Source organism: Streptomyces sp. NBC_00400 (genome assembly GCF_036048035.1).
Lineage (GTDB): Bacteria > Actinomycetota > Actinomycetes > Streptomycetales > Streptomycetaceae > Streptomyces.
Map to the genome: position 1 here is coordinate 3240729 of NZ_CP107940.1, position 55967 is coordinate 3296695.

Sequence of the window (55967 nt, forward strand, 5' to 3'; positions counted from 1 at the left end):
AGGGTGTCGACCGGCGTGGTGGCCGAGGGGGGCATGCGGGGACCTCAGTCGGACGGGCCTGGGCAGGCGTGGGGGCCCGGGGGCCCGGAACACATACAGAAACAGGACAACCGGAGCGGGTTGGATGAAGAGACGAGCCGATCCAGCCGTATCCAGAAAGGTTCAGTATGAATAAACAAGCCACTGATCACCATCTCCGCGCGTAGACCCTTGTGCCGCACGGGCCGGGCCGGCCCCCCACCAGGTTCCGGGCCCTGCCCACCGCCGCCCGCGGCCCCCGCGCCCCCTCCCCGTAAGCTGGCCACCATGTGGAAGAAGTCCGATCTGCGCGAGGCCCCGGCGCCTCTTGAGGGCCCCGTCGTCGGCACGATCACCGGCGGCACCATCATCTGGTTCGTGCTCTTCCTCGGCCAGCTCCCGTTCTACGGCTGGTTCGCCGGCCACGGCCACAGCTGGTGGGTGTGGACCTGCCTGGCCGGCGGCGGCCTCGGGCTGGTGGGCATCTGGTACGTACGGGCCCGGGACGCCGCGATCAAGCGCTCCGCCGCGACCGCCGGGCAGCCCGCCGACCAGCACTGAGCACACTCCCCCACCGCCCCGCCCGAGCCGGCGGGTGAAGTGCCCTTTCCGCCCGTAACGTCGAGGGCATGACGGAGCGGGCGAGCGCCGGACCCGAGCACTCCGGACCGGGCCGCGCGCCGGCCCGGCGGACCGACCGGGAACCGGTCAACCCCGGACTGACCGCCGCCGAGGTCGCGGAGCGGGTCGCCCGGGGCGAGGTCAACGACGTCCCCGTACGGTCCTCCCGCTCGGCCGCCGAGATCGTCCGCGCCAATGTCTTCACCCGCTTCAACGCCATCATCGGCGTGCTCTTCGTGATCATCCTGATCGTCGGCCCGATCCAGGACGGCCTGTTCGGCTTCGTCATCGTCGCCAACACCGGCATCGGCATCGTCCAGGAACTGCGCGCCAAGAAGACCCTGGACAGCCTGGCGGTCATCGGCGAGGCACGGCCGACCGTCCGGCGCGACGGGGCCGCCGCCGAGGTCCCCACCTCCGCGGTGGTCCTCGACGACGTCATCGAACTCGGGCCCGGCGACAAGGTCATCGTCGACGGCGAGGTGCAGGAGAGCGACGGCCTGGAGGTCGACGAGTCGCTGCTGACCGGCGAGGCCGATCCGGTCCTCAAGAAGCCCGGGGACCCGACGATGTCCGGCAGCTTCGTCGTCGCGGGCAGCGGCGCCTTCACCGCCACCAAGGTCGGCCGGCAGGCGTACGCGGCCCGGCTCGCCGAGGAGGCCAGCCGCTTCACCCTGGTCCACTCCGAACTGCGCAGCGGCATCAGCCGGATCCTCAAGTACGTGACCTGGATGATGATCCCGACCGCGATCGGCCTCGTCCTCAGCCATCTGCTCACCCTCGGCCTGCCGGGCGACGCGGCCATCCGCCGGATGGTGGCCGGCATCGTGCCGATGATCCCCGAGGGCCTGGTGCTGCTCACCTCCGTCGCCTTCGCGATCGGAGTCATCCGGCTGGGCCGCAAGCAGTGCCTGGTCCAGGAGCTGCCCGCGATCGAGGGGCTGGCCCGGGTCGACGTGGTGTGCCTGGACAAGACCGGCACGCTGACCGAGGGCGGAATGGACGTCCACGGGCTGCGGTCCCTCGACGGCGACGAGGCGCCCATCGAGCAGGTGCTGGGCGCACTGGGCGCCTGCGATCCACGGCCCAATGCCTCCCTCCGGGCGATCATCGAGGCGTATCCGGCGGACGACGCCTGGCGCTGCACCCGGGCGCTGCCGTTCTCCTCCGCCCGCAAATACAGCGGCGCCGCCCTCAACGGCCCGGACGGCGAGAGCAGCACCTGGCTGCTCGGCGCCCCGGACGTCCTGCTGCCGCCCGGCGACCACCACCTCACCGAGACCGACGGCCTCAACGCCCAGGGCCTGCGCGTCCTGCTGCTGGCCCGCGCCGCACGGGAGCTGGACGACCCCGAGGTCACCCGGGACGTACGGCCCGCCGCGCTGGTCGTCCTGGAGCAGCGGCTGCGCCCGGACGCCCCCGACACCCTGCGCTACTTCGCGGGGCAGAACGTCGCGGCCAAGGTGATCTCCGGCGACAACGCGGTGTCGGTGGGCGCGGTGGCCGGCAAACTGGGGCTGCCGGGCGCGGACGGAGCGGTGGACGCGCGCGAACTGCCCGGCGACCGCGAGGCCATGGCGGCCGCGGTCGAAAAGTCCGCGGTCTTCGGCCGGGTCACCCCGCAGCAGAAACGGGAGCTGGTCGCCGCCCTGCAGGTGCGCGGTCACACCGTCGCGATGACCGGCGACGGCGTCAACGACGTCCTCGCCCTCAAGGACGCCGACATCGGCGTCGCCATGGGCTCCGGCTCCGAGGCCACCCGCGCCGTCGCCCAGATCGTCCTGCTCGACAACAGCTTCGCCACGCTCCCCTCGGTCGTCGCCGAGGGCCGCCGGGTCATCGGCAACATCACCCGCGTCGCCACCCTCTTCCTCACCAAGACCGTCTACTCCGTCCTGCTGGCGCTCCTGGTGGCCTGCTGCCAGATCCCCTACCCGTACCTGCCGCGGCACCTGACCCTGCTCTCCACCCTGACCATCGGCATCCCCGCGTTCTTCCTCGCCCTGGCCCCCAACAAGGAGCGCGCCCGGCCGCACTTCGTCCGCCGGGTGATGCGCTACGCGGTGCCCTCGGGCCTGATCACGGGCCTCGCCGCCTTCACCACCTACCTGCTCGCCCGCGCCTACTACACCGGCCCGGGGGCCCTGTCCGCCGAGACCAGCGCGGCCACCCTGACGCTCTTCCTCGCCGCGATGTGGGTGCTGGCGATCATCGCCCGCCCCTACACCTGGTGGCGGATCGCCCTGGTCCTGGCGATGGGCCTGGCCTTCCTCGCGGTCCTCGCCACCCCCTGGCTGCAGAGGTTCTTCGACCTGCGCCTGGTCGGCACGACGATGCCGTGGGCGGCCGTCGCCATCGCGGTGGTGGCGGCCGTACTGCTGGAGGTCACCTGGCGCTGGGTGGGACGGCGCTTCCCGGCCTGACGAACGGGACGCCCCGGCACCGCGACGCCCACCCCGCCCCGCCCCGCCCCGCCCCGCCCCGCCCCGCCCCCTAGAGTCCATGTCCATGACATTCCACCCGGGCTCCCGCGCCGCCGAACTACTGGCCCGCTCACACCACTCCAGCCACTCCATCAGCCACTACACCAGCCATTACGGCAGTCACTACGGCACCCACTCCCCCGGCGTCTCGTTCAGCGGCGCGTGGTGGATGATCCCGCTCGGCACCGTGCTCGGGGTCGCCTGGGTGTTCGTGAAGCGGCGGTTCCGGTCCGGGTGAGCGGGCGCCGCGGCGCGCATCGTCCGCCACCGGGCTGAGGAGGCACCCGCGCTTCCCCGCTCAGCGGGCCGTACGAGAGGCCGAAGAGAACCTGCCCGGCCGATACCCCGGTCGCTGCTGCCGTACTACGCTCCAGCTCCATGACACTCCACGGGGATCTGGCGTACCAGGTGCTGGCGAGCTCACATCGCCACTACCACCACACCGGCAGCCACTACGGCGGCACCGGCGACGGCACCCTCGACTGGTGGGTGTGGCCCCTCCTCGCCCTCTCCGCGATCGTCGTCATCTGGAGCCTGGTCAAGAGGTTCCGCTCGCACTGACGCCGCGGTCCGCGTCGTGACGTCGGCCCGGCGCGGGTGAGGGTGTGGCGACGGACCTCTCGCCGGGCCTTGCCAGTGGACCTCGTACGAGGCCAGGTCCGCCGGGTCCTCCGTCGCGAACGCCACATACCCGTCGGGCCGTACGAGAAAGAGTCCCCGGTCCCCGTACGCCTGGTGCGCGTGCCCGTCCACGTCGATGACGTCGGCCGGCTCGCCGGGCCGGCCGACCCGGACCCGCTGGTAGCGCTCGGAGGCCGGGGCGTCGGTCCCGCCGAAGGCGAGGAGCGTGGCATGCGGGCCGCGGAAGAGGTCGAAGAGACGGATGGGCCCACAGGGGGCGTCGGGGGCGCGGTCTCCGGCGCGCAGTGCGTCGCCGGCCAGGCCCTCGCGGCACTCGCGGGTCAGGGGGCTCTCGCGGTAGCCGAGGCCCAGTTGGAGGGTCTCGCCGCCGCGCCGGGAGAAGCCGCGGTCCGTGTCCACGCGGTCCTGCTCGAAGACCTGGGTGGTGAGGGCGAGCACCTGCTGCGCGACCGGCCGCCGCTCGGCCTCGTAGGTGTCGAGGAGCGCATCGGACGCACCGCGCAGCGCGGCGCCGAGTTTCCAGCCGAGGTTGTACGCGTCCTGGATGCTGGTGTTGAGGCCCTGGCCGCCCGTAGGAGAGTGAATGTGCGCGGCATCGCCCGCGAGCAGGACGCGGCCGACGCGGAAGCGGTCGGCTGCCCCGGCCTTGATGCGCAGCACCGAGGACCACCGCACCTCGTGCACCCGCACGTCCTCGTGGCCGGTGCGCTCCACGAGCAGCTGCTGGACGGCCTCGGGAGTGGCGTCGGGCGTGAAGTCCGGGCCCGCGCCGCCGAAGTGGGCGAGCAGCTGGAAGAGGTCCGCCCCTTCGAGCGGGCGGAGCGCGACGCGCCCGCCCGGCGCGGTGGGCCACACGTGCCAGTGCGCGCGGTCGAATCCGTCGATGAGGACGTCCGCGATCAGCGTCGGGTCGGTGAGGATATCGGTGACGGGGAAGCCCACGCCGAGGGCCTTGCGGACCGTGCTGCGTCCGCCGTCGGCCGCGACCAGATAGCCGGCCCGTACGGCCGACCCGGTGCCGTCCGGCCCGCGCAGCCGCGCCGTCACCCCGTCCGCGTCCTGCGCGAAGCCGGTCAGCTCGCAGTCGAACTCGACGCTGCCGCCCAGCTCTTCGAGGCGCGCCTGGAGGATCTCGACGGTGCGCCACTGCGGGAGCATCCACATCTCGCCGTACGGGACGTGGGGCGAGGGCTCGGAGCGCTCGGCCGTGTCCCACTCGGCGACACGTGTGGTGCCGTCCCAGCTCTGGAGGCGCTGGACGGGGCCGCCTGCCGCGCGTATCGCGTCGATGACGCCCAGGTCGTCGAAGACCTCCAGGGTGCGCGGCTGGAGGCCGGAGCCACGTGAGCCGGGAAAGCTGCGGCTCTCCCTCTCCACGACGCGGCAGGCGATCCCGCGCCGGGCGAGGTCGCAGGCGAGCACGAGGCCGGTGGGCCCGGCTCCGGCGATCAGAACTTCGGTGGTGGCGATTGCGGGCAGGCTCATCACGTGTTCCTTGACGTCGTCAAGCCGCCCCCCGGCACAGGAGGGGCGGCCCGCCTCACAGCGAGGCATGGCGGTACGTCATATACGAGGCGCCCGAGGGGCACGAAACGGACCGATCCGCAACACGCAATGCCCCTGGGCAGCGCCCTTGCCGCCCTCCGTCAGTCGAACCAGCGCGCCCGCGCCAGTTCCTCCCCCCGGTCCGGGTCTTCCAGGAGGGCGGCGACCTCGAAGCGGCGCGGCCACTGGCCCGCCGCCCAGGCCAGGCCCGCCGCCACGCCCTCCAGGGTCGCGGCGTGCACGGTGCCGTCCGGCGTCCGGCGCCAGTCCAGCTCGGTGGCGCCGTCGGGACCGTCGACCAGCAACTCCTCGTGCTCCACGTACGCCTCGGGGGTGGCGGCGCCGAGCAGCACACGGACGGCTTCCGGCACCTCATGGCGGACGCCCTCGGAGCGGACCTCGGCGCCGACCGCCTCGCTCAGCCGCCGGACCTGCAGCAGCTCCGCCAGCTCCGCGGCGCGGGCGGGCCGTACCGGGAGCAGGGCGAGGCCTGCCGCGAGCGGCACCAGATCCGGTGCGTCGGCGACCACCGCATCCGCCGCGTCGACCACCCGGACCTCCCGGTCGCGCACGGCCCGCAGCTCGTCGGGCAGCGTCACCTGCTCGGGGTCCAGGTCCGCCAGCAGGCCGTAGAGCGCATGGAGTTGGGCGGCGCCGACGGGCAGCTCCGGGTCCGCGAGGCGGGTCAGCAGCTCCGCCGCGCCGCCCGGCTCGTCGAGGAGGGCGGCGACGGACGTGCGCACGCCGAGCGCGCGCAGCACCTGCGCATCGACCTCGCCCGCGTCCGCGGACTCGTACAGTCCGGCCAGCAGCGGATCGCCGCCCGCCGAGCGCAGACCGGCGGGCCGGCGGCCGTCGAGCACCGGGTGCCCGCGCAGCCACCAGGCGGTGTACGGGCGGACGGATTCGGTGGTGCCGTCGGGGAGCAGCACCCGCACCGGTGCGGTCAGGGCGTCGCGCAGGGGCGGGCGGGAGAGCATGGCCAGCACGTCCGGCCAGGCGTCGTCGTCGACCAGATCGAGGTCGCGCACCGCGACCAGTTCGGTCACCACCGGCGGTACGGGGGTCTCCGGCAGCGCGTCGAGGATGTCCTCGCACCACACGTCCACCACGTCCAGCAGCCCGACGTCGTCCGGCTCGGCGAAGTCCCCTTCCCGGGGCTCCATTTCGTCCGGGTCGAGGACGACATCGGCGGCCCGGACGAGCGCGAAGTCGGCCATGACGCCCACGGCCGTCAGTGGCCGCTCACCCCAGCGTTCGGCCAACTCCCCCTCACAGGCCGCGAGTTCACCCTCCCGGATGACCCGCTCGAAGGCGCTGCCCGGGTACACCAGCTCACCCGCGGGCGCCAGTTCGCCGTCCTCGTCGGGAAGGGCGAGCGCCCCGAGCCAGGGCTCGTCGCCCGGTGCGAGGTTGGCGTCCCGGACCAGGCCGAGCACGGTCTCCGCCAGTTCCTCGGCGCCCAGCGGGGCTCCCGCCCCGCCCTCGATCTCGTCGGCGAAGACGTCGTAGGCGTCCTCGTCCGCGTCCAGCGAGTTCGCGACGGCCGCACGCACCTGGGGCGTGGTCAGGACGGCACGGGGCTGGGCCGGGGTGGCGCCCAGCTTCTCCAGCAGCGGGTGCACCGCGTCGGGGTGGGCGACCTTCAGTCCGAGCCGGGCCAGCGTACGGTGCCGGGCCGCGGCGTCCTCGTCGCCACCGCCGGGCAGCGGCAGCAGCACCTGACGGGGCCCGATCGTGGTCCGTACGCCGCTGCCCCCGCCGGGCCCCTGGGCCGCGGTGCCCGCCAGCGGGACCGGCAGCCCGCTGAGCCGGTCCGGGTCGGTGCCGGCCAGCGCGTCGTAGAGCCGCCACCACCAGCCGGGCGAGCGTTCGACGCCGGCCAGCCGGTCCACCATCTCGCCGAGCCCCACCCGGGCCACACCCAGCGCCCGCAGCTCCGGACGGCGTTCGAGGCCGGCCGGCAGCAGGCTCGGGAACAGTTCGGCCAGAACGCCGACCGTCGCCGCGCCCGCGCCCTCCACCAGCTCGGCGTCCACCGGGCGCAGGACGAACCGGTCCACCCCGCCGTCGTCCTCGTCCCATTCGCCCGCCGCCGGCGCCTCGGGCTCGGCGGGCCGGTCACCGGGCGCACCCGCGCTCGGCAGGAACCGCACCCGCGGCAGCAGCTCCAGCACCTGCCGGCGCAGCTCACCGTCCAGACCGCCCTTGCCCAGCGGCCCGGGCACCAGGTCGAGGGTGCCGACGGACACCGGCTGCCAGTCGCCCAGCAGCGCCGCATAGGCCGCGGCCGCCCGCTCCACCAGGAAGTCCGCCAGCGGGCCCGGCGCGACATGCCGCCGGGTCGGCTCCAGCGGGAACGAGGCGATCAGCAGCGCGGGCAGCCCCAGCGGCTCGTCCGTGGGCGTCGGCGCATGCACCACCGGCGCGGTTCCCGGCCGCGCCGGTGCGCCCTCGCCGTCCACCGGCACCGCCCAGGTCACCGACCAGGCGGGCCGCAGCCGCTCCTCGACCGGCCGGTCCGCCAGCAGCGCCGGGTCCAGCGGACCGCCGTCGCTCGCCACCCGCCAGCGGGTGGCACCACGCTCGCTGTCCTCGATCAGGACATACGGACCGTCCTGGCTCCGCCTCAACTCCCGTACGTGCTCAGGGGTCTCGATCACGACCTCGGACAGGCCCGGCAGGGTCAGCAGCAGCGCCGCGTCGACCGCGTCCAGCAGCCGCTCGGCGAGATCCTGCGCCGCGCCGTCCCGCAACGGCAGCACGACGGCGGTGTCGTACCCCTCGGGTGCCCCGCCCTCCGCGGGCAGCGGCAGCCGCAGCAGCGGTACATGACCGTCGCGCCGCCGCAACTCTCCGCCCAGCCCGGGGCTGTGCGCCGCGACCTCCTCCGCCATCACCCGCGCCTCGGCCAGCGACCAGCGCACACCGCCGGTACGGCCCACCAGCGCCGGCTCATCGCTCACGGACAGCACCGCGGCGAAGCCCACACCGAACCGGCCGACCGCACCGGCCGACACACTGGCCTCCCGCTTCGCGGACGCCCGCAGCGTCGACAGCGACTCGACGCCGGTGGCGTCCAGCGGCGCGCCGGTGTTGGACGCGACGAGCACCGCGGGGGCGTCGCCGTTCGCCGCGTGCAGGGTCAGCCGCAGCCGGCCGGGGACGCCGGCCCGGGCCGCCGCATCGGCCGCGTTCTGCGCCAGCTCCACGGCGAGCCGGTCGCGGTAGCCGCCGAGCGCCAGGTCCTCCTCGGCGTTGGCATCCTCCCGGAACCGGGCCGGCGAGGTGGCCCAGGCATCCAGCACGCCACGCCGCAGCCGGGCCGTCCCGAACGGGTCTCCGGCTGCGCCTCGCACCAACGACGTAGCTGTCACTGTCCGTCTCCCTAAGCGTGTGTCGGTTGCCCGACGGTATCGCCCCACGATTGCCTGTGCGGCGCCGTGCCTGTCCCGCCTTCGGCGGGGGTGGGTGTGTGGGGTGGGGCCCCGGCTGTTGTGGTGGGTGGCGGGTTCGGGGCCTCCGGGGTGGGTGTTCGGACTGCTTCGCTTTACGTCCGAACACCCACCCCTCCGGCCCCGCCCCCTCCCGCCGGTTGTGGGGCCCCACCCCGGTGGGGGTGAACGAAAAGACCAAAGACCCCAAGCATCAGCTACGCCACGACGCGGCCGAGCTTCTGGCTTTTAGAACCTTCACCCCCACCGGGCGGAGGTCGCCGTCCCGGGCAGGAGGTGGCGGGCCGGAGGGGCCTGTGTGGTGGACGTAAAGCGAAGCAGTCCACCACACAGGCCCCGGAGGCCCGCCACCGGCACCCACCACGAACAGCAAGCGGCCCCCGCCCAAACCACACCACCCCCGCCGGAGGCGACACGCGGCCCCCGCCCAAACCACACCACCCCCGCCGGAGGCGACACGCGGCCCCCGCCCAAACCACACCACCCCCGCCGGAGGCGAAACGCGGCCCCCGCCCAAACCACACCACCCCCGCCGGAGGCGAAACGCGGCCCCCGCCCAAACACCACCCCACCCCGCCGGAGGCGACACCCGAAGCGTCGCCGCAGAAAACCACGTGGGGCCGGGGGCCCAGCCCCTAGCTGTGGCCGAGTTCCTCGGCGGGCCCGGTCTCCTCGACCGAGCCACCGTCCCGCTCCGGACGCAGCGACAACGGCTCGACGACCGTCTCGTCAACAACCGGCGCGGCCGGCCGCGGCGGTTTCGGCATCACGGCAGCCTCGGAGTGCGCTCCGCACCCGTACGCAAGGGAGACGACCCGGCCGTCCGCCGGGGAGAACTCGTTGGCGCAGACGCCGAAGGCCTGGCCCAGGGAGCCGGGGAGCAGGGTGAGGAAGCCGCAGCTCACGCAGGTGGCGGGGGCCGCCTGGGCCATGGGGGTCTTGGCGCCGAAGGCCTCTTCCCAGCGGTCGGCGGCGGTGTGCAGGCCGTAGCGGGAGAGCACCCGGGCGCGGCGCATGCCGAGTTCCTCGGCGACCGCGGCGATGCTGCCGCGCTCGGGGGCGGGCTGGATCGCGGGCGAGCCGGGGACGACGTCCGCTTCCTCGGAGTCGGCGACCTCGGCGGCCATGCCCTCGGCGACGGGGGAATTCGGCGGCGGGGCGTCCTCGCCGGTGTAACCGGGCTCCAGACGCAGGTCATCGGCCTCGGTGGGCAGCAGATCGCCGGGGCCCATGTCGCCGGGGCGCAGCCGCTCGCTCCACGGCACCCACTCCGGTGCGAGCAGCGCGTCGGGTCCGGGCAGCAGGACCGCCTCGTCGAGCGTGACGACCTTGGCGCGGGAGGCCCGGGCGACCGTCACGGCCCAGCGCCAGCCGCGGTAGCCGGGCTCGTTGCAGGCGAAGAGGTGGGTGACGACGCGGTCTCCGTCGGCCACCGCATCGATGTGCTCGCCGACCATGCCGGGCAGTGCGGCTTCCTCCGCCGCCTCCCGCGCAAGGTCGACCGCCTCGGCGCACAGGCGGTCAGGGGTACGGCTTCGCATCGCAGCACTCACAAGAATCGATTCTCTCTTCTACGCCGTCTCACGAGTGCGCCAGCCGGAGCTGTCCTGGTCCTGTCCGGACGACCGGCGGTACCGGGGCGGGCGGAGCGGACCAGGGGACCGCGTCGACGTCCGCGCCCGGTCGTTTCGGTCGAGCGCACCTCTTGCGTCCCATTCTGCGGGATCGCGCGGAGGCACGCGGCCAAAAACGACCGCCGGTGGCGCGCTACACACGCTACCCCTTCAACGGTGTACGACCCCTCGGTGGGAGGGCAAATGTCAGCGCCGGCGACCGCGGGCCGCTGCGCCTCGCGCGCCAATGGGGAGAAAGTGCCCCCTCCTGGGCGAGTTGGGGCACTATGACCAGGTGGCTGCCGCAAGGGCGTCGAAGGTGTCGAGGGTGTCCAGGACCTCAGGGAAGTCGTCGCAGGTGTCGCGCGCCTCGACCCGGGGCGGTTACGGGGCCGGCCGGGCGGGCCGGGTCCTGGGCCGCGCGCTGCGCAGACCCGTCACCGGCGCGGCGCGGGGGCTGCGGCGTGCCACACATGCGCACGGCGCGGGCGAGTCGGGTCTGGGCAAGCTGATCGAACTGCACGCGGTGAACTCCGCGGGCGACGTGATGATCACCATCGCGCTGGCCTCGACGGTGTTCTTCGCGGTGCCGACGGATCAGGCGCGGGGCCGGGTGGCGCTGTATCTGGCCGTGACGATGGCCCCGTTCGCCCTGCTCGCGCCGGTGGTCGGGCCGCTGCTGGACCGGGTGCCGCACGGCCGCAGGGCGGCGATGGCGGGCGCGATGCTGGCGCGGGCGCTGCTGGCGCTGACGATGTCGGGCGCGGTGGCGACCGGCGGGCTGCAGCTGTATCCGGCGGCGCTGGGGGTGCTGGTGGCGTCGAAGGCGTACGGCGTGGTCCGCAGCGCGGTGGTGCCGCGGCTGCTGCCCCCGCGGATCTCGCTGGTCAAGGCCAATTCGCGGGTAACGCTCGCGGGGCTGCTGGCGACCGGGGTGGCGGCGCCGATGGGGGCCGGGCTGCAACTGCTCGGGCCGGGCTGGCCGCTGTACGGGGCGTGTGCCGTGTTCGCCGCCGGGACGGTCCTGTCGTTCTCCCTGCCGCCCAAGGTCGACTCGGCGAAGGGCGAGGGCCGGGCCCGGCTGGCGTCCCGGGAGGCGTCGGCGCGGTCGGCGGGGGGCGAGATGCGGAAACCGGGGCTGCGTACGGTCGGCCCGTCGGTGCTGCACGGCCTGCAGGCCAATGCCGCGCTGCGGGCGCTCTCCGGTTTCCTGACGTTCTTCCTGGCCTTCATGCTGCGCGAACATCCGCTGGGCGGGCTGGGCGCGGCGGCCTCGCTGGGGCTGGTGGTGGTGGCAGCCGGTGCCGGAAACGCGCTGGGGACGGCGGTCGGCGCCTGGCTCAAGGCGCGCGGTCCTGAGCCGATCGTCGCGGCGATGCTGGGGCTGGCGCTGTGCGCGACGGTGCTCGCCGCGGTGTTCTACCCGGTGCTGGCGGTGGTCGTGGTCCCCGCGGCGGCGGCCGTCGCGGGGCTGTGCCAGGCGCTGGCGAAGCTGTCGCTGGACGCGATGATCCAGCGCGATGTGCCGGAGGGGGTGCGCACCTCCGCGTTCGCCCGGTCCGAGACGGCGCTGCAGATGTCGTGGGTGGTGGGCGGCGCGATCGGGATTTCGCTGCCGCTGATCGGCACGCTGGGGATGGCGGTGGCCGCGGGGCTGGTGGCGCTGGGCGTGGTGCTGGCCGTACGCGGACTGCTGAGCGCGGCCCGGCGGGGCGGTACGCCGGCCCCCCGGGTGGCCTGACATCCGACGGGCAACGCGGCACGCCGTACCCGGGCGTGGCGTGAGCTGGGGCGCCAGATAGCCTGCCCGTATGACCGCTGCGTTGATCTCCTGGGGCAAGGGCCGCCGTGCCGCTGCCGCCATCGGTGCCGTGTCCCTGGGTCTCCTCACCCTCTCCGCCTGCGAGAAGCCGACGTCACTCGCGACCGTGACCGTCGGTTCGACGACGGTGCAGGCCGAGGCCACCCCCGGCTGCGACGGCGGGGGCAAGGTCCTCTCCAAGAAGGCCGTCGCCGCCTGCATCACCAAGAAGGGCGGCAAGACGATCACCGTCCACCCCGGTGAGAAGGTGCGGGTCGGCGTCGACCCGGAGGTCGCCAAGTCCGGCTGGATCGTCATCGGTGCCGGCCCGGTCATGCGCGCGCCCAGCAAGCAGACCTACCGCAGCTTCGACGCGGACACCCTCTTCATGCAGCAGAACCCGCAGACCGGTCAGACCTCCTACAGCAAGGACGTCACCCTCCAGGTCGCGGAGCTGGGCGGCAGCGACGGCCCCAAGACCCTGTGGCACTTCACCCTGAAGCAGAAGGACTGAGACATCTGAGACGGGAGGGCCGGCCGATGCGGGTCCTGGTCGTCACGGCGGTGGCCGCCGAACGCGACGCGGTGACTGCCGCGGCAGGGCCGTGCGACGAGGCGGCGCTGCCCGGCGGGTACGCGCTGCGGCGTGCGGCGGGTGCGCCGGTGGCGCTCGATGTGCTGGCCGCCGGTGTCGGCCCGGCCGCCGCTGCCGCCGGTACGGCCACCGCGCTGACCGCCGCCGCGCTCGCCACGGCGCCGTACGACCTGGTCGTCTCGGCCGGGATCGGCGGCGGCTTCGCCGCGTCCGGCGCGGCCCTGGGCTCCGTGGTGGTCGCGGACGCGATCGTCGCGGCCGACCTGGGCGCCGAGACCCCCGACGGCTTCACCCCGGTCACCGACCTCGGCTTCGGGACGGTGGCGCACCGCCCCGACCCGGCGCTGGCCACGGCCGTCGCCGCGGCGGCCGGTGCGGCCCTGGGCACCGTCGTGACCGTCTCCACGGTCACCGGCAGCGCGGCCCGCGCCGCCGAGCTGGCGGAGCGTCACCCCGGGGTGCTGGCCGAGGCGATGGAGGGCTTCGGGGTCGCCGAGGCGGCCGCCGCCCACGGTGTGCCGGTGCTGGAGATCCGTACGGTCTCCAACGCCGTCGGCCCGCGCGACCGCGCCGCCTGGCGCATCGGCCCCGCGCTCACCGCCCTGACCGATGCCTTCCGCACGCTCCCCGGAGCCCTGACGGCCGCCACCGCACCGGCTCCGGCGCCCGCTCCGGCGCCGGATCCTCCCCCACGCTCGACTTCGCTCACGCGGGGGACCCCCACATCCCTGAGGAGGACCCCGTGACCCGGCCGCTGAACATCGCGTACTCGCCGTGCCCGAACGACACCTTCGTCTTCGACGCGCTGGCGCACGGCCGGGTCCCGGACGCGCCGGAGCTGGCGGTCACCTTCGCCGATATCGATATCACCAACGGCATGGCCGAGCGCGGTGAGTTCGATGTGCTGAAGGTGTCGTACGCGGTGCTGCCGTGGGTGCTCGACGACTATGCGCTGCTGCCCTGCGGCGGGGCGCTGGGGCGCGGCTGCGGGCCGCTGGTACTGACCAGGGAGCAGGGGCCTGCCGCGGATCTGGCGGGCAAGACGGTTGCGGTGCCCAGTGAGCGCTCCACCGCGTATCTGCTGTTCCGGCTGTGGGCGGCGGCCGAGGTGCCGGGCGGGGTCGGGGAGATCGTGGTGCTGCCGTTCCACGAGATCATGCCGGCCGTGCGCGACGGCAAGGTCGATGCGGGCCTGGTCATTCACGAGGCGCGCTTCACGTACCAGAATTACGGTCTGGTCCGCCTGGCCGACATGGGCGAGCACTGGGAGCTCACCACCGGGCTGCCGATCCCGCTCGGCGCGATCATCGCCAAGCGGTCACTGGGCGAGCAGGCGTTGGGCGAGCTCGCGGCGGCGGTCCGCAGCTCCGTGCTGATGGCCTGGGACGATCCCGAGGCCTCCCGGCCGTACGTCCTGGAGCATGCCCAGGAGATGGACCCGAAGGTCGCCGACCAGCACATCGGGCTGTACGTCAACGAATTCACCGCCGACCTCGGCGAGGACGGCTATGCCGCGGTGCGCGGACTGCTCACCCGCGCCGCGGCCGAGGGGCTGGTTCCGCCCCTCGGCCCCGATGCGTTGCACTTCGGGTGAAGTAGCCGGCGTGTGAAGTAGCCGGCGCATGAGGTGCGCCGGCTGTGCGGTGTGCTGCGTGTGAGATGCGCTGCGTGTGACGGCCGGGTGCGGCCGCCCGCGGGCAGGCGTGCTCAGACGTCCAGTTGGTCGGCGACGGCGCGCAGCATGCCGGCGATCTTCGCGCCGTGCACCTTGTCCGGGTACCGGCCGCGCTCCAGTTGCTGGGTGACGTTCTCCAGCAGCGTCGTCAGGTCCTGGACGATCGAGGCGAGTTCATCGGGCTTGCGGCGCTGCGCCGCGGCCACCGAGGGTGCGGGGTCGAGGAGCGTCACGGTCAGCGCCTGATCGCCGCGCTGGCCCGCGACGACGCCGAATTCGACGCGCTGGCCAGGCTTGAGTGCGGCTACGCCGTCGGGCAGCACCGACGAGTGCACGAAGACGTCACCGCCGTCATCGCGGGAGAGAAAGCCGAAGCCCTTCTCGCTGTTGAACCACTTGACCTTGCCGGTAGGCACGTCTGTCCTCGTCCTCGTACTCGTTGGAAAGAAACGTTGAAATCTGGAGCCGGGTCTACTGCGGAGACTGCGGGGTGGGTGTCCCCCCGCTCAAGCGAAGCCGAGAGTGGGGAGGGGCTGGAAAGCAGTGCAGCGGGCCGCAGGACCCGCCATCACCCAGGCTAATGGTCCCAAGGCCGGTGACAAGACGCCGCCGGGTGGATCCTCAGTGCTTCTGGCCCGGACTTACCCTGGTCAGGTGTCTGACGAAACTCCCCAGGCCGGGGATCTGCTGGTCCGAATCGGCGCGATCATGTTCCTAGTTGGCGCAGTGGCCACTCTCGCCACGGTCGCGCCGCTGTTCCTCGGGACCGAACCGCTGCCGTCCGTCTTCTACTGGCTGTGCATGCTGATGGGGCTCGGTTTCCTCATCGCGGCGGCCGGAGTGATCCGTTCCGCCACCGCGCAGCGCCGTCAGGTGGCGGCGCCGTCGCCCCCGTCCGCGCCCTCGGCCACATAGCGCTCCAGCCAGGACGGAAACTCCGTCAGGTCGGCGAGCACCACCTCGGCACCGGCGTTGCGCAGCTCCGTGGCGTCGCACGGGCCGGTGGCGACCGCGACGGACAGCGCGCCGGCGGTGTGCGCCCCCACGACGTCGCCGGTGTGATCGCCGACGTAGACCGGCGCATGATGCGTGCGCAGCGCCTCGGCCTTGCGCTCGGCCCACAGCGAGCCGAAGAGGGCGTCCACGCCGAGGCCGAGGTGTTCCAGGTGCAGCTTGGCGTTGGGCTCGTACTTCGCCGTCACCACGATCGCCCGGCCGCCCGCGGCGTGCACCGCGTCGATGGCCGCCCGGGCGCCGGGCAGGGCGGGCGACGCGGCGATCGCGTACTCCGGGTACAGCGCACGGTAGAGCTCGGCGATCTCCGCCACCCGCTCCTCGGGGAACCACTGGCGGATCTCCTGCTCCAGCGGGGGCCCCAGCCGGCTCACCGCGAGGTCGGCGTCGATCACGGTGCCGGTCCTGGCCGAGAGCTCCTGGTACGCGGCCTTGATGCCCGGGCGGGAGTCGATCAGCGTCATGTCGAGGTCGAAGCCGACCGTCAGGCCGACCGTCGGAGTGTGCGCAGCCATGCCTGCCATTGTGCCTGCGGGCGCGGTCCGGCCGGGGCGGGGGGAGGCTCCTGGCTCGTCCCGGCCGGGAGCCCCGGGCCGCTCAGGCCGGGGCGCGAGGCCCCTGGTGCTCCTGCCTCCTCACCGCGGCACCCGCCGCATCCGCCACACCAGGAACAGCGCCGAGGCGACCGCCGCCACCCGCACCACGCCCGGCAGCCCGTCGGCCATCTCCTGACCCAGCCGCCCCTGCGCAATCGGCTCGCCCCAGCGCCCGTCGAACCGGCCCCACAGCCACACCACCAGCCCGCCCACGACGGTCCCCGGCACGCCGAGCGCCGCGAACTTGGCCTCGGCCCGGCTCAGCCGCCGTGAGACGTAGGCGAGCCCCCAGCCGCCCGCCAGCGCGAGCCACGACCCCAGCGCCGCACCGGCCACCAGCAGCAGCACGGCCAGCGTCAGCACCGGACTGAGCGGCGCCCGCGCCGGCACCACCACGACGTCTTCGCCGGCCTCGGCCGCGGGCGCCACACCGGGCCGGTCGCCGCGCCGCCGGTCGAGCACCCGCCGGACCATCCGCCGCAGCGGCCGTTCGGCCGGCGCCGCGCCGTCCGCCTCCTGCTCCGCGTCCGCGCCCTGCTCCCCGGCTCCCCGGGCCCCGTCCTTCGTCATCGACACCGGGTCGCTCTTCGGCCGGTCCCATATCTCCGGGATCTCGATCCCGCCGACGAACCCCGGGACGGTCTCGCCCGGCCCGAACGGCGCCGGCTCCACCCGCCACCAGTCGGGCGCGTCACCGTCGTCGCCCAGCTCGTCCGCGCCGGCCAGATGCGGCGGCAGGCCGACGGACGGCGTGGTCTTCGGCCCGACGTCGCGCGGGGCGGGCACCGCGCCGTACGGACCGCCCTTGCCGTGCGGGGCGTCCTTGCCGTGCGGGGCGTCCTTGCCGTTCGCGGGCGGCTTGCCCGTCAGCCCGCCGCGCCAGGCCAGACCGGTGAGCTTTTCGCGCGCCGCGCTCCACGGGCGCGAGGGGCCGGCGGGCTGCGACGGGCCTGCAGACGGCGCCGGGCCGAGCGGTACGGAAGGGCCGGCCCCCGGGGCACTCCCGGCCTCCGGTCCCTGCCGCGGCTCCGGTCCGCGCCGCGGCTCCGGTCCGCCCCAGGACGCGCCCGGCGCCCGGTCGTCCGTGCTCCCCGCGGCCGCGACCACCGCCTCCGGCGTCCCCAGCCGCGCCAGAATCCGCTTCACACCGGATACCGAATCGGCTTGCTGTCCGTCTATCTCGGCCCGGAGCCCGGTGACCAGCCGCATCCGCGTGGCGGAGGGCAGTCCCCGCTGCTGGGCCAGGTCGCCCACCCGGCTCAGATAGTCATAGACGAGCTGATCGCTCTCGATCCCCACGAAATCCCCTGCGGCGTCCGCTGGTTGCTGCCCCGACGGTACCGCCTCCGCCGCCTGGCGGGCCGGAGGCCGCGGGGCCCGGGGCGGGGTGGCGTACGCAGGGGCGCGCCGGGGTGGCGTACGTGGGCGGGCGGGCGGTACGCGTGGGGTGGGCGGGATGCCGCAGGCGGGGTGCGGCGGGCTCTGCAGGCGGGGCGCGCCGGGGTGGCGTACCCGTGGCGTGGCGGCGTTCGGTGGATACCGTGCCGCCGCTCGGTCCCCCGTCCGGCCCCGCCCCGCTAACGTAGGACGAATGACCGGTACACCCCGCACCCTCGCCGAGGAGCTCAGGACCCGCACCGACCGCGGGCTCGTCGGGCTGCTGCGGGCACGGCCCGACCTGCTCAATCCGGTGCCGGGTGATGTCACCCAGCTCGCCACCCGGGCCGGGACCCGGGCGTCGGTCGTCCGCGCGGTGGAACGGCTCGACCGGTTCGTGCTGCAGACCGCCGAGGCGCTGGCGGTGGCGCCCGACCCGTGCCCGTACGACACGCTGGGTGCGCTGATGGGCGGGGACACCGGGGACGCGGCGGTCGCCGCCGAGCTGCCCCGGGCGGTGGCCGAGCTGCGGGCGCAGGCGCTGGTGTGGGGCCCGGACGACCGGCTGCGGCTGGTGCGTACGGCCCGTGAACTGCTCAGTCCCAGCGCCGCGCATCCGTCGCCGACCGGGCTGGGGCCGACCGTCGCCGAGGCCGCGGCCGGTATGTCGCCGGGGCGGCTGCAGGAGATCATCGCCGCGGCCGGGCTGCCCACCACCCACGATCCGGTCACCGCGATCGCGGCGCTCACCGCGCTCTTCTCCGACCGCGCCCGGATGACGGCGCTGCTCGACACCGCGCCCGCCGAATCCGTCGCCGTCCTCGACAAGCTGCTGTGGGGCCCGCCGTACGGCGGGGTCACCGACCGTCCGGCCCCGCATCTGCAGTGGCTGCTGGACCGGGGACTGCTGCTCCCGGCGGGCGCCCGCAATGTCGTCCTGCCGCGCGAAGCGGCGCTCCACCTGCGCGCCGGGCGCGCCCATCACACCCCCGAGCCGGTCCCGCCCGCGCTCTCCCCCGCCACGGAACGCGATCCACAGCTTGTGGACAACGCCGCCGCGAGTCAGGCGTTCACCGCGCTGGCGACCGTCGAGGAACTGCTCAAGGAGTGGGACCTGGGCGGGCCTGGCGTCCTGCGCGCCGGCGGGATGAGCGTCCGCGACCTCAAGCGCACCGCCACTGCCCTGGACACCACCGAGCAGCTTGCCGCCTTCTGGCTCGAACTCGCCTACGGGGCCGGGCTGATCGCCTCCGACGGCGAGGCCGACGAGCGGTTCGCGGCCACTCCGGCCGCCGAGGAGTGGCTGCAGCTGCCCGACCACGAACGCTGGGCCGTGCTGGCCGCCGGCTGGCTCTCCGCGACCCGCACCGCGGGCGTCGTCGGCACCGCCGATGCCAAGGGCCGCGCACTGGCCGCCCTCGGCCCGCACCTCGACCGCTCCCCCGCCCCCGAGGTCCGCCGCCGCGCCCTCGCCCTCCTCGCCGGCCTGCCGCCCGGCACCTCCGTACCGGCGGCCGCGGTCCGCTCCCGGCTGCAGTGGGAGCGTCCGCTGCGCAGCGCCGGGGCCGCGGGCCAGGTCCCGGCACCGGCCACGGGCCGGACACCGGCCGCGACGGGGGCCGTCGACGGCGGCGCACCGTCCCGCGGCCCCGCTACCGGCCCCGCCGGCTCCGCTCACACCCCCACCGGCTCCGCTCCCGCCGACGACCTCCGCTCGCGTCTCGCGCAATGGACGCTGACCGAGGCCGAGTTGCTGGGGGTGACCGGCCGCGGCGCACTCTCCGCCCACGGCCGCGCCCTGACCGGCACCACCTCGCAGTCCGCCGCGGCCTCCTCCCCCGCGCCCGCGGCGGCCCCCTCCCCCGCGGACACCGACGCCGCCGCGACCCGCGCCGCCGCGCTCCTCGCCCCCCTCCTCCCCGAGCCCGTCGATCACGTCCTCCTCCAGGCGGACCTGACCGCCGTCGCCCCCGGCCCGCTGCACCGCCCGCTCGCCGACGCGCTCGGCGTCCTCGCCGACATCGAGTCCAAGGGCGGTGCGACGGTCTACCGCTTCACCCCCGCCTCGGTACGCCGCGCCCTGGACGCCGGCCGCTCCGCCGCCGAGCTGCAGGAATTCCTCACCGCCCACTCCCGCACCCCGGTCCCCCAGCCGCTCGCCTACCTCATCGACGATGTGGCCCGTAAGCACGGCCGGCTGCGGATCGGCGCGGCCACCGCCTACGTCCGCTGCGACGACGACGCACTGCTCTCCGAGATCCTTGCCGACCGCCGCGCCGCCACCCTCCGGCTGCGCCGGCTCGCCCCGACCGTGCTCGCCGCCCAGACCGCCCCCGACCAACTCCTCGACGGCCTCCGCGCGATGGGCTACGCCCCGGCCGCCGAGTCCACCGCGGGCGACGTACTGATCGCCCGCGCCGACACCCACCGCACCCCGCCGCGCACCGCCCCCACCCCGGTGCCCGACGGCCCGCCGACCCCCGACGCGACCCTGCTCACCGCGGCGGTACGTGCCATCCGCGCCGGCGACCTCGCCGCCACCGCGGAACGCAAGCCCGTCCATGCCCCGGCTCCGGCCGCCCCCGGCGCTCTCCCCCGCACCACCTCCGCCGAGACCCTTGCCACCATGCAGGCCGCGGTGCTGACCCACTCCGCCCTGTGGATCGGGTACGTCAACGCCGACGGCGCCGCCAGCCAGCGCGTCATCGCGCCGGTACGCGTCGAAGGCGGCTTCGTGACGGCCTACGACCACACCTCCGACGAGGTGCGGACCTATCCGCTGCACCGGATCACGGGCGTCGCGGAGCTGGCGGACGACTCGGTCTGAGGGGTGGGCGGCGGACCTGGCGGGAGCCCGGCGGACGCCTCGGCCCGGGCCGCTTCCCGGGGCGCCCTGAGGAGGGGCCGTCGTTCCCTCGCTGACGCCCGCTGCGCAATGCGGCACACTGGACGTTTGGCCGTATGTGCGGTCGAGGTCTGCGGCCGAGGGCCGTGACCGTGATCAACGGTCGAGGTCTTGCGGCCGGTACCGGCGGCGAAGGCCGGGAAGTGAAAGGCGAGGCGCGTGAACGGACCCCTCATCGTCCAGAGCGACAAAACGCTGCTGCTGGAGGTGGACCATGAGCTGGCGGACGCCTGCCGGCGGGCCATCGCGCCCTTTGCCGAGCTGGAGCGGGCGCCGGAGCACATCCATACCTACCGGGTGACGCCGCTCGGGCTGTGGAACGCACGGGCGGCCGGGCACGACGCCGAGCAGGTCGTCGACGCGCTGGTGCAGTTCTCGCGGTACCCGGTGCCGCATGCGCTGCTCGTCGACATCGCCGAGACGATGTCCCGCTACGGGCGGCTGACGCTCACCAAACACCCCGCACACGGCCTGGTGCTGACCACCACCGACCGCCCGGTGCTGGAGGAGATCCTGCGCTCGAAGAAGGTGCAGCCGCTGGTCGGAGCGCGACTGGACCCGGATTCCGTCGTGGTGCACCCCTCGGAGCGCGGGCAGATCAAGCAGACGCTGCTCAAGCTGGGCTGGCCCGCCGAGGACCTGGCCGGGTACGTCGACGGCGAGGCGCATCCGATCGAGCTGGACGAGAACGGCTGGGCGCTGCGGCCGTATCAGCAGCAGGCGGTCGAGGGCTTCTGGCACGGCGGCTCGGGTGTGGTCGTGCTGCCCTGCGGCGCGGGCAAGACGCTGGTCGGGGCGGGCGCGATGGCGCAGGCCAAGGCGACCACGCTGATCCTGGTGACGAATACGGTCTCGGCCCGGCAGTGGAAGCACGAGCTGGTGAAGCGGACCTCGCTCACCGAGGACGAGATCGGCGAGTACAGCGGGACGAAGAAGGAGATCCGGCCGGTCACCATCGCCACGTACCAGGTGCTGACGACCAAGCGGAAGGGCGTCTACCCGCACCTGGAGCTGTTCGACTCCCGCGACTGGGGTCTGGTCGTCTACGACGAGGTGCATCTGCTGCCCGCGCCGGTCTTCAAGTTCACCGCCGATCTGCAGGCGCGGCGGCGGCTCGGGCTGACCGCGACGCTGGTGCGCGAGGACGGCCGGGAGTCGGATGTCTTCTCCCTCATCGGGCCCAAGCGCTTCGACGCGCCCTGGAAGGAGATCGAGGCACAGGGGTATATCGCCCCCGCCGACTGTGTCGAGGTGCGGGTCAACCTGACCGACTCGGAGCGGCTGGCGTACGCGACCGCCGAGACCGAGGAGAAGTACCGCTTCTGTGCGACCACCGCCAGCAAGCAGCATGTGACCGAGGCGCTGGTCCGCCGCCACCAGGGCGAACAGACGCTGGTCATCGGGCAGTACATCGACCAGCTGGACGAGCTGGGCGAGCATCTGAACGCGCCGGTGATCAAGGGCGAGACCAGCAACGCACAGCGCGAGAAGCTTTTCGGCGCCTTCCGGGAGGGCGAGATCTCGGTCCTCGTCGTCTCGAAGGTCGCGAACTTCTCGGTCGACCTTCCGGAGGCCACGGTCGCGATCCAGGTGTCCGGCACGTTCGGCTCGCGCCAGGAGGAGGCACAGCGGCTGGGCCGGGTGCTGCGTCCCAAGGCGGACGGACACGAGGCGCGTTTCTATTCGGTCGTCGCGCGCGACACCATCGACCAGGACTTCGCGGCACACCGCCAGCGCTTCCTGGCCGAGCAGGGCTATGCGTACCGCATCGTGGATGCGGATGAGCTGCTGGCGGCGGACGAGGACGTCTGAGCTCCCGCTCAGACCGCCCGGGCGCCGCTGGGGAGCTGCTGCTCGGCGCGCGGCGCCGGGAGGCGGCCGACCGCTGCGCCGGGGATGCCGGAGGGCTTCCTCGTCCACAGGACCACGGCCGCCAGCAGGGCGAGGCCGAGCAGCGGATACGGGGCCGCGAACGGCTGCTGCCACCACGCGAAGTGCAGGTCGAGATCGCCGGTGTGCGGGATGATCCACATCGTGCGGGCGGCGAAGGCGAGGGTGACGGCGGCCAGCAGCGCCCTGCGCCGCGGGCTGCGTCGGGTACGGGCGGCGAGCGCGACCAGCAGCGGCACACACCAGACCCAGTGGTGGGACCAGCTGATCGGCGAGACCAGCAGCGCCGTGATCGCCGTACACAGCACACCCCAGCTGTCCAGACCGCGCCGCAGATACACCCGGCGGGCGGTGTAGAGCCCCGCTGCGGCGGTCAGCAGCGCGGGCACCGCCCACAGGAGGCCGGGCTCGGGCTGGTGCAGTACGCGGGTGATCAGGCCCTGGAGGGACTGGTTGTCGACGATCCAGACCTTGCCCACCCGGCCGGTCTCGAACATCCGCTGTGTCCAGTACTCGATGCTGGCGGCGGGCAGGACCAGCCAGCCCAGCAGCGCCGAGGCCAGGAACCCGCCGAGGACGGTGAAGGCGGCCTTCACCCGGCCGGTGACGAGGAGATAGACACCGAAGATCGCGGGGGTGAGTTTGATGCCCGCCGCGATGCCGGTGGCGAACCCCTTGAAGCGGGCGCCGTCGGGACGGGAGAGGTCCCACAGGACCAGGCAGGTCAGTGCGAGATTGACCTGGCCGAAGACAAAGGTCTGGAAGACCGGCTCCAGCCAGAGGCCGAGCGCGGTGGTGGCGAGGATGGCGGGCGCGGTGCGGGAAGCCTTGCGCAGGCCGGCTGCCTTGCAGGAGAGATGGACCAGCAGCGCGAGAAGGGCCGCGTTGACGAGCACGCACACGACTTTGAGCGTGCCGAGCGAGAGCCAGGTGGTCGGTATGAAGAGCACGGCCGCGAAGGGCGGATAGGTGGCCGGAAGTGCCCACTTGGTGACCGTGAAGCCGTAGAGATCACCGCCGGCCGAGGCCGCCTGGCCCTCGGCGCGGTAGACCGCTATGTCGGACATCGGCATCGGCAGGACCTGGTACAGCAGCCATAGTCCGGCGAGTGACGCCATGAGCAGCGCCGCTGCGATCACCAAGCGGCCGGGGCGGGCGATGCCCTGCCCCCAGGTCCGTCTCCACGTCCGCGTCCCCTCGGCGGCAGACACCCGTTGTCCCCTCCCCGTAGCCCTGAGTGCGCTCTCTTGTGGCGACGCTAATGGATCGAGCCCGACGGGCCGTAACGGTTTCCGGACAACCGGATGGCGACGGGGGTGGTGCGGGGTCGGGTCATGCGGAGTCGGGTCGTGCAGGGTCGGGTGTTCATGGAGTCAGGCGCTCGTGGCGTCGTGGTTGTCGTGCCGGGCGTTCGTGGTGTCAGGCGTGCGCGGTTCGTCCGCGTACTCGCCCATGACGGCGACGCTGAAGGCGGCCGTGGCGAAGACCTTGATCGCGCGGAGTGCGTTGCCCATGACATAGCGGTGCTCATGGACGGCGGCCGCACCGCGTCCGGGGTCCGCGCCGAGGGCTGTGGCGCCCTTGACCGGGTGGACGGAGATCGGGTGGACAGAACCTGGGGGAATCGCTGCGCTGCTCATGTCTCCATGATGAAATTCACGCGATTGCAGCACATCGGTCCATAGGTCCATCCCTGGGGCCGGATGTCCCTCTCCAGACCCACCCGGCCCCCTACGGGAGGCGTACGGCGCCCTCAGGGTTCGTTCGCCCCGAAACGACCGCCGCAACGCCGCCGGAAATCCGTTGGCGCCGTTCTGAGCCGCTGACTACAATCGCGCGTCTGCCTGCCTCCCGTCGGGGAGTGCCGCCGACCGGTCGGAAACCGGACGGCCCTTCGCTTCACGCCGCTGACCCGCGCACCGCCTGACCCGCGCTGCGCACCGACACCGGCCCGCCGCGCCCGCTCGCCCCGGCGCGCCCGCCGAAGTACCGCCACCGGAGGCAACACCGTGCCCGCGCACGCCCACCACCCCCACAGCCCCGCCGCCCCGACGGAGGCCGACCCGAACCCCGGCCCCCTCCAGCACGAAAAGTCCCACCTGGCCGCCTCCCGCGCGGCCCTGCGCGCCATGCGCGAGGACGCCGAGGCGCTGAACATCGCCGATGTCACCGCGAACTGGGTCAACGCCGAAGTCCTCCAGGGCGAGATCGACGCCCGGATCAAGGCGCTCGCCGACCTCTCCCACACCCCGCTCTTCTTCGGCCGCCTCGACTATCTCCACGCCCCCGGCCTCGACCTTGCCGAAGGCGCATCAAGAGGGGCGGCGCACAGCGCCTCCGGCGAGGGTGGTGGTGGGCGACGGGAGGGCGAGAACTTCTACATCGGACGGCGGCACGTCCACGACGCCGACGGCGACCCCATGGTCATCGACTGGCGCGCGCCCGTCTCCCAGCCGTTCTACCGGGCGTCCAAGAAGGACCCGATGGACCTCAGGCTGCGCCGCCGTTTCGGTTACACGGCCGGCGAGTTGACCGCCTACGAGGACGAACACCTCACCGACCCCGCGGAGGCGGACCGGACCAGCCGGCTCCTCCAGACCGAGATCGAGCGCCCGCGCGTCGGCCCCATGCGGGACATCGTCGCCACGATCCAGCCGGAGCAGGACGAGATCGTGCGCGCCGGCATCGGCGGCTCGGTCTGCGTACAGGGCGCGCCGGGCACCGGTAAGACGGCGGTCGGCCTGCACCGTGTCGCGTATCTGCTGTACGCGCACCGCGAGCGGCTGGCCCGGGCCGGCACCCTCGTCATCGGCCCGAACCGCTCGTTCCTCCACTACATCGAGCAGGTGCTGCCGGCCCTCGGTGAGCTGGAGGTCAAGCAGGCCACGGTCGACGACCTGGTCGGCCATGTGGACGTACGCGGCACGGACGAGGCGGCCGCCGCGATGGTCAAGGGCGACGCGCGCATGGCCCAGGTGCTGCGGCGGGCGGTCCGCTCGCACATCACCATGCCGCAGGAGCCCTGCGTAGTCGTCCGCGGCTCCCGCCGCTGGCGCGTACCGGCTTACGAACTCGAAGAGCTCGTACAGGAGTTGATGGACCGGGACATCCGCTACGGTGCCGCCCGCGAGGCGCTGCCACAGCGGATCGCGCACGCCGTGCTGGTCCGGATGGAGCAGGCGGGCGAGGCCCCTGACGACCGGGTGCAGGACGCGGTGGCCCGCAACCCCGCCGTGAAAGCCGCGGTCAAGGCGGTCTGGCCGCCGGTCGACCCGGCAAAACTGGTGCTGCGGCTGCTGGGCGACGCGGAGTTCCTGGCCGAGCAGGCCGAGGGGATCCTGACGCCCGAGGAGCAGAAGACGATCCTGTGGACCAAGCCGGCCCGCAGCGTGAAGAGCGCCAAGTGGTCGTCCGCGGACGCGGTGTTGATCGACGAGACGATGGACCTGGTCGCGCGCACCCACTCCCTGGGCCATGTGGTCCTCGACGAGGCACAGGACCTCTCCCCCATGCAGTACCGCGCAGTCGGCCGCCGCTGCACGACGGGCTCCGCGACCATCCTCGGCGACATCGCCCAGGGCACCACCCCCTGGGCCACCCACACCTGGGAAGAGGCGCTGGCCCACCTGGGCAAGCCTGGTTCGGCCGTCGAAGAACTGACCCAGGGATTCCGCGTACCGCGCCAGGTCATCGCGTACGCGTCCCGGCTGCTGCCCGCCATCGCCCCCGATCTGACGGAGGCCACCTCCATCCGCGAGTCGGCGGGCGACTTCGAGATCCGCCCGGTCGAACCGGCGGACCTGACCGCCGCCACCCTCGCGGCCTGCGACGATGCGCTGAAGAAGGAGGGCTCGATCGGCCTGATCGCCGCGGAGGCCCGTATTCCGACGCTGCGCACGGCCCTGGAGGCAGCGGGCACGGCCTGTCTGGCCCCCGGCGAGGAGACCTCGGCCGAGGCCCGGCTGACACTGGTACCCGCCACCCTCGCCAAGGGACTGGAGTACGACTACGTCGTCCTGGAGGAGCCGGCCGCGATCGTCGACGGCGAACCGGACGAACGCACCGGCCTGCGCCGCCTGTACGTCTGCCTGACCCGGCCGGTGTCCGGCCTGACGGTGGTCCATGGCGCGGCGCTGCCGGAACAGCTGGCCGGCGGCTGAGGCCGACGGCTCAGCCCCTCTGTGCGACGGGCCGGTCCAGCGCCTCCCGCCAGGTCCGTACCGCCGCCGCATCCACGGGTGCCGACCAGCCGGCGGGCCGGGCCGCGCCCCCGATGTGGAACGCGTCGAGACCGGCCGCGCGCAGCGCCGGCAGATGACCGAGCCCGAGCCCGCCGCCGACCAGGATCCGCGGCGCGTACCCGGGCTCGCCCGCTGCCGTACGTGCCTGCTCGGCCAGCAGCGTCTGCACCCCCGCGTCGACGCCCTGCGCGGAACCGGCCGTCAGATAGGTGTCGAGCCCGGCGGTGCCGGCCGCCGCCGACAGCTCCTTGCGCAGCGCGTCCCGGTCGGCGGCCCGGTCGATGGCCCGGTGGAAGGTCCACCGGCAGCCGTCGATCACCTCGGCCAGCGCCGCCACCGCATCGAGATCCGGCCGCCCGTCCGGTGTCAGAAAGCCGAGGACGAACTCCTCGGCACCCTCCGCCCGCAGCGCCGCGGCCTCCTCGCACAGCGCCGTCACCTCACCGGCAGTGAACCCGTCGGCGGACCGCAGCATCACCCGCAACGGGAGGTCGACGGCCGCCCGGATCGCCGCGAACGCGGTACGGGGCGGGGTGAGCCCGTCGGCCGCCATGTCCGTGACCAGCTCCAGGCGGTCGGCCCCGCCGGCCTGGGCGGCGACCGCGTCCAGCGGGTCGAGCGCGATCACCTCCAGGAGCGCGCGCTTGCTCATATGACCCCATCCTTCGCTGACGACGTGACGAGACGGACCGCCCCGATACCGGACAACAGGTCTAGTCCAATACCCCAGACTACGGGCCACCCGGCAGGCGATGCACGTCCGACGCGCAGCCAGGACACCACCGACGCCCACCCGCACACCCACTCAACGCCCGCCCGCCGACCCGACGACACTCCGGCCCGAAACGCCCCCTTGACACAGGTTTGAACCACCCCTCACAGGGGTAACACGCCCTCCTCGTAAGGGCGTTGCGACATGACGCCCACCCAAGATCAGGGGGAGACCGGATGTCCGAATTAGCGAACGTGTCCGCGGAAATCGCCCCCTATCTCGCCCTGGCGGCGAACAGCATGGGCACCTCCGTGCTCACCGCCGCCCAGCAGCGGATCGCCGAACGCACCGTGACCGCCGGTGAGGGCTTCTTCCGCCGGCTGCTGCGCCGCGACGACGGGACCGACTCCGGCCTCGGCGAAGGCACCGCCCCCGGCCTCGGCGAGGGCGCCACCCCGCCGCTCCTCGACACCCGGCGCGCGGACGCCCTCGACGAACTGCTCGCACGCCTCGACGACCAGGAGCGGCAACTGCTGTCCGCCGCCCTGGCCGCCTGGCTGCGGTCCCCCGCCGACCGCCGCGACGCCCCCCACTTCCTGGAGCACGTCACCCGGCTCGCCCCGGCCGCCACCGTGCACACCGTCCACAACACCCCCACCGCGACCGGCCAGGGCTCCATCGCGGCCATCGAGATCCACGGCGACATCCACATGGGGGGCGGCCCGGCCCCCCGGAACGGCTCATGACCCGCCTCGGAGACGGTGGCAACGTCCACAACAGTCCGACGGCACACGGCGACCACTCCATCGCGGCCAACGACATCAAGAACGTGATCGTCAAGTGGGTGATGCACCCCAGCGCACGCTGGCTGCCGCTCCTGCTGGCCTGCACCGCCGTGGTCATCGCCGGCAGCACCCAGCCGGGCGGACCGGCCGGCCAGTACACCCTCTGGGGCGCGCTCTCCGGGCTGGCGCTCCTCACCGGCGCCGCCCGCGTCCTCAACCGGCGCCCTCGTGACGCCCGCGTCGTCGGCACGCTGTCCCTCGTCTCCGTCCTGGCGACGGTCGGGGGCTGGCTGGCATTCCAGCAGGTCGTCGCACACGGCGAGATCGATGTGACCGGGTCCGTCCGTATCCAGGGCACACAGCCGCTGGACGGGGAAACGAACCGGACCCTCACGCTCCTTCTCGACGCCTCCGCCCTGAAGGAGGCACGCGACGCCCTGCGCCTGACGCTGGCCATCAACGACCACGATCCGGCCGGCCCGACCTGCCTGCCGGACGCCGCCACCGTCTCCCTGCTCGCCTCGGGCGTCGCGGCCCAGCCACAGCGGATCGGCTCCCGTGGCACCGTCGACTTCGCCCTGGGCGCGGGGGTCAGCACCGTACGGATCAACGTCACCCTGCACACCGACCGCGGCTGCCGGATGGACATCAGCGCGACGGACGCCGTGCTGCACGACAGGTGATCCGGCGGCCCGAAGCCGGCCGTGGAAGCACCGAAGGCCCACGACACGAACGGGGGATCTTGATGACCGCTCACGCACCCGCACCCGCTCACGCCCCAGCTCACGCACCCGGAAGCACAGGCCACCGCTCCAGCAGCAGGCGCACCGTCCCGCTCGCGGCGCTCCTCGCCCTCGCCGCCCTGACCGCCACCGCCTGCGGCGCCTCGCAGCCGCCCTCGCTCTTCGCGAACGGCAGGGCATCGGTCGGCACGAAGAACGACCAGCCGGGCACCGGCGTCGTCCACGTCTACAAGTTCTCCGGCTTCGACATCACCGTCACCCGACAGGTCCTCAAAGCTGTCGGCGCCGAGCCGGACTTCGGGATCGTGCCGTCGGAGGACCGCAGCACGGTGCTCACCGAGAAGAAGAAAGACCTGGTCGCCGCGACGTTCTCGATCACCGCCGACCGTATGAAGAAACTGGACTTCGCCGGACCGTACGCCTCCACCTTCCAGGGCATCATGGTCCGCAAGAACGACAACCGCATCCACAAGCCCGAAGACCTCGTCGGCAAGCGCGTCTGCGCCTGGCCCGGGACGACCTCCTTCACGACACTGGACGGCCCGGCGTACCGCCGGATCCAGCTCTACCAGGCCCCGGATGCCTCCAGCTGCATCAGGGACCTCAAGGAGACGAAGTTCGCCGACGCGGTCTCCACCGACCAGATGATCCTCTACGGCTTCACCCAGGAGAACCGGGATCTCAAGGTCGTCCCGGGCCTCACCTACGGCTCCGCCAACCACTACGGCATCGCCATGGCCAAGGGCCACCGCCAGGACTGCCTGAAGCTGCGTGACGCCCTGCGGGACTACGTCACCGACCACACCTGGAACCAGGACTTCTCCACATCCCTCTGGTCCATCCCCAAGGCCGACCCCCAATGGGAGAACCACTACAAGCCGAGCGTCGAGATGATCGACGCCCTCTCGTGCCACGACGAGCCCCAGACCTGACCGGGCACTCGCCCTCCGCCCCGGTTTCCCGGCGCCCGAGGCACAATGGCGGGCATGACCTCCGTGTCCCGTACGGCAGACACCACCGACCCGGCGCAGGAGCTGCGGCAGCGATGGGCCGTGACCGTCGCCAAGGCCCGCGGCACCAAGAACCCCACGGCACCCGACCCCGCCCCGTACGCGGACAACCTCCTGTCCCGTTGGCGCGAACCGCAACGCCGCTACCACACCGTCGGCCATCTGACCGCGGTCCTCTACCGCATCGACGAACTGGCGCAGCACGCCGACGACTTGCCCACCGTCCAGTTGGCGGCCTGGTTCCACGACGCCGTCTACCGCCCGGACCGCTCCGAGAACGAGGAGCGCAGCGCGGCCCTCGCCGAACGCGCACTGCCCGAGCTGGGCATCGGCCCGGCCCGCACGGCCGAGGTCGCCCGCCTGGTGCGGCTCACCGTCACCCATGACCCGGCGCCCGACGACCCCGACGGCGAGGTCCTGTGCGATGCCGACCTCGCCGTGCTCGCCGGCTCCCCCGACGAGTACGCGGCCTACGCCGCCGCGGTCCGTGCCGAGTACGCCTTCGTACCCGACCCCGACTTCCTCGCCGGCCGCTCCGCCATCCTGTCCCAACTCCTCGCCCTGCCCCGCCTGTTCCGGACCCCCCGCGGCTACGACCGCTGGGAACACCTCGCCCGCCGCAACCTCATCACGGAGCTGGATCTGCTGCGCGGGGCGTAGGGCTTCGGGGGGCCTCCAGCCGGCGCGGGGAAGGCGACGGGGACGCGGCCGGTACCGTGACCAGGAATGTAAGCCGTCCTATCGCTGTTAGTAGCTGACATGCCAGCACCGTCCGACCGCGCCCGCCTGCCCATAGCCGTGTACGTCCTCGGCCTGTCCGTCCTCGCTCTCGGCACGTCCGAGTTCATGCTCTCCGGCATCCTCCAGCCACTCGCCCGCGACCTGCACGTCTCGATTCCGCAGGCCGGACTCCTGGTCTCCGCCTTCGCGATCGGCATGGTGGTCGGCGCACCGGTCCTCGCCGCCGCAACGCTCCGCCTCCCGCGCCGGACGACCCTGATCGCGCTGCTCGCCGCCTTCGGCCTGGGCCAGGTGGCAGGCGCGCTGGCACCCTCCTACGGCGTGCTCTTCGTCTCCCGCGTCGTGAGCGCGCTGGCCTGCGCCGGCTTCTGGGCCGTCGGCGCGGCCGTCGCCGTCTCGCTGGTACCGGTGACCGCACGGGCCCGTGCGATGGCAGTGATGGTCGGCGGCCTGAGCATCGCCAATATCGCGGGCGTCCCGGCCGGCGCGCTGCTCGGCCAGCACGCCGGCTGGCGCGCCGCGTTCTGGGCGGTGGCCGGCCTGGCCGCGGTCGGCCTGCTCGGCGTGGTCGCGCTGGTGCCGCGTACGGCCGTGCCCACCGGCGACGACCGCCCGCAGCTCCGTCGCGAGCTGGCCATCTACAAGGACAAGCAGGTCTGGCTGGCGCTGACCGCCACGGCGCTGAACGGCGCCGCGGTCTTCGCGCTCTTCTCGTACCTCTCGCCGCTGCTGACCGACACCGCCGGCCTCGCCGAGAGCTGGGTGCCGACGGTGCTCGCGCTGTTCGGCGTCGGCGCACTGATCGGTACGTTCATCGGCGGCCGGATCGCCGACGCGCACCTCTTCGGGACGCTCTTCGGCGGCATCATCGCCTCCACGGTCGTGCTGTCCGTCCTGGCCCTGACCGCGCACAGCCCGGTCGCCGCCATCGCGCTCTCGCTGATGCTCGGGGTGACCGCGTTCACCACGGCCCCGGCACTCAACGCCCGGATGTTCAACGTGGCGAACGCCGCGCCGACGCTGGCCGGCGCGACCACGACCGCCGCCTTCAACATCGGCAACACCCTCGGCCCCTGGCTCGGCGGCCTGGCCATCGGCGCGGGCTGGGGCTACCCGTCCGTCGCCTGGACCGGCGCCGCGCTGGCCGCGGCGGCGGTCGTCACCACCGCCTTCGCCTTCCGGCTGCACCGCACGACAAGCGGCTCCCGGGTGATCGCCTCCTCGGCCACCGCCACTCCCGCAGAGGCGGCACACAAGACAGCGAAGACAGTGGAAGCAATGGAGGCACGGGAGATCACGGCGGCCACCACGGCGGAGACCACGGCAGCGACCACATCGGAGACAGCAGAGGCCGGGGAGCCGGCGGGACGGCGCTGAGCCCCTGAGCCGGCGCCCCCACCGCGGCTCTACGCCCCGGCCCTACGCCCCGCCGTCAAACCTCCACCGCGTCTGGCTGTACGTCTCTCCCCGCCCGAACCCGAAGGCCGTGACCGGCTCGACGCGGAAGACCACGGCCCGGCCGCCGCCCTGCCCGTGGAACGCGCCGTCGCGGACGTCGAAATGCCAGTCGCTGCCGTACTTCTCGGTGTACAGACCGGCCAGCCGGTGCAGCGTCGGCTCGTCGCTGACCTGCACCGCGTCGCCCTCGACCACCACATCGAGCCCGGCGTGCAGATCGTTGCCGCCGGCCGTCGAGGTCGTCAGCACGCAGTGCGCGTTGGTTTCGAGGTTCTTGGCCTTGCGTTCGCCGGGGCCGGTGCAGAAGTGGAGGGCGCCGTCCGACCAGACGGCGAGCAGCGGGGTGACATGCGGGCGGCCGTCGGGCCGGACGGTGGTGAGCCAGAAGATCTCCGCCTCGGTCATACCGCCGACGGCCGTGGGCCATCCGGTCGCCGTGGCGTCCTCACTGCTGTAGTCGGGGTCGAGCTCGGTGGCCGGCTCCCGGCCCGGTTCGCTGGCTGACATGGCTGTCCCCTTCCGATACGGCTTCCCATACGGCGCACGCAGGCTCAGCTACGGCGCATGCGGGCTCAGCCCATCGTCCGGCGGCCCACCGCCCCGCCCCTGCTCCGACGCGCCGCAGGGGGCTACGGGGCCAGGCTCTGCGGGGGCGGCTCCACCGGTGGGGGGCGGCTCCATCCGGCGGGCCTCACACCCGCGGCGCCGGCCGGTTCTTGGGGCGGCGCAGTCCCGCTGCCGTCAGGCGGCGCAGCAGTTCCTTGCTGCCGACCTCCACGGCGCCGGCACGCACCGCATCGCCGTACCGCTCGGCCGGCAGGTCGTAGTGGTCACGCTCGAACGCCCGCCGGGGCGCGCCGATCCCCGCCGCGAAGACGTGCAGCTCGTCGAAGGAGTGGTCGCTGACCAGGTGTGACCACATCCGGCCGTGCCCGGGCCAGGTGGGGGGATCGATATAGATCGCCACGTCAGTCCTCCGGCCGGGTCACCGCGTCAGCGCGCCGCACCGTCCACCGCCTCGCGCCATCCACCACCTCACCCCTCCAGGGAAGTGCCGAGCCGGCCGACCCGGGCCACGGCGACCGCCGTCTTGGGACAGACCCAGTGCGGGTCGGGTCCCAACTCCGGTTCGACGTCGAGCGCATGGGGATCGCCCGATTCCGTGCACACGGGGCACAGCGGCCAGCGGCCGTACCGGTCCAGCAGGGCGTCCTGGACGTCCTGCGCTATCAGTCCCGCGACGAATGCCGCGCCTTCAGGCCATTGCTCCACCCACCACCGGCGGTGGACGACCGCGTCCTCCACGAGCGAGACGATGTCGGCGTCGGCCACCTCATCCGCCATCAGGTCGGCGAGCACCAGCGCCCGCGCGGCGTGCAATGCCTGTTCCAGCTCCATGCTGCCCATTGTCCCCCGGCCACCGACCGCGAACGGCGTTGTCCACAGCCCCGGCACACCTCACGCGCCCGCGCGGGGCAGATCATGCGCTCTGTCCACAGCACTCACAGAGGGTATTGACGTCGCGCGCCGATGAAATTACTTTTCAATCGTGAGCAGCAGCGTGAAGGAAACTTTCAAGGACGCGGCCGTCGAGACCCGACCGGCCCCGGTCCCACCCGCCCCCGCCGCACTGGCCGCCAAGGTCCGCACCCTCGCCCCGACGATGACCCGCTCCATGCAGCGGGTCGCCGAGACCGTCGCGAGCGACCCGGCCGGCTGTGCCGCCCTCACCGTCACCGGCCTCGCGGAGCGTACGGGCACCAGCGAAGCCACCGTCGTACGGACGTCCCGGCTGCTCGGCTACCCGGGCTATCGCGACCTGCGGCTCGCCCTCGCCGCGCTCGCCGCGCAGCAGGCGGCCGGCGGCGCGCCCGCGGTGACCGCCGATATAGCGGTCGACGACTCCCTCGTCGAGGTCGTCGCGAAGCTCGCGCAGGAGGAACAGCAGTGCCTGGCCGACACCGCCGCGGCACTGGACGTCACCCAGCTCGAAGCCGCCGTCGCCGCGCTCGCCGGGGCCCGCCGCATCGATGTGTACGGCATCGGGGCCTCCAACCTCGTCGGCCAGGACCTCGCCCAGAAGCTACTGCGCATCGGCCTGATCGCGCATGCGCACGCGGACCCGCATCTGGCCGTGACGAACGCGGTGCAGATGCGGACCGGTGACGTCGCCCTCGCGATCACCCACTCCGGGCGGACCACCGATGTCATAGAGCCGCTGCGGGTGGCCTTCGACCACGGCGCGACCACCATCGCCATCACCGGCCGCCCGGACGGCGAGATCGCCTCCTACGCCGACTACATCCTCACCACGTCCACGGCCCGCGAGAGCGAGCTGCGCCCGGCCGCGATGTCGTCCAGGACGAGCCAGCTGCTGGTCGTGGACTGCCTGTTCATAGGGGTCGCGCAGCGTACGTACGAGACCGCGGCCCCGGCGCTCTCCGCCTCCTACGAGGCCCTTGCCCACCGCCACTCACCACGCCACAACCAGCGCTGACCTCGCGCTGCCCCGCCGTTGTGGGCCCGTGCCGCGACGGCGGCGCGGGCGGCACAGCAGCCCCCGCGACGAGGCAGTGCAGCGGAAGAAAGCGCCGGCCCCCACGAGCCCGACCCGAAAAGAGCCATCGTTGCCATGACCTCCACCGCCGACTACGCCCATCTGCGCGCCCAGTTGGACACCCTCACCACCGAAGCGTTCCGGCCCGACCTCGCGGACATCGACCGCCGCTCCACCCTGGACATCGCCCGCACGATGAACGACGAGGACGCCACCGTCCCCGCCGCCGTCGCCCGGCGGCTCCCCGAGATCGCCGCCGCCATCGACGCCACCGCCGCGCGCATGGCCCGCGGCGGTCGGCTGATCTACGCCGGCGCCGGCACGGCCGGCCGCCTCGGGGTGCTGGACGCCAGCGAATGCCCGCCGACCTTCAACACCGACCCCTCCCAGGTCCTCGGGATGATCGCGGGCGGGCCGTCCGCGATGGTCAGCGCTGTCGAGGGCGCCGAGGACAGCGCCACATTCGCCGTCGAGGATCTGACCGGGATCGGCCTGACCGACCTGGACACCGTCGTCGGCATCTCCGCCTCCGGCCGCACGCCGTACGCGATCGGGGCCGTCCAGTACGCCCGCGAGCTGGGCGCCCTGACCATCGGCCTGTCCTGCAACGCCGATTCGGCGCTGGCCGCGGCCGCCGAGCACGGCATCGAGATCGTGGTCGGCCCGGAGCTGCTGACCGGCTCCACCCGGCTCAAGGCGGGCACCGCCCAAAAGCTGGTGCTCAACATGCTCTCGACCCTCACCATGATCCGCCTGGGCAAGACCTACGGGAATCTGATGGTGGACGTCCGCGCCTCCAACGAAAAGCTGCGGGCCCGCTCGCGCCGTATCGTCGCGCTCGCCACGGGCGCCACCGACGCGGAGATCGAGACGGCACTCAGCATCACGGACGGCGAGGTGAAGAACGCCATCCTCACCCTCCTCGGTGATGTCGACGGCCCCACCGCCGCCCGCCTTCTCGACACCGCCAACGGCCATCTGCGCGAAGCCCTCCAGGCCGCCAGGAACCGCTGAGACCTGCGGAAACCCGCCGGCCCCACCCTCATTTCCCCACCCCATCCCTGCCCCTGGACCCCTGCCCCTGGTTTGTCTCCACAGCAAGGCACCGCATATGCCCGAAGACAAGAACCGTGCCACCGCCGCCGCGATCCTCCCTCTCGTCGGCGGCGCCAAGAACCTCACCTCCATCGCCCACTGCATGACCCGGCTCCGCCTCGGCATCCAGGACCGCTCCCTGGTCCAGGACGAAGCCCTCAAGGCGCTCCCGGCCGTCCTGGGCGTGGTCGAGGACGACACGTACCAGATCGTGCTGGGCCCCGGAACGGTTGCCCACGTGACCCCCGAGTTCGAGCGCCTGGTCGAGCAGGCCCGCGCTTCGGACCCGCCCCCGGAACGGGAGGCCGGAGCACCGAGGGCCGTAGCGCCGACCGCCACCCCGGAATCCACACCTGAGGCCGTCACTCCCACCGGCGCCACCCCCACCGGCACCACCGCCGAGGAGCTGGCCGCCCAGGGCGCCGCCCTCAAGGCCCGGCAGAAATCCCGGAACGCCACTCCCGTGAAGCTGTTCCTGCGCCGGATCGCCAATATCTTCGTCCCGCTGATCCCGGCCCTGATCGGCTGCGGCATCGTCGCCGGTATCAACGGCCTGCTGGCCAACCTCGGCTGGCTGCCGTCCGTCGTCCCGGCGCTGGCCGCCATCGCCTCCGGCTTCATGTCCCTCATCGCCGTCTTCGTCGGCTACCAGACCGCCAAGGAGTTCGGCGGTACACCGATCCTCGGCGGCGCGGTCGCCGCGATCATCGTCTTCCCCGGCATCGCCCACGTCACGGCCTTCGGCCAGAAGCTCGCCCCGGGCCAGGGCGGAGTACTCGGCGCACTCGCCGCGGCGCTGCTCGCCGTCCAGGTGGAGAAGCGCTGCCGCCATGGGGTCTTCCCCGGCCGGGCGACATCGGGAGCGCGGGGAAGGGTCCAGGTCCCCGAGGCCCTGGACGTCCTTCTCACTCCCACCCTGACCGTCCTGGTCACGGGCCTGGTCACGATCTTCGGCCTGATGTTCGTCGCGGGCGAGGTCTCCACCGCCATCGGGACCTTCGCCACCTGGCTGCTGGCCCACGGCGGGGCCTTCGCCGGCTTCGTCCTGGGCGGCCTCTTCCTCCCCCTCGTGATGCTGGGCCTCCACCAAACCCTGATCCCCATCCACACCACCCTCATCGAGCAGCAGGGCTATACCGTCCTGCTCCCGATCCTCGCCATGGCAGGCGCAGGCCAGGTCGGCGCCGCCCTCGCCGTCTACCTCCGCCTCCCCCGCAACCGCTCGATCCGTACGACCGTCAAGTCCGCCCTCCCCGCAGGCTTCCTGGGCGTCGGCGAACCCCTGATCTACGGCGTCTCGCTCCCCCTGGGCCGCCCCTTCATCACCGCCTGCCTCGGCGGCGCCTGCGGCGGCGGCTTCATCGGCCTCTTCAACCAACTCGGCGACGCCGTCGGCTCCACCGCCATCGGCCCCTCAGGCTGGGCCCTGTTCCCCCTGGTCAAGGGCAACCAGCCCGTCACCACCACCCTCGTCGTCTACGCCTTGGGCCTGGCCGTCGGCTACCTCACCGGCTTCCTCGCCACCTACTTCTTCGGCTTCAGCAGACAACTGCGGGCGGACCTGAACACGGACCCCAAAGATCCCGACGCCACCGCCCCCGCTCCCCACCCCTCGCAGACCACCGATCCCGCAACCACCGGAGGCCCGACCACGCCAGGCACGCCCACCACACCAGGCACGCCCACCGCACCGGGCGCGCCGGCCGGCCTGGGGACACGCTGAGGCCGGGCCCCAGGTCGGTATTGCCGTTGCCGTTGCCGTTGCCGTTGCCGTTGGCGTTGCCGTTGCCGTTGCCGTTGCCGTTGGCGTTGGCGTGAGACGAACACCCCAGTCCTCACCCCAGTCCTCACCCCAGTCCTTCCTCAGGGGATCATCCGGCTCTCCCAGTTCAGCTCTCTGAGGCGGGCCGCCAGTACGGCGGACGGCGGGGCGGGACGCAGTAAGTGCGGCGGGCAGGTCCACGGCCGGCCGCCGCCGGGCTCGCGGAGCTGCACCAACGGCCCCTGGTGGCCCACGACCCGGCCGACGCGCCCGTCCCGCCCGTCCACCGCATAGCTGCCGGACGACAACTTCACGGCTGTCCCTCCTCCGGGCCGTGCCCGGGGGCGGCGGTCTTGGCGTAGTCCATCAAGACCTCGGCCAGCCGTTGGGCGGTGTCGAGATTGCAGCGCCCCAGCTCGATCAGGGGCGCCATGACGCTGCTCGCGCACGACACCGGGTCGACGCAGAGGGAGGGAAGGGTGACCCCGACCGCCTGGAGTGCGGTATGCAGTTCCGCCATGACGCCCTCGGCCTGCCGTACTCGATCACGCGCCGTCAACATTTCGCCTCATCGCCTTCCACGCTGAGTGTCCCCGTCGTGCACACAGCGTGGCGGCTACCGGCCCAGCCTGCAGAGAGACGCATATCCAACAACCGATCGTGTGTAACAGCGAGTTGCCAAGACGCCCGCGCCCCGGCTCCTCACCCTCACCCTCGTCACCCCGCGCCATGCTCGGGGCCGGGCTATCGCACCAGCGAATGCCCACCCGTGGCCCGCGACTCAAGCCGCTCGCCCCGAGCCGCCCGCCCCGTTCCCGCCCGTGTGCAGCACTTACGCAAAGCGACACCCCCGCACGCCGCCTACGCCCCCGCCCACACACCCCCGCGGCCCGCGGCCCCGGCATCCGCCCCCACACCGGCAGCCGACCGTACGACCGTCAGCCGTACATCCGCGCGGGTCAGAGCCCCGACGCACGACACGGTCATCCACACCTCAGGGCGCGCCCGCCCCGGACACCCCATAGGGCACACGTTCCTGACGGGTGGCGGCCCACCCCTCACGTCATCCGGCTCTGCCAGTTCAGCTCTCTGACGCGGACCGCCAGTACGGCGGACGGCGGGACGGCGCGCAGCGCGTGACACGGGCAGTCCCACGGCACCCCGCCCCCGGGCGGCCGGAGCCGCACCAACGCCCCCTCGTGGCCGACGACCACGCCGATGACCAGGCCGACAACCACGCCGACGCGGCCGTCCCGCCCGTCCACCGCAAAGCTTCCGGGGGCCGGCATCACGGCCGCGGCCCCTCCTCGCCGTGTCCCGGTACGGCGGTCCGGGCGTAGTCCGCCAGTACGCCGGCGAGCCGCCGGGCCGTGTCCAGATTGCAGCGCCCCAGCTCGACCAGCGGCGCCATATGGGCGCTCGCACACGACACCGGGTCGACACCGAAGGAGGGCAGGGTGATGCCCACCGCCCGGAGTGCGGCCTGCAGTTCCACCGTGACGCCCTCGGCCTGCCGCATCCGCTCACGCGCCGTCAGCATTCGCCTCATCGCCTTCCACACTGAGTGTTGCCATTGCGCACACAGCGTGGCCACTGCGGGTCTAACCTGCACAGAGGCGCAGACCCAACAACCGATGGTGTGTAACAGGGAGTTGCTGCGATGCCCGGACCCAAACCCCTCGACCCGTCCTCGTCCCCCCGCGCCATGCTCGGCGCGGAGTTACGCCACAAGCGCGAAGAGGCCGGTCTCACCCAGGAAGAACTCGGCAGGCCCCTCTTCGTCAGCGGGTCGTTCATCGGCCAGCTGGAGGCCGGGACACGGCGGATGCACATGGAATACGCCGTGAAGATCGACGAGATCCTCGGGACGGACGGCTACTTCACCCGCAACTGCGAGGCCGCGACGAAGTCCAAGTACCCGGATCACTTCGCGGAGGCGGCGGAGGCAGAGGCCGTTGCCACGGCGATCCGGCAGTACGCGCCGCAGCTGATTCCGGGGCTGTTGCAGACGAAGGCGTATGCGTGGGCGGTTTGCCGCGCGTACCAGCCAACGGCGCCGGAGGACGTGATCGAGGAAACGGTCACGGCGCGACTCGAACGCGCACGCCTCCTCGACCATCCAACGACCCCGTTGTTGTGGGTGGTGCTGGACGAGGCTGTGTTGCGCCGCAAGACCGGCGGTCCGGTGGTGATGGCCGAGGCCTTGTGGCACATGACGGAGCTGATCCGGAAGCACCGAGTCATTGTGCAGGTGCTGCCATTCTCGGCAGGTGCCCATGCGTCGATGAATGGCGCGCTCAAGTTGATGAGCTTCGAGGACGCCCCCACGCTCGCCCATCTCGAAGTGCTGAGCGCAAGCAAGTTGGAGGACGACCCAGCGACCGTCGCCCGTCACGAGCTGACTTACGATCTGCTCGGGGCCAGCGCACTGTCACCCCAAGATTCCCTGGCCCTGATCGAATCAGTGGCGGAGGATTACGCGCATGAAGATCAGTCCTGAGTACGACCTGAGTACAGCCATCTGGCGTAAGTCCAGCTACAGCGGCGGCGAGGGCGGGGACTGCCTCGAAGTCTCCGACGACCTCCCCGGCATCGTGCCCGTCCGGGACTCCAAAGACCCGCACGGTCCGGCGCTCGCGTTCCGGGCACCGGCGTGGGCGGCGTTCATCGAGGGCATCAAGTCCAGCTCCCTGTAGGGCGCCTGGCGACACTCGGGGTCCGGGGCTCAAGCCGCGGACCCCGAGCCCTCTTTCCAAGGAACGGGTGGACGGAAGTAACCCACCCGCCCTCCCCCGGTTCCGCCAACTCCCGCTCACACCTGCGCGGATGACATTCCGTGACCGGCTTGCGACATCACGTCGCCCCGGTCTAGCGTGCCCAGCAACAAACAACCCCGGCAGGTGCTACCAACACCGACCGGGGTCTGACCATCAAGATCGAAAGCAGCGCGATCTCATGGCTGGTGAAAACCTTAACCCTGCCCCGTGCGCGTCCGCACGCCCCCACCACAACCACCCCTCCGCCCGCCCCGGCTACGGCAAACGCGCCGCGCCCGACCAACGGGCGCCCCGCCCCGGTGACTTCGCGCACCTCCCCCGCCGCGAGGCATCCATCGCCGCCTACCTCGACCGGCTGCCCGAGGGTGCCGACATCTCCGTGAAGACGCTGGCCAAGGTGCTGCCGGACTACGGGCAGTGCGCCCTGCGGACCGCGCTCCGCCGCCTCTCGGAGGCCGGTCATCTGCGGCGGGTCACCGAGACACACACGAGTGACGGCGGCAGCCCGCTCTGGGTGACGCGTACGTACTTCTCACGTACGGCACGGGACAACGCCTGGTGGATGGCCTTATGCGCCGGGAACGTTCCGCTGACCGACGACGCGAGTGACGCCCCGCCCCCCGCCGCAGACCCGCCACGCCCACACGTCCGCACCCGCCAACCGCAGTCCCCCGGCTACGCCACCCTCGCCGCCCTCGGCCGCGCCGAACCCCGTATGACGCTGTCGGCTGCCGACTGCGCGTCCCTCGAAGCGTTCGCGGAGGAATGGCTGGCGCGCGGCGCGACCCGCGACCAGCTGCTGTCCGCCCTGACCTCCGGGCTGCCGCCACACATCCACCACCCGGGCCGACTCGCCCGCTCCCGGCTGCTCGCCAAAATGCCGCCGGAAGCCACGGAAACGGGAGCAGGTGAACCGGGAGCGCGCGGCCAGGCCGACCGGCCGTCCTCCATGCCCCTCCGGATCATGGAGTGCACCGTCTGCCGCGCCCCCGGTCGGCCCGAAGCGCTTCCCGGCGGGGTCTGCGGCCCCTGCCGGGGCGAGGCCCCACCGGACGACCGGCGGCGTCGTGCCGCGGAGGCGACGGCCTCCCAAGTCCGCGCCCAAGTGGAGCATTTGCGTGCGGTCGCACGGCCACCGGCACCCAGCCGCAGTGGAGCCGCCGCCGGCCGACCGTGATCCTGCCGCATCGTGGCGCGGCTGTCAGTAGCAGTCAGTAGGGTCGGGGCCATGCTGATCCGATTACGGCGCCCCTGGCGCGCCAGACTGATCGTGGCCCTCACGGTTCTCGTACTGGCCGCCGGCGGGGTGGCACTGATCCTGTGGGGTGAGACACCGCCCCCGTTCCCACCGCTGCCCGGGACGCACGGCTCCGCGCCGCACGGCAATGTCGTGATCCAGGCCGTCTTCGAAAGCACCCTCGACCGCGACACCCCGCCCGCACCGGCCACCCTCTGCGGCGCCGTGATGCTGGCCCTGGCGGGGGCCTTGTGCCTCGCGGGCTGCCTCATCGTCCGCCGCCGACAGCAGGAGCCCGCGGGCTGACGACAGGACCGAGGGCGAGGAACCTACCCGCAAGCGCTCGGTAGCCAGTTGGTCGCGCCCACCACTTCGCGCGCTATGTCGACCACGGCACGTCCGTCGGTCGTCACGCGCATCGTGTCCAAGGGCATCTGCGCATCCAGAATCCGCGCCTTGCGGGCGCTGCCCGCCAACTCATGCTCCAGCTCCGAGCCCAGTTCCCGACCGGTCAGCCGCTCACGAGCGGTGGCATCGGACGCGGTCAGCACCACTCGCACGATCCTGACATGCGCACCCATGGCACGGCGGAACATGCCCTCGTTCTCGGCCAGAACGCTCACCGTGTTGGTGTAGATCAAACGGCGGTACCCGAGCTCGGCGTAGTTCGACCAGAGCGCCGTCAGATTGCGCTCGGCGATCTTCCTGCGGCAGGGGTCCCCCTCCGGAGCCGGATGGACCTGCCCCATGAAGTCACCCTCGATCACGCAGTGCGCCACCCTCACAGCACGCAGACGCGCCGAGACCTCCCACCCCACCGTGGTCTTGCCGACGCCGGCGCGCCCTCCGATGAGCAATACCTCTGCCTGATCCATCACTGCCCCCTGCCCCTGCCCCCTGCCCCCGCACTCTGCCACCGAGCAGTCGAACCGCGCGAACCAATTGTGCGCGGTTCAGGGGGACGGTCCCTAGCCGATCCGTTCGGCCAGAGCGACGATGATTCCCGAGGGGCCGCGGAGGTTGCAGAGTCGGTAGCTGTTCTCGTACTGCGCGACCTCGCCGAGGAGTTCGGCGCCATGGCGGCGCAGGCGGGTGATCGTGTCGTCGATGTCGTCGACGGCGAACATGACACGGTGCAGGCCCAGGGTGTGGGGTGGCGGGTTGGGCGGTCCGGAAGTGATCGCCGCGGGGGCGTGAAACTTCGTCAGCTCCAGCTTGCCGTGGCCGTCCGGGGTGCGCATCATCGCGATGGCGCTGCGGACCCCGTCGAGGCCGACCATTTGGTCTGCGCAGACTCCCTCGATCTGCGCTTCGCCTTCCAGCTCCATGCCGAGCTCGGTGAAGAAGGCGATGGCCGCCTCCAGGTCGTCGACGACGATGCCTACGTTGTCCATCCGCTGAATCGCCACGGGGTGCTCCTTTTCCGTCACACAGTCCGGTCTGGTTCGTCACGCAGTCCGGTCTGGCCATTGGTACCCCTGGGACGGAGCCGGCGCCGCATTCTCGACAGCCGGAAGTGTCGATGTTGCCGCGCTTCACCTTGCGCCAGCACCTAGCCGCAGAGGACGCCGGGCGATCCCCGAAAACGCCGCCGGGGCGGCACCCCCTGGGAGGAGGGTGCCGCCCCGACGTACGTCTGGACGTGTGGTCCGGGAGGACCAGCGTCTGATCCGCGAGGGATCAGAAGTCCATGTCACCGCCCGGCATGCCGCCCGGAGCGCCGCCGGCAGCGGCCTTCTCCGGCTTGTCGGCGATGACGGCCTCGGTGGTGAGGAACAGCGCCGCGATGGAGGCGGCGTTCTGCAGCGCGGAGCGCGTGACCTTGGCCGGGTCGATGATGCCTTCGGCGATCATGTCGACGTAGTCGCCGGTCGCGGCGTTGAGGCCGTGACCCACGGGCAGGTTGCGCACCTTCTCCACCACAACGCCGCCCTCAAGGCCGCCGTTGACGGAGATCTGCTTCAGCGGGGCCTCCAGCGCGAGCTTCACGGCGTTGGCGCCGGTGGCCTCGTCACCGTCGAGGTCCAGCTTCTCGAAGACCGAGGAGGCCTGGAGCAGGGCCACGCCACCGCCGGCGACGATGCCCTCTTCGACGGCCGCCTTCGCGTTGCGAACGGCGTCCTCGATGCGGTGCTTGCGCTCCTTGAGCTCGACCTCGGTGGCGGCACCGGCCTTGATGACGGCCACGCCGCCGGCCAGCTTCGCCAGACGCTCCTGGAGCTTCTCGCGGTCGTAGTCCGAGTCGCTGTTCTCGATCTCGGCGCGGATCTGGTTGACCCGGCCCTGGACCTGCTCGCTGTCACCGGCACCGTCGACGATGGTGGTCTCGTCCTTGGTGATGACGACCTTGCGGGCGCGGCCGAGCAGTTCGAGACCGGCGTTCTCCAGCTTGAGGCCGACCTCCTCGGAGATGACGGTGCCACCGGTGAGGATGGCGATGTCGCCGAGCATGGCCTTGCGGCGGTCACCGAAGCCCGGGGCCTTGACGGCGACGGACTTGAAGGTGCCACGGATCTTGTTGACGACCAGGGTCGACAGGGCCTCGCCCTCGACGTCCTCGGCGATGATCAGCAGCGGCTTGCCCGACTGCATGACCTTCTCCAGGAGCGGGAGCAGGTCCTTCACGTTGCTGATCTTCGAGTTGACGATCAGGATGTACGGGTCGTCGAGCGCGGCTTCCATGCGCTCCATGTCGGTCGCGAAGTACGCCGAGATGTAGCCCTTGTCGAAGCGCATACCCTCGGTGAGTTCCAGCTCCAGACCGAAGGTCTGGGACTCCTCGACGGTGATGACGCCTTCCTTGCCGACCTTGTCCATGGCCTCGGCGATCAGCTCGCCGATCTGGGTGTCAGCGGCGGAGATGGAGGCGGTCGAAGCGATCTGCTCCTTGGTCTCCACGTCCTTGGCCTGCTCCAGCAGGGCGGCGGAGACGGCCTCGACGGCACGCTCGATGCCGCGCTTGAGGGCCATCGGGTTGGCGCCGGCGGCGACGTTGCGCAGGCCCTCGCGGACCAGAGCCTGGGCCAGGACGGTCGCGGTCGTCGTGCCGTCACCGGCGACGTCGTCCGTCTTCTTCGCGACCTCCTTGACCAGCTCGGCGCCGATCTTCTCGTACGGGTCCTCGAGCTCGATCTCCTTGGCGATGGATACACCATCGTTGGTGATCGTGGGGGCGCCCCACTTCTTCTCGAGGACGACGTTGCGGCCCTTGGGGCCGAGGGTGACCTTGACGGCGTCGGCGAGCTGGTTCATCCCGCGCTCGAGACCGCGCCGTGCCTCCTCGTCGAACGCGATGATCTTGGCCATGTGAAGTGGTCCTCCCGGACTGGGGTGGATTGCTCCGGACCTGGCTGGCGCCCGCGACGGACGACCTGCAGACCTGCGTGGTTCCTTGCCCCACCCGGCCTACGGGCCTCACCGACCCGGTCCTTCTTTGTCACTCTCACTGGGAGAGTGCTAACGCAATGATTAGCACTCGCACCCCTTGAGTGCAAGGCGGCTTCGAAGATGCCTCCCATCGGGGTGGCGCCCGAGTGGCGGGTGGGTGACGGGTGAGCGCAGGCCCCCGGGGCCGCCCACCTGCCCGGCCGTCCGCCACCCCGCCCACCGTCCGCTGCCCACTGTCCGCCAACAGCGGACAGCCGCCGACCGCCGGCGAACAATGAACAATGAACAAACAGACAGCAGAAGGCCCGCACCCCTCAGGGGTACGGGCCTTCACTACGCAGCAGTCGGTCGGCGCCTCAGCCGGCCACCCGGACCATGTCCGCCTGCGGTCCCTTCTGGCCCTGCGAGATCTCGAACTCGACCCGCTGACCCTCCTCAAGGGTGCGGTAACCGTCCATCTGGATCGCGCTGTAGTGGACGAAAACATCCGCACCACCGTCGACCGCGATGAAGCCGTACCCCTTCTCCGCGTTGAACCACTTGACGGTGCCCTGAGCCATGCCTAACTCCCCTATTACTGGCCCTTGCGCAGGACCGCACTCCGCGGACCCGGGTCAGACCTCACCCCATGAAAGCCCTGTGGGGTGTGCGCCGGAACGCGTCGACCGCCGCTGAATGTATCTGCACAGATGCCCAGCGCAACAGGTCAATCGGACGAGAAATCTGGGGCCGGAGAATCGGCTATATGCGGCGAAATCCCGGTTCTCCCGGGCAAGTCGGGCCGGGCATAGCTCACCTAAGCGACAAATGTTGCCCACACTTTGGGCACAACTGACCGCGATCTCATATGCGTTCGGCACACGCGCGCGCTATAGCGGAGGGGTATCACCCCAATGGTATCTCCTTTCACAACATGGAATTGCCCCGTCCGCTTTCTGGCGGACGGGGCAATTCCGGTCAAGCAGGCCAAGAATTGGCGCAAATCAGCAGCCTCCGGCGACCGCCGGAATGATCGAGACGCCCGCACCGTCCGGGGTCGGCGTCTCAAGGCCCTGCTCGAAGCGCACATCGTCGTCGTTGACGTAGACGTTCACGAAGCGGCGCAGCTTGCCGGCGTCGTCGAGCACACGGGCGGCGATGCCCTGGTGGTTCTGCTCCAGGTCGGCGATCACCTCGGAGAGGGTCGCGCCCTCGGCGGCGACCTCGGCCTGGCCGCCGGTGTACGTGCGGAGGATGGTGGGGATGCGGACCTTCACGCTCATGGTTCTGCCTTCCGGGTATTGCGGAGTACGAGTTCGGGGACGGTGGCCGGCCTCGTGGCGGACGGGCCGGCAGCCTCGCGGCGGAGGTGGCGCGGCCCCGTGCGCGGACGGGGCCGGCGGCCTCAGCCGGCCAGGCCGGCCGCGCGGAACGCGTCCAGGTCCGGACGGATCGTGGCCGTGGGCCCGGAGGTCGGGGCGACCGCGTCCAGCGTCTTGAGGCCGTCACCGGTGTTCAGGACGACGGTCGTCAGGGACGGGTCGAGCACACCGTCCTCGATCAGCTTCTTGGTCACGCCGACGGTCACCCCGCCCGCGGTCTCCGCGAAGATGCCTTCCGTCCTGGCCAGCAGCTTGATCGCGTCCACGATCTGCTCGTCGTTGACGTCCTCGACGGCGCCGCCCGTGCGGCGGGCGATGTCGAGCACGTACGGGCCGTCGGCCGGGTTGCCGATCGCCAGCGACTTGGCGATGGTCTTCGGCTTCTGCGGGCGCACCACGTCCTGCCCGGCCTTGAAGGCCGTGGACACCGGGGAGCAGCCCTCCGCCTGGGCACCGAAGATCTTGTACGGCTTGTCCTCGACCAGGCCGAGGGCGATCAGCTCCTTGAGCCCCTTGTCGATCTTCGTGAGCTGCGAGCCGGACGCGATCGGGATGACGATCTGGTCCGGGAGCCGCCAGCCCAGCTGCTCGCAGATCTCGTACGCGAGGGTCTTGGAACCCTCGCCGTAGTAGGGGCGCAGATTGACGTTGACGAAGCCCCAGCCCTCGCCGAGCGGGTCGCCGATGAGCTCGGAGCAGAAGCGGTTGACGTCGTCGTAGTTGCCCTCGATGCCGACCAGGTCACCGCCGTAGACCGCGGCCATGACGACCTTGCCGGCCTCCAGGTCGTGCGGGATGAACACGCAGGACTGGAAACCGGCGCGGCGCGCCGCGGCGCCGACCGCACCGGCAAGGTTGCCGGTCGAGGAGCAGGAGAGGGTGGTGAAGCCGAAGGCGCGGGCGGCCTCGACGGCGATCGCCACGACGCGGTCCTTGAAGGAGTGCGTCGGGTTGCCCGAGTCGTCCTTGACGTACAGACCGCCGGTGACGCCCAGCTCGGCGGCGAGCCGGTCGGCCTGGACGAGCTTGGTGAAGCCGGGGTTCAGGTTGGGCTTGTCGGCGACGTCGGCGGGGACGGGCAGCAGCGGGGCGTAGCGCCAGATGTTGTCCGGACCGGCCTCGATCTGCTTCCGCAGGCCCTCGGGGTCGCCGCTCGGCAGGTCGTACGCGACTTCGAGCGGCCCGAAACATTCCTGGCACGCGAAGATCGGGCCGAGCGCGAAGCGCTGTCCGCACTCGCGGCAGGACAGGGCTGCGGCGGGGCCCAGAGCGACGGTGGGGGTGTTTTCGGTGACTTGCACAGCCATGGAGGCGAGGCCCTTTCTCCTCATCTTCCTCGCGGCGAATCTCGCCACGAGACGGATTTGGCACCTTCCCTAGCCGGGAGCCTCGCGCGCGGGACGATCATCGTCCTTGCGGCAAGACCGGCTGGAGGGTTGCCGGGGCTTCAACGGGCCGTATCCCTCTGCCCCTCTGGATGAGCGGTATGGCGCTGGGCCGAAACCCAGGCGTTTGTGGCGCGGACCCCGACATGCGACGGTCATCCGCGTTGTTCAAGACTGTAACCGACGGCACTGACGGTTGAGATAGTCGTCCGAACCGCGAGATGGATCACAAGGCCGCCGATCCGGCGGCGACCGAGGAGTCGTAGACGTGCTGGAAGAGGTGGAGCGCTGGCTGAGCAGCCGCTCCTGGTCCGCCGCGGACCGCCCGCTGGGGCAGCTGCTGGAGGCGAAGCACCGGACGGGCCGCACGGTCAGTGTCGTACTGCCCGCCCTCGACGAGGAGGCCACGGTCGGGGCGATCGTGGCGGTGATCCGCGCCGAGCTGATGACCGGCGCGGTCCCGCTCGTCGATGAGCTGATCGTGCTGGACTCCGGCTCCACCGACCGCACCGCCGAGGCCGCCGCGGCGGCCGGCGCCCGGGTCGTCCCCCGCGACAGCGTCCTGCCGCGGCTGCCGGCCCTCCCCGGCAAGGGCGAGGTGCTGTGGCGTTCCCTGCTGGCCACCACCGGCGACATCGTCTGCTTCATCGACGCCGACCTGCGCGAATTCTCCTCCTCCTTCGTCTCCGGGATCGTCGGCCCGCTGCTGACCGATCCCGACATCCAGTTCGTGAAGGCGATGTACGACCGTCCGCTGGAGACCGGGGTCGAAGGCGCCGGGGCCGGCCAGGGCGGCCGGGTGACCGAGCTGGTGGCCCGCCCCCTCCTCAATCTCCACTGGCCGCAGCTGGCCGGCTTCGTCCAGCCGCTGGGCGGCGAGTACGCGGCCCGCCGCTCCCTCCTGGAACGCCTCCCCTTCCCCGTCGGCTACGGCGTCGAGCTCGGCCTGCTCGTCGACGCCCTGCACACCGTCGGCCTCGACGCCCTCGCCCAGGTCGACGTCGGCGTCCGCAAACACCGCCACCAGGACGGCCAGGCCCTCGGCCGGATGGCCGCCGCGATCTACCGCACCGCCCAACTCCGCCTGACCCGCGGCCACTTGGTACGCCCCCGGCTCACCCAGTTCGACCGCGGCGACGACGGCTTCGTCCCCCGCACGACGGACGTGGACACCGAGGAGCGCCCCCCGATGGCCGAAATCCCGGAGTATGCGGAGCGGCGGGCGGCGTGAGGGCCCGCGCAGCCTGAGCGCTCAGGCGTCGAAGTCGTACTCCAGCACGTAGGCGGACGAGTCAAGGATCATCTCGTTGACCTCGACGGTCCGCCCGTCCGCGGTCACGGCCGTGCGGCTGATGAGGATGACGGGCGTGCCCGCCGGAAGGCGCAGCCGGTCGGCCTCCTCCGGCGTCGGCATGCGTGAGCGCACCTCTTCCCTGAAGCGGGCGGGCCCCGCACCCAGCTCGGCGAGCCGGGCGTAGGTGCCGCCGGCCCCGGTATCCGGCTGCGTGATCGCCGATCCCGCGACAAGAGCAGCGGGGAGGGAGGAGGTGGACAGCAACACCGGCTTACCGTCGAGCACGAACCTGCGGCGCCGCACGATCACGGCGTCTCCCGGCGTCATGCCGAGCTGCGCCGCGACGGTTTCAGGAGCCGGCTCCTCGCCCACGGTGACCTCGTCCACCACCAGGTCACGATCCGGGACATCGGCCGACCAGACCGACCGTCCCTCACCCCATTGCTCCCGGGCCAAGCGCGGGACGCCACGGCGCCGGATCGGCTGGAACGCCCGCACGAAGACCCCGGCACCCTTGCGGGCATCGGCAAGCCCCTCCGAGGTGAGCACACCGAGCGCCTGCCGGGCCGTCATCCGCGCCACGCCGTGCCGGTCCATCAGCTCGTTCTCCCCGGGCAGCCGGTCTCCGGGCCGGAACTCGCCCTCCGCAATCGCCTGCTTCAGAGCGTCGGCGATCCGGCGGTACTTGGGCGACGAGCTCTCCTGTGCGGCCATGGCGATGCATCCCTCCTGGCGATCTCTAGACATCCTAGAGATCTGTTCGAGTGCCACGGCGTCGCCATCTCCCCCAACCTCAACATCTCTAGAGAACTAGTTGACGCTATGCATCCACTTCGATTCAATGTGTAGCGATCCAACTTCTCTAGAGAGCTGGAGCCGACATGACGCATCCTGCGCGTCCACGCCTGCTTCCCTGGTCAAGCCCGGAGGGGAAACCGTGCTACCTGCTCTCCGAGGGGGACGGCCCGGTCACCCGGCAAGCGGACGCCATTGAGCGCGCCCAGCTCGCATCCGGTGAGGTCCTCCTGGGGCACGCCCGTGCTCTCCTCCGCGACAACAGGACCACCGCACCCGAACTACGCTTTCCGGCCTGCTGCTTGACGGGCGCGCTCGGCGACACGCTGCGTATCTCCCGCAGCCGCGGCGACCGTCTCGACTGCGGGCATCCGGAACCCGCGGAGGGTGAACCGTCGTTGCCCCTCGACGCATTCCGGCCGGGCGACGACTGAGGAGCATTCCCCCGCCCGCGCCTCTTGGCCGCTTCCGTGCGTTTGCGCGGATCTGTCGCGGGTTACCTTCGCGACATGGTCTCCGAGCGCAGTGCGGCACCAGCGGGTGCCGAGGTTCTGGTCGCGTCCAATCGCGGGCCGGTCTCCTACGGCCTGGCGGAGGACGGCACGCTCACCGCCAAGCGGGGCGGGGGCGGGCTGGTGTCCGGGCTGTCGGCCATCGGGCCCGATACCGATGCGGTGTGGGTGTGTGCGGCGCTGGGTGACGGCGACCGGGAGGCCGTACGGCGGACGGGTGGTGCGCTGGAGCCGGGTGACACCGGCGGGCAGCGTGTGCGGATGCTGGATATTCCGGCCGGGGTGCATGCCGCCGCCTACAACGGCATCGCGAACTCCGTGCTGTGGTTCGTCCACCACATGCTGTACCAGACCCCGCTGGAGCCGGTCTTCGATGCGGAGTTCCGGGCGCAGTGGGCGTCGTACGAGGCCTACAACCGTGCCTTCGCCCAGGCGCTCGCCGACGAGGCCGCCGAGGGTGCGGCGGTGCTGGTGCAGGACTACCACCTTTCGCTGGTCCCGGGGATGCTGCGGGCGCTGCGGCCCGACGTACGGATCGCCCATTTCTCGCACACGCCATGGGCGCCGCCGGAGTACTTCCGGATGCTGCCGGACGACATCGCCGAGCAGTTGTTGCGGGGGATGCTGGGCGCCGACCGGCTGGGGTTCCTCACCCACCGCTGGGCGAATGCGTTCCGCGCCTGCTGCGCCGAGGTGACCGGCGGCACCGAGGGCACCCTGATCGGGGTGCACGGGCTCGGGGCGGACGCCGGGTTCCTGCGGGAGCGGTCGCAGCAGGCGGACGTCCAGGAGCGGCTGGTCACCCTGCGGGAGCAGGTCGGCACGGGGCCGGACGGGACGGCGCGCAAGGCCGTCGTCCGGGTGGACCGGACCGAGCTGTCGAAGAACATCGTGCGGGGGCTGCTCGCCTACCGCGAGCTCCTGGCCGGGCACCCGTCGTGGCACGGGCGTGTCGTGCATGTCGCCTTCGCCTATCCCTCGCGCCAGGACCTGGCCGTCTACCGGGAGTACACGGCGCAGGTCGGACGGCTCGCCGAGGAGATCAACGCCGAGTACGGCACGGAGAGTTGGCGACCGGTCGTGCTGCATGTGAAGGATGACTTCGCGCGCTCGCTGGCCGCGTACCGGCTGGCGGATGTGGCGCTGGTCAACCCGATCCGGGACGGGATGAACCTGGTCGCGAAGGAGATCCCGGTGGTCTCCGATCACGGCTGTGCGCTGGTGCTCTCCCGGGAGGCCGGGGCGCACGAGGAGCTGGGCGAGGACGCCCTCACGGTCAATCCGTACGACGTCAGCGACACCGCGCGGGCGCTGCACGAGGCGCTGATGATGGAGGCCTGGGAACGCGGCGAACGCACGGCGCGGCTGGCCGCTGCCGCCACGGCGCTGCCGCCGGCGCAGTGGTTCCTGGAGCAGTTGCGGGCGCTGAAGGAGGACGCCTCGGACGGACTCGGCCTCTCCTAGAGCCGGTCTACGACCCCCCACCGCGCACGTTCCACCTCGCCCACGACTCCTCGGGACGGCCCGACGTCGGCGAGCTGTCCACTCCGCCTACGGCCGCAGGGCGGCAGGTGTCGGTTTCACGGCCCGGCCACGGCATGGCCGCGTGTCGTACCGGCCGGGGAGCGGGGCACGATCCGGGTATGGACGCAGCCCGGCGCCACCGGGCCGGTCACGGTGACGGTCCCGGCACGGGGATGAGGAGATGGCCCGGCGGGCCGACCGGCAAGGGCCGCGTACAGGGCCTAGTCCAGCCGGTCGGCCAGGGCGGCGAGCAGTCCGACGACGCCGGTCGGGCCGTCGACCACCAGGTCGGCGCGGTCGGCCAGTTCGGCGACCTCGTTGCTGCCGCTGCACACCAGGACGCCGCCCAGGCCGTCGGAGCGCAGCTTCTCCACGGCGGCGAAGGCCGCCAGGTCGCCCAGGTCGTCACCGGCGTACAGGACGGTGGTGGCACCGGTCTCGCGGACCCATTCGGCCAGGGCGACGCCCTTGTCCATGCCCGGCGGGCGGAGTTCCAGGACGAGGCGGCCCGGCTCGACGATCAGGCCGTGGCGTTCGGCGAGCACGGTGAGCGGGCCGCGCAGCTGGTCGAAGGCGCCCTGGGGATCGGTGGCGCGGCGGGTGTGGACGGCGATGGCGCGGCCGCCCTTGCGCTCGATGGCGGTCTCGACCCAGGTGCCGTGCCAGACGCCGGAGGCATCCAGGACGCCGGGGAGCTCGGCCTGTATGGCGGCGATGCCGGGGGGCGGGGCGGGCGCGTGGACGGTGCCGGTGGCGGCTTCCCAGCGTTCGGCGCCGTAGTGGCCGAGGACGGTGAGCTGGTCCAGGCCCGGTGCTTCGGCGAAGCCGCCGAGGCGGACCGCGACGGTGGCCGGGCGGCCGGTGATCACCGCGGCGGCGCGCAGCCGGGGCGCCAGGCGGCCGAGGGCGGCGACGGCGCCGTCATGGGCGCGGGCCTTCTCCGGGTCGGGGACGATATCGGCGAGGGTGCCGTCGAAGTCGAGGGCGATGACGGCGCGTTCCGGGTGGGCCAGCAGCGCGGCGAGGCCGTCGCGGCCGGCAGCGGTGCGCGGGACCGGTACGGATCCGGGTGTCGGCTGGGAGTGCGGCGCGGCGTTCGGGGGGCTGCCCATGGCGCCGACCCTACCGGCGCGGGGCGGACGCCGGGGGTACCTCCCGGCCATCGCCGCAGGGCGCTCCACGGGAGCACCGGGGCGCGGCGGGCGCACGCGTCAACGGCGGGCGCGGCGGGCGTCCCGGACGCGGCGCAGGCGGTTGACCGTGACGGGGTCGTGGGCGAGCGCCCGGGGGTCGTCCAGCAGGGCGTTGAGGAGTTGGTAGTAGCGGGTCGGGGAGATGCCGAGCTGTTCGCGGATGGCGCGCTCCTTGGGGCCGGGGCCCGGCCAGGAGCGGCGCTCGACGGCGAGCACCGCCTCGTCCTGGGCGGTCAGCCCCGCCGCGCTCGCACCGGGCCCGGGAGCGCTGCCCGGACCGGCCGGGCTGCCCTCCGTCCCTTCCGGGCTGCCGGTGGGTTCCGTGGCGCCGGCTCCTGCCGAGCCGCCGGTGGCACTCGTGCCTTCCGGGCCGCCCGTGGCGCCCGTAACGCCCGCGCCTGCCGCGCCGCCCGTGCCTTCCGTACCGCCTGTCATCACGCTTCCACGATAAGCGCACGGTCGGACCGGGACCGGCTCCTCGCCCCGGCCGGACCGGGACGGCCCACCGGCCGGGGGCCGCCCGCCGGGCCGGGCCCGTCCGACGGTCCGAACCCGTCCGCCCGCCTTCGCGCCCGCGCCCCCACCGTCATTCGCCGGTGTTGTCCGCCGCGTCCGCGGTGTTCTGGATGTCGGTGAGCACCCCGGCCGGGTTGCCCCGGGGGTCGACCGCGGCGCCCATCTTCGCCTTGACCGTCTTGGAGATCAGCGGCCAGGAGGTCTTGTTCGCCGGGTAGAACTCGGCGTTGGGGAGCTGCTGGAGGAAGCCGTGCAGCTTGGCGTACTTGTCGTCGCCCTGCATCGCCTCGGAGGCGGAGGTGGTGACCGGCAGCAGGCCGTAGTCGCCGGAGAACTTCTCGACGTTCTTGTCGCTGTAGACGAAGTCGAGGAACTTGCCGACCTGGGCGCGGTGGCCGCCCTGCTTGAACGCCATCATCCAGTCGGCGACGCCCATGGTGGCCTTGGCCTTGCCATTGGTGCCGGGCAGTTCGACGCTGCCGTAGTCGATGCCCTTGGCCGCGGCCTGCTTCATCAGGGTGGGGTGGCCGTTGAGCATGCCGACCTTGCCGTCGGCGAAGTCCTGGAAGGCATCCTTGCGGTTGAGCTTGGCCGGGTCGGTGCCGGTCAGGCCCTTGCCGACGAGGTTGTTCTTCAGCCAGTTGAAGGTCTTGACGTTCTCCGGCGAGTCGATCGTGTACTTGCCGATGCTGTCGGTGTAGCCGCCGCCACCACTGAGCATCCACTGCATCGTCTCGGCCTGGGTCTCCTCCGGTCCGAGCGGCAGCGCGAACGGCATCTTGACGCCATGGTCCTTCAGCAACTGGGCGTCGTGGGCTATGTCGTCCCAGTTCTGCGGCGGGGAGGTGATACCGGCCTGGGCGAACAGCTTCTTGTTGTAGAAGAGCCGCCGGGTGCTGGCGCCGAAGGGCATGCCGTACTGGACGCGCTTGTATTCGCCGGCCTCCGCTAGGGAGGGGCTGAAATCGGCCTGGGTGGTGACGTTGAGCAGCTTGTCGACACCGTAGAGCTGGCCCTTGGCGGCGTAGTCGGCGTAGGCGCCGATCTGCGCGAGGTCGGGTGCGTGGCCGGCCTTGACCAGGTCCGCGACCTTCTTGTCGACGTCCGTCCAGCTGTAGACCTCGACATCGATCTTGGTGCCGGGGTGCTTCTTCTCGTAGGCGCGGGCGAGCTCGTTCCAGTAGTGCTGGGAGCTGTTGGACCGGCTGTCGCCGTAGTCCGCCGCGATCAGTTTGAGAGTGACGTCGTCGCCGCTACCGGAGCCGCTGCCGCAGCCGGTAAGAGTCAGCGTCATGGTGGTGGTGATGACCGCCGCCAGGCTCAAGTACCGCCGCTGCACCGCTGTTACCGCCCTTTGTTCTGAAAATCCGTGCTTGCCGGGGCATCCCGCCCCGCCGTCTGCGAGGTCCCCCTCCAACGGCATGAACAGCGGGCCCGGCCCGCGTCCGTTACCGAGTCTCCCCCGCGGCCTTTACAAGGTCTACACCACCCCCCGTTTCGCGAAGGCGCAGGTCGTCGGGCACTCCCCGCAGCACCCCCGGCAGTTCCCTCGGGCAGTTCCCTCAGCCCCCTCGGGCAGTCCCCTCAACCCCTCGGGCGGCCCCCTGGGACTCCCCTTCCGGTTTCCCTTCGGGCAGCCCCTCCAGGTGATCCGATCGGCGAGTGGACTAGACCTTTCGGGGCGGATCGCGCAAAACTGTTCCCGTGAGACACGTCATCGCCCTTGATGTGGGCGGCACCGGCATGAAGGCCGCCCTCGTAGGGGTGGACACCGCGCCTTCCGGGGAGACCTCCACCGGTCCTCCCGTGCTGCTGTACGAGGCACGGCGCCCGACGGGCCGCGAGCGGGGCCCCGACGCGGTGGTCGAGGCCATCCTCGGCTTCGCCGCCGAGCTCCGTGACCTCGGCACGGCCCGCTTCGGCGTCCCCGCCGCTGCGGCCGGCGTCGCCGTCCCCGGGATCGTCGACGAGGGCTCCGGCACCGCCGTCTACGCCGCGAACCTCGGCTGGCGGGACGTACCGATGCGGGCGCTGCTGTCCGAACGGCTCGGCGGGGTGCCGGTCGCCCTCGGCCACGATGTCCGCACCGGCGGCCTGGCCGAGGGCCGGATCGGCGCCGGGCGGGGCGCCGACCGCTTCCTGTTCGTCCCGCTGGGCACCGGGATCGCGGGCGCCATCGGCATCGGCGGCCGGATCGAGGCCGGCGCGCACGGCAGCGCGGGAGAGATCGGCCACATCGTCGTACGGCCCGGCGGGCGCGTCTGCGGCTGCGGTCAGCGCGGCTGCCTGGAGACGGTGGCCTCGGCCGCCGCGGTCGGCCGTGACTGGGCGGCGGTCTGCAAGGATCCGCAGGCCGGCGCGGCGGATGCGGCCAAGGCCGTGGAGTCCGGCGACGAGCGGGCCCGCGCCGTCTGGCACCACGCCGTGGACGCCCTCGCCGACGGCCTGGTCACCGGGCTCACCCTGCTCGACCCGCAGACCCTGATCATCGGCGGCGGGCTCGCCGAGGCGGGCGACACGCTGTTCACGCCTCTGCGGGAAGCGGTCCGCCGCCGCGTGACGTTCCAGCGGCTCCCCTCGATCGTCCCGGCGGCCCTGGGGGACGCCGCCGGGTGCCTGGGCGCAGGCCTGCTCGCCTGGGATCTTCTCTCC

Annotated in this window: 54 protein-coding genes and 1 riboswitch (2 of these 55 cut by a window edge); of the genes, 27 read left to right on the forward strand and 27 right to left on the reverse strand. The window is 72.3% G+C overall.

The genetic code is table 11. The features are described from left to right. Positions 1–35 carry the 5' end (the start) of an NCS2 family permease gene (locus tag OHS81_RS14145; protein ID WP_328385136.1) on the reverse strand. 1438 nt of this gene lie to the left of the window's left edge, so 35 of the gene's 1473 nt are visible here — the first part of the coding sequence; its start codon is at positions 33–35; its stop codon lies off the left edge, out of view. 271 nt (positions 36–306) lie between these two features. On the opposite strand from OHS81_RS14145, the gene OHS81_RS14150 reads away from it, so the two are divergent. The 3 genes from OHS81_RS14150 (at position 307) to OHS81_RS14160 (ending at position 3360) form a co-directional block, all read left to right on the forward strand. Further along, entirely contained in the window at positions 307–579 is a 273-nt protein-coding gene (locus tag OHS81_RS14150; protein WP_328385137.1) for a DUF2530 domain-containing protein, read from the forward strand. A gap of 68 nt (positions 580–647) precedes the next feature. Then, a complete protein-coding gene (locus OHS81_RS14155) occupies positions 648–3062 on the forward strand; it encodes a cation-translocating P-type ATPase (protein WP_328385138.1) in 2415 nt (804 codons plus the stop codon). A gap of 85 nt (positions 3063–3147) precedes the next feature. Continuing rightward, entirely contained in the window at positions 3148–3360 is a 213-nt protein-coding gene (locus OHS81_RS14160) for a hypothetical protein (protein ID WP_328385139.1), read from the forward strand. A gap of 182 nt (positions 3361–3542) precedes the next feature. On the opposite strand, the gene OHS81_RS14165 is transcribed toward OHS81_RS14160, so the two are convergent. From OHS81_RS14165 to OHS81_RS14175, 3 genes are all read right to left on the reverse strand, one after another. After that, positions 3543–5249, reverse strand: a complete 1707-nt coding sequence (locus tag OHS81_RS14165; protein WP_328385140.1) for an FAD-dependent monooxygenase — start codon at positions 5247–5249, stop codon at positions 3543–3545. A gap of 161 nt (positions 5250–5410) precedes the next feature. Then, a complete protein-coding gene (locus OHS81_RS14170; RefSeq protein WP_328385141.1) occupies positions 5411–8686 on the reverse strand; it encodes a sacsin N-terminal ATP-binding-like domain-containing protein in 3276 nt (1091 codons plus the stop codon). A gap of 713 nt (positions 8687–9399) precedes the next feature. Continuing rightward, positions 9400–10305 carry a DUF3027 domain-containing protein gene (locus OHS81_RS14175; RefSeq protein ID WP_328385142.1) on the reverse strand — a complete coding sequence of 302 codons (906 nt, stop codon included), beginning with the start codon at positions 10303–10305 and terminating at the stop codon, positions 9400–9402. A 319-nt stretch (positions 10306–10624) separates the two neighbouring features. Between OHS81_RS14175 and OHS81_RS14180 the strand changes: the two genes are divergently transcribed. The 4 genes from OHS81_RS14180 to OHS81_RS14195 all read left to right on the forward strand — a co-directional run bounded on the left by OHS81_RS14180 (position 10625) and on the right by OHS81_RS14195 (position 14367). Next, positions 10625–12118, forward strand: coding sequence for an MFS transporter (locus OHS81_RS14180; RefSeq protein WP_328385143.1), 1494 nt, complete (start codon positions 10625–10627; stop codon positions 12116–12118). 70 nt (positions 12119–12188) lie between these two features. Further along, the gene (locus tag OHS81_RS14185; protein ID WP_328385144.1) at positions 12189–12692 is read left to right on the forward strand and encodes a hypothetical protein; all 504 of its coding nucleotides are present in this window, start codon (positions 12189–12191) and stop codon (positions 12690–12692) included. A 26-nt stretch (positions 12693–12718) separates the two neighbouring features. Beyond that, positions 12719–13519: a futalosine hydrolase gene (locus OHS81_RS14190; RefSeq protein ID WP_328385145.1), complete on the forward strand. Its 801-nt coding sequence runs from the start codon at positions 12719–12721 to the stop codon at positions 13517–13519. After that, positions 13516–14367, forward strand: a complete 852-nt coding sequence (locus tag OHS81_RS14195) for a 1,4-dihydroxy-6-naphthoate synthase (RefSeq protein WP_328385146.1) — start codon at positions 13516–13518, stop codon at positions 14365–14367. The genes OHS81_RS14190 and OHS81_RS14195 overlap by 4 nt, the downstream gene beginning before the upstream one ends. Positions 14368–14480: 113 nt before the next feature. On the opposite strand, the gene OHS81_RS14200 is transcribed toward OHS81_RS14195, so the two are convergent. Beyond that, complete coding sequence (locus OHS81_RS14200) at positions 14481–14864, reverse strand: cold-shock protein (RefSeq protein ID WP_018089689.1); 384 nt, start codon at positions 14862–14864, stop codon at positions 14481–14483. Between the two features lie 238 nt (positions 14865–15102). Here OHS81_RS14200 and OHS81_RS14205 point away from each other — a divergent pair, with 238 nt between their 5' ends. Further along, positions 15103–15363 carry a hypothetical protein gene (locus OHS81_RS14205; RefSeq protein ID WP_443058700.1) on the forward strand — a complete coding sequence of 87 codons (261 nt, stop codon included), beginning with the start codon at positions 15103–15105 and terminating at the stop codon, positions 15361–15363. On the opposite strand, the gene OHS81_RS14210 is transcribed toward OHS81_RS14205, so the two are convergent. Both OHS81_RS14210 and OHS81_RS14215 read right to left on the reverse strand, forming a co-directional pair. Then, entirely contained in the window at positions 15318–15977 is a 660-nt protein-coding gene (locus OHS81_RS14210) for an HAD family hydrolase (RefSeq protein WP_328385147.1), read from the reverse strand. The genes OHS81_RS14205 and OHS81_RS14210 overlap by 46 nt on opposite strands. A 120-nt stretch (positions 15978–16097) precedes the next feature. After that, a complete protein-coding gene (locus tag OHS81_RS14215; protein ID WP_328385148.1) occupies positions 16098–17357 on the reverse strand; it encodes a hypothetical protein in 1260 nt (419 codons plus the stop codon). Positions 17358–17649: 292 nt separating this feature from the next. On the opposite strand from OHS81_RS14215, the gene OHS81_RS14220 reads away from it, so the two are divergent. After that, complete coding sequence (locus tag OHS81_RS14220) at positions 17650–20262, forward strand: helicase C-terminal domain-containing protein (RefSeq protein ID WP_328385149.1); 2613 nt, start codon at positions 17650–17652, stop codon at positions 20260–20262. Positions 20263–20499: 237 nt separating this feature from the next. After that, complete coding sequence (locus tag OHS81_RS14225; RefSeq protein ID WP_328385150.1) at positions 20500–22152, forward strand: DNA repair helicase XPB; 1653 nt, start codon at positions 20500–20502, stop codon at positions 22150–22152. A gap of 8 nt (positions 22153–22160) precedes the next feature. Here the strand turns inward: OHS81_RS14225 and OHS81_RS14230 are convergent, their stop codons facing one another. Together OHS81_RS14230 and OHS81_RS14235 are read right to left on the reverse strand one after the other, a co-directional pair. Beyond that, positions 22161–23441 carry a glycosyltransferase 87 family protein gene (locus OHS81_RS14230; protein WP_328385151.1) on the reverse strand — a complete coding sequence of 427 codons (1281 nt, stop codon included), beginning with the start codon at positions 23439–23441 and terminating at the stop codon, positions 22161–22163. 162 nt (positions 23442–23603) lie between these two features. Further along, on the reverse strand, positions 23604–23870 hold the full coding sequence (locus OHS81_RS14235) for a hypothetical protein (RefSeq protein ID WP_328385152.1): 267 nt from the start codon (positions 23868–23870) through the stop codon (positions 23604–23606). 369 nt (positions 23871–24239) lie between these two features. Between OHS81_RS14235 and OHS81_RS14240 the strand changes: the two genes are divergently transcribed. Next, the gene (locus OHS81_RS14240) at positions 24240–26390 is read left to right on the forward strand and encodes a HelD family protein (protein ID WP_443058701.1); all 2151 of its coding nucleotides are present in this window, start codon (positions 24240–24242) and stop codon (positions 26388–26390) included. A 10-nt stretch (positions 26391–26400) separates the two neighbouring features. On the opposite strand, the gene OHS81_RS14245 is transcribed toward OHS81_RS14240, so the two are convergent. Further along, positions 26401–27123, reverse strand: coding sequence for a copper homeostasis protein CutC (locus OHS81_RS14245; RefSeq protein WP_328385153.1), 723 nt, complete (start codon positions 27121–27123; stop codon positions 26401–26403). Between the two features lie 296 nt (positions 27124–27419). Between OHS81_RS14245 and OHS81_RS14250 the strand changes: the two genes are divergently transcribed. The 5 genes from OHS81_RS14250 to OHS81_RS14270 all read left to right on the forward strand — a co-directional run bounded on the left by OHS81_RS14250 (position 27420) and on the right by OHS81_RS14270 (position 31839). Further along, positions 27420–27929: a hypothetical protein gene (locus tag OHS81_RS14250; protein WP_328385154.1), complete on the forward strand. Its 510-nt coding sequence runs from the start codon at positions 27420–27422 to the stop codon at positions 27927–27929. After that, on the forward strand, positions 27926–28651 hold the full coding sequence (locus OHS81_RS14255; protein WP_328385155.1) for a hypothetical protein: 726 nt from the start codon (positions 27926–27928) through the stop codon (positions 28649–28651). The genes OHS81_RS14250 and OHS81_RS14255 overlap by 4 nt, the downstream gene beginning before the upstream one ends. 62 nt (positions 28652–28713) lie before the next feature. After that, entirely contained in the window at positions 28714–29643 is a 930-nt protein-coding gene (locus OHS81_RS14260; protein WP_328385156.1) for a transporter substrate-binding domain-containing protein, read from the forward strand. Between the two features lie 54 nt (positions 29644–29697). Next, on the forward strand, positions 29698–30381 hold the full coding sequence (locus OHS81_RS14265) for an HD domain-containing protein (RefSeq protein WP_328385157.1): 684 nt from the start codon (positions 29698–29700) through the stop codon (positions 30379–30381). A 99-nt stretch (positions 30382–30480) separates the two neighbouring features. Then, a complete protein-coding gene (locus OHS81_RS14270; protein ID WP_328385158.1) occupies positions 30481–31839 on the forward strand; it encodes a Cmx/CmrA family chloramphenicol efflux MFS transporter in 1359 nt (452 codons plus the stop codon). 42 nt (positions 31840–31881) lie between these two features. Here the strand turns inward: OHS81_RS14270 and OHS81_RS14275 are convergent, their stop codons facing one another. The 3 genes from OHS81_RS14275 to OHS81_RS14285 form a co-directional block, all read right to left on the reverse strand. Continuing rightward, a complete protein-coding gene (locus OHS81_RS14275; RefSeq protein WP_328385159.1) occupies positions 31882–32427 on the reverse strand; it encodes a pyridoxamine 5'-phosphate oxidase family protein in 546 nt (181 codons plus the stop codon). 184 nt (positions 32428–32611) lie between these two features. After that, the gene (locus OHS81_RS14280) at positions 32612–32887 is read right to left on the reverse strand and encodes a DUF4031 domain-containing protein (protein WP_328385160.1); all 276 of its coding nucleotides are present in this window, start codon (positions 32885–32887) and stop codon (positions 32612–32614) included. A 68-nt stretch (positions 32888–32955) separates the two neighbouring features. Beyond that, a complete protein-coding gene (locus OHS81_RS14285) occupies positions 32956–33318 on the reverse strand; it encodes a hypothetical protein (RefSeq protein ID WP_088802267.1) in 363 nt (120 codons plus the stop codon). Between the two features lie 151 nt (positions 33319–33469). On the opposite strand from OHS81_RS14285, the gene OHS81_RS14290 reads away from it, so the two are divergent. From OHS81_RS14290 to OHS81_RS14300, 3 genes are all read left to right on the forward strand, one after another. Further along, positions 33470–34417 carry a MurR/RpiR family transcriptional regulator gene (locus OHS81_RS14290; protein WP_443058702.1) on the forward strand — a complete coding sequence of 316 codons (948 nt, stop codon included), beginning with the start codon at positions 33470–33472 and terminating at the stop codon, positions 34415–34417. Between the two features lie 135 nt (positions 34418–34552). Continuing rightward, positions 34553–35491 (forward strand): N-acetylmuramic acid 6-phosphate etherase, encoded by a 939-nt coding sequence (gene murQ, locus OHS81_RS14295; RefSeq protein ID WP_328385161.1) that lies wholly within the window; start codon positions 34553–34555, stop codon positions 35489–35491. 97 nt (positions 35492–35588) lie between these two features. Beyond that, entirely contained in the window at positions 35589–37295 is a 1707-nt protein-coding gene (locus OHS81_RS14300; RefSeq protein WP_328385162.1) for a PTS transporter subunit EIIC, read from the forward strand. Between the two features lie 140 nt (positions 37296–37435). On the opposite strand, the gene OHS81_RS14305 is transcribed toward OHS81_RS14300, so the two are convergent. The 4 genes from OHS81_RS14305 to OHS81_RS14320 all read right to left on the reverse strand — a co-directional run bounded on the left by OHS81_RS14305 (position 37436) and on the right by OHS81_RS14320 (position 38874). After that, complete coding sequence (locus tag OHS81_RS14305; RefSeq protein ID WP_328385163.1) at positions 37436–37648, reverse strand: hypothetical protein; 213 nt, start codon at positions 37646–37648, stop codon at positions 37436–37438. Further along, positions 37645–37896, reverse strand: coding sequence for a hypothetical protein (locus OHS81_RS14310; protein ID WP_328385164.1), 252 nt, complete (start codon positions 37894–37896; stop codon positions 37645–37647). Before OHS81_RS14310 ends, OHS81_RS14305 begins: the two co-directional genes overlap by 4 nt. Before the next feature lie 496 nt (positions 37897–38392). Beyond that, entirely contained in the window at positions 38393–38623 is a 231-nt protein-coding gene (locus OHS81_RS14315) for a hypothetical protein (RefSeq protein WP_328385165.1), read from the reverse strand. Continuing rightward, the gene (locus tag OHS81_RS14320) at positions 38623–38874 is read right to left on the reverse strand and encodes a hypothetical protein (protein ID WP_328385166.1); all 252 of its coding nucleotides are present in this window, start codon (positions 38872–38874) and stop codon (positions 38623–38625) included. The genes OHS81_RS14315 and OHS81_RS14320 overlap by 1 nt, the downstream gene beginning before the upstream one ends. Positions 38875–38994: 120 nt before the next feature. Between OHS81_RS14320 and OHS81_RS14325 the strand changes: the two genes are divergently transcribed. From OHS81_RS14325 to OHS81_RS14340, 4 genes are all read left to right on the forward strand, one after another. Then, complete coding sequence (locus tag OHS81_RS14325; protein WP_328385167.1) at positions 38995–39834, forward strand: helix-turn-helix domain-containing protein; 840 nt, start codon at positions 38995–38997, stop codon at positions 39832–39834. Beyond that, positions 39818–40030, forward strand: coding sequence for a DUF397 domain-containing protein (locus tag OHS81_RS14330; protein WP_328385168.1), 213 nt, complete (start codon positions 39818–39820; stop codon positions 40028–40030). Before OHS81_RS14325 ends, OHS81_RS14330 begins: the two co-directional genes overlap by 17 nt. 259 nt (positions 40031–40289) lie before the next feature. After that, on the forward strand, positions 40290–41288 hold the full coding sequence (locus OHS81_RS14335) for a hypothetical protein (protein ID WP_328385169.1): 999 nt from the start codon (positions 40290–40292) through the stop codon (positions 41286–41288). Between the two features lie 51 nt (positions 41289–41339). Further along, positions 41340–41654: a hypothetical protein gene (locus tag OHS81_RS14340; protein ID WP_328385170.1), complete on the forward strand. Its 315-nt coding sequence runs from the start codon at positions 41340–41342 to the stop codon at positions 41652–41654. Positions 41655–41677: 23 nt separating this feature from the next. Here the strand turns inward: OHS81_RS14340 and OHS81_RS14345 are convergent, their stop codons facing one another. The 6 genes from OHS81_RS14345 to thrC all read right to left on the reverse strand — a co-directional run bounded on the left by OHS81_RS14345 (position 41678) and on the right by thrC (position 47403). Continuing rightward, positions 41678–42223 carry an AAA family ATPase gene (locus OHS81_RS14345; protein ID WP_328385171.1) on the reverse strand — a complete coding sequence of 182 codons (546 nt, stop codon included), beginning with the start codon at positions 42221–42223 and terminating at the stop codon, positions 41678–41680. 93 nt (positions 42224–42316) lie between these two features. Further along, positions 42317–42757, reverse strand: coding sequence for a VOC family protein (locus OHS81_RS14350; RefSeq protein WP_328385172.1), 441 nt, complete (start codon positions 42755–42757; stop codon positions 42317–42319). A gap of 271 nt (positions 42758–43028) precedes the next feature. Then, positions 43029–44654 (reverse strand): chaperonin GroEL, encoded by a 1626-nt coding sequence (gene groL, locus OHS81_RS14355; protein WP_328385173.1) that lies wholly within the window; start codon positions 44652–44654, stop codon positions 43029–43031. A 437-nt stretch (positions 44655–45091) separates the two neighbouring features. Then, positions 45092–45295, reverse strand: a complete 204-nt coding sequence (locus OHS81_RS14360; protein WP_003986833.1) for a cold-shock protein — start codon at positions 45293–45295, stop codon at positions 45092–45094. A 423-nt stretch (positions 45296–45718) separates the two neighbouring features. Further along, positions 45719–45997 (reverse strand): MoaD/ThiS family protein, encoded by a 279-nt coding sequence (locus tag OHS81_RS14365; protein ID WP_086721746.1) that lies wholly within the window; start codon positions 45995–45997, stop codon positions 45719–45721. Positions 45998–46119: 122 nt separating this feature from the next. Next, positions 46120–47403, reverse strand: a complete 1284-nt coding sequence (gene thrC / locus OHS81_RS14370) for a threonine synthase (RefSeq protein WP_328385174.1) — start codon at positions 47401–47403, stop codon at positions 46120–46122. Between the two features lie 17 nt (positions 47404–47420). After that, positions 47421–47580, reverse strand: a riboswitch (SAM riboswitch). A 169-nt stretch (positions 47581–47749) separates the two neighbouring features. On the opposite strand from thrC, the gene OHS81_RS14375 reads away from it, so the two are divergent. Next, complete coding sequence (locus OHS81_RS14375) at positions 47750–48712, forward strand: glucosyl-3-phosphoglycerate synthase (protein WP_328385175.1); 963 nt, start codon at positions 47750–47752, stop codon at positions 48710–48712. Positions 48713–48733: 21 nt separating this feature from the next. On the opposite strand, the gene OHS81_RS14380 is transcribed toward OHS81_RS14375, so the two are convergent. After that, a complete protein-coding gene (locus OHS81_RS14380; RefSeq protein WP_328385176.1) occupies positions 48734–49489 on the reverse strand; it encodes a GntR family transcriptional regulator in 756 nt (251 codons plus the stop codon). Between the two features lie 167 nt (positions 49490–49656). On the opposite strand from OHS81_RS14380, the gene OHS81_RS14385 reads away from it, so the two are divergent. Both OHS81_RS14385 and OHS81_RS14390 read left to right on the forward strand, forming a co-directional pair. After that, positions 49657–50004: a hypothetical protein gene (locus OHS81_RS14385; protein WP_328385177.1), complete on the forward strand. Its 348-nt coding sequence runs from the start codon at positions 49657–49659 to the stop codon at positions 50002–50004. 75 nt (positions 50005–50079) lie between these two features. Then, positions 50080–51546: an alpha,alpha-trehalose-phosphate synthase (UDP-forming) gene (locus OHS81_RS14390; protein ID WP_328385178.1), complete on the forward strand. Its 1467-nt coding sequence runs from the start codon at positions 50080–50082 to the stop codon at positions 51544–51546. A gap of 281 nt (positions 51547–51827) precedes the next feature. On the opposite strand, the gene otsB is transcribed toward OHS81_RS14390, so the two are convergent. The 3 genes from otsB to OHS81_RS14405 form a co-directional block, all read right to left on the reverse strand. Then, positions 51828–52718, reverse strand: coding sequence for a trehalose-phosphatase (gene otsB, locus OHS81_RS14395; RefSeq protein WP_328385179.1), 891 nt, complete (start codon positions 52716–52718; stop codon positions 51828–51830). A gap of 99 nt (positions 52719–52817) precedes the next feature. Then, the gene (locus tag OHS81_RS14400; RefSeq protein ID WP_088802265.1) at positions 52818–53036 is read right to left on the reverse strand and encodes a DUF3263 domain-containing protein; all 219 of its coding nucleotides are present in this window, start codon (positions 53034–53036) and stop codon (positions 52818–52820) included. 349 nt (positions 53037–53385) lie between these two features. Further along, entirely contained in the window at positions 53386–54654 is a 1269-nt protein-coding gene (locus OHS81_RS14405; RefSeq protein WP_443058703.1) for an extracellular solute-binding protein, read from the reverse strand. 404 nt (positions 54655–55058) lie between these two features. Here OHS81_RS14405 and OHS81_RS14410 point away from each other — a divergent pair, with 404 nt between their 5' ends. Further along, positions 55059–55967 carry the 5' portion of an ROK family protein gene (locus tag OHS81_RS14410; RefSeq protein WP_443058851.1) on the forward strand. It continues 18 nt past the right edge of the window, so the window shows 909 of its 927 coding nt (coding positions 1–909); its start codon is at positions 55059–55061; its stop codon lies off the right edge, out of view.

Bases quoted from the DNA above. Each gene is read 5' to 3' on its own strand.
- OHS81_RS14150 (WP_328385137.1), top strand. From the start codon at position 307: ATGTGGAAGAAGTCCGATCTGCGCGAGGCCCCGGCGCCTCTTGAGGGC.
- OHS81_RS14155 (WP_328385138.1), top strand. From the start codon at position 648: ATGACGGAGCGGGCGAGCGCCGGACCCGAGCACTCCGGACCGGGCCGC.
- OHS81_RS14160 (WP_328385139.1), top strand. From the start codon at position 3,148: ATGACATTCCACCCGGGCTCCCGCGCCGCCGAACTACTGGCCCGCTCA.
- OHS81_RS14165 (WP_328385140.1), bottom strand. From the start codon at position 5,249: ATGAGCCTGCCCGCAATCGCCACCACCGAAGTTCTGATCGCCGGAGCC.
- OHS81_RS14175 (WP_328385142.1), bottom strand. From the start codon at position 10,305: ATGCGAAGCCGTACCCCTGACCGCCTGTGCGCCGAGGCGGTCGACCTT.
- OHS81_RS14180 (WP_328385143.1), top strand. From the start codon at position 10,625: ATGGGGAGAAAGTGCCCCCTCCTGGGCGAGTTGGGGCACTATGACCAG.
- OHS81_RS14185 (WP_328385144.1), top strand. From the start codon at position 12,189: ATGACCGCTGCGTTGATCTCCTGGGGCAAGGGCCGCCGTGCCGCTGCC.
- OHS81_RS14190 (WP_328385145.1), top strand. From the start codon at position 12,719: ATGCGGGTCCTGGTCGTCACGGCGGTGGCCGCCGAACGCGACGCGGTG.
- OHS81_RS14210 (WP_328385147.1), bottom strand. From the start codon at position 15,977: ATGGCTGCGCACACTCCGACGGTCGGCCTGACGGTCGGCTTCGACCTC.
- OHS81_RS14220 (WP_328385149.1), top strand. From the start codon at position 17,650: ATGACCGGTACACCCCGCACCCTCGCCGAGGAGCTCAGGACCCGCACC.
- OHS81_RS14235 (WP_328385152.1), bottom strand. From the start codon at position 23,870: ATGAGCAGCGCAGCGATTCCCCCAGGTTCTGTCCACCCGATCTCCGTC.
- OHS81_RS14245 (WP_328385153.1), bottom strand. From the start codon at position 27,123: ATGAGCAAGCGCGCGCTCCTGGAGGTGATCGCGCTCGACCCGCTGGAC.
- OHS81_RS14250 (WP_328385154.1), top strand. From the start codon at position 27,420: ATGTCCGAATTAGCGAACGTGTCCGCGGAAATCGCCCCCTATCTCGCC.
- OHS81_RS14255 (WP_328385155.1), top strand. From the start codon at position 27,926: ATGACCCGCCTCGGAGACGGTGGCAACGTCCACAACAGTCCGACGGCA.
- OHS81_RS14260 (WP_328385156.1), top strand. From the start codon at position 28,714: ATGACCGCTCACGCACCCGCACCCGCTCACGCCCCAGCTCACGCACCC.
- OHS81_RS14265 (WP_328385157.1), top strand. From the start codon at position 29,698: ATGACCTCCGTGTCCCGTACGGCAGACACCACCGACCCGGCGCAGGAG.
- OHS81_RS14270 (WP_328385158.1), top strand. From the start codon at position 30,481: ATGCCAGCACCGTCCGACCGCGCCCGCCTGCCCATAGCCGTGTACGTC.
- OHS81_RS14275 (WP_328385159.1), bottom strand. From the start codon at position 32,427: ATGTCAGCCAGCGAACCGGGCCGGGAGCCGGCCACCGAGCTCGACCCC.
- OHS81_RS14285 (WP_088802267.1), bottom strand. From the start codon at position 33,318: ATGGAGCTGGAACAGGCATTGCACGCCGCGCGGGCGCTGGTGCTCGCC.
- murQ (WP_328385161.1), top strand. From the start codon at position 34,553: ATGACCTCCACCGCCGACTACGCCCATCTGCGCGCCCAGTTGGACACC.
- OHS81_RS14300 (WP_328385162.1), top strand. From the start codon at position 35,589: ATGCCCGAAGACAAGAACCGTGCCACCGCCGCCGCGATCCTCCCTCTC.
- OHS81_RS14310 (WP_328385164.1), bottom strand. From the start codon at position 37,896: ATGTTGACGGCGCGTGATCGAGTACGGCAGGCCGAGGGCGTCATGGCG.
- OHS81_RS14315 (WP_328385165.1), bottom strand. From the start codon at position 38,623: ATGCCGGCCCCCGGAAGCTTTGCGGTGGACGGGCGGGACGGCCGCGTC.
- OHS81_RS14320 (WP_328385166.1), bottom strand. From the start codon at position 38,874: ATGCTGACGGCGCGTGAGCGGATGCGGCAGGCCGAGGGCGTCACGGTG.
- OHS81_RS14325 (WP_328385167.1), top strand. From the start codon at position 38,995: ATGCCCGGACCCAAACCCCTCGACCCGTCCTCGTCCCCCCGCGCCATG.
- OHS81_RS14330 (WP_328385168.1), top strand. From the start codon at position 39,818: ATGAAGATCAGTCCTGAGTACGACCTGAGTACAGCCATCTGGCGTAAG.
- OHS81_RS14335 (WP_328385169.1), top strand. From the start codon at position 40,290: ATGGCTGGTGAAAACCTTAACCCTGCCCCGTGCGCGTCCGCACGCCCC.
- OHS81_RS14340 (WP_328385170.1), top strand. From the start codon at position 41,340: ATGCTGATCCGATTACGGCGCCCCTGGCGCGCCAGACTGATCGTGGCC.
- OHS81_RS14345 (WP_328385171.1), bottom strand. From the start codon at position 42,223: ATGGATCAGGCAGAGGTATTGCTCATCGGAGGGCGCGCCGGCGTCGGC.
- groL (WP_328385173.1), bottom strand. From the start codon at position 44,654: ATGGCCAAGATCATCGCGTTCGACGAGGAGGCACGGCGCGGTCTCGAG.
- OHS81_RS14360 (WP_003986833.1), bottom strand. From the start codon at position 45,295: ATGGCTCAGGGCACCGTCAAGTGGTTCAACGCGGAGAAGGGGTACGGC.
- OHS81_RS14365 (WP_086721746.1), bottom strand. From the start codon at position 45,997: ATGAGCGTGAAGGTCCGCATCCCCACCATCCTCCGCACGTACACCGGC.
- thrC (WP_328385174.1), bottom strand. From the start codon at position 47,403: ATGGCTGTGCAAGTCACCGAAAACACCCCCACCGTCGCTCTGGGCCCC.
- OHS81_RS14380 (WP_328385176.1), bottom strand. From the start codon at position 49,489: ATGGCCGCACAGGAGAGCTCGTCGCCCAAGTACCGCCGGATCGCCGAC.
- OHS81_RS14385 (WP_328385177.1), top strand. From the start codon at position 49,657: ATGACGCATCCTGCGCGTCCACGCCTGCTTCCCTGGTCAAGCCCGGAG.
- OHS81_RS14390 (WP_328385178.1), top strand. From the start codon at position 50,080: ATGGTCTCCGAGCGCAGTGCGGCACCAGCGGGTGCCGAGGTTCTGGTC.
- otsB (WP_328385179.1), bottom strand. From the start codon at position 52,718: ATGGGCAGCCCCCCGAACGCCGCGCCGCACTCCCAGCCGACACCCGGA.